This is a genomic window from Streptococcus sp. 'group B' (genome assembly GCF_002073795.1).
Classification (GTDB): Bacteria; Bacillota; Bacilli; order Lactobacillales; family Streptococcaceae; genus Streptococcus; species Streptococcus agalactiae.
In genome coordinates this window covers 1,219,214-1,276,884 of the sequence record NZ_CP020432.1, presented here as the reverse complement: position 1 = coordinate 1,276,884, position 57,671 = coordinate 1,219,214, and the positions used below count along the sequence as shown (strand labels likewise).

Below are 57,671 nucleotides of genomic sequence, written 5' to 3'. Positions count from 1 at the left end.
GATGTTGATTTTGATGCTATGGAAAAAGTGTTAAATCCTAATCGGAAAAAAATTGAATCTAAAGGGATAAAATCTGTCCGAAGTCGAGTAGGAGATATTCGTAGCCACTTGTCAGAAGATTATCGTCATATCACAACCGATCAATTTAAAGATTTAATGGTTTGTCAATTATTACATATTGATCATATTGATCAGGCAAAACGCTATCATCTAACCGAAAAAGATTGGGCTGCGATTGACGCTCTAGCTGATGAAAAATATAAGAATTGGGATTGGAATTATGGTAACTCACCACAGTATTCGTATCACAGAGATGCTCGTTTTCCGTCAGGAACTTACGATTTTCACTTAGAAATTGAGAAAGGTATTATTACGAATTGCCGTATTTATGGTGACTTTTTCAGTTCTAAAGATATTTCAGATATTGAAAACCTTCTCATTGGTTGCCCTATGAAAGAAGAATTAGTCTTGGAAAAATTAAGTACTTTATCATTAGAAGATTATTTTGGTCAGACTAGTCCAGAAGAAATAAAAGCAGTTTTATTTTCATAAGACGAACATTTTAAATTTTTTTTGCAAAAAAATATGTTTTTATAGGGAATATTGCTATACTATTTTTATTATTTAGAAGGAGAATATCATGAAAACAGATATTGAAATAGCGCAAAGCGTCGCCCTAAAGCCTATTGCTGAGATTGTTGAGCAAGTAGGAATTGGTTTTGATGATATAGAATTGTATGGTAAATACAAAGCAAAATTATCTTTTGATAAGATTGAAGCTGTAAGATCTCAAAAAGTAGGAAAGTTAATTTTAGTAACTGCTATTAATCCGACACCAGCAGGTGAGGGAAAATCCACTATGAGCATTGGATTAGCTGATGCTTTAAATAAAATTGGTAAAAAAACGATGATTGCGCTTCGCGAACCTTCTTTAGGTCCTGTAATGGGTATTAAAGGAGGAGCTGCTGGAGGTGGATACGCACAAGTACTACCAATGGAAGATATTAATTTGCATTTTACTGGTGATATGCACGCAATCACAACTGCTAATAATGCTTTATCAGCTCTACTTGATAATCATATTCATCAAGGCAATGAATTAGATATTGACCAACGTCGAGTGATTTGGAAGCGTGTAGTTGATCTTAATGATCGTGCTCTTCGTCAGGTGATCGTTGGCTTAGGAAGCCCTGTCAATGGGATACCACGTGAAGATGGCTTTGATATTACTGTTGCTTCTGAAATAATGGCTATTCTATGTTTAGCTACTGACCTATCAGATTTAAAGAAACGCCTGTCAAATATTGTTGTGGCTTACTCAAGGGACCGTAAACCAATCTATGTTAAAGATTTGAAGATTGAAGGAGCTCTCACACTTATCCTAAAAGATGCTATCAAACCTAATTTGGTTCAAACCATTTATGGGACACCGGCTCTTGTCCATGGGGGACCATTTGCTAATATTGCACATGGATGTAATTCTGTCTTAGCGACTTCAACAGCTCTACGCTTAGCAGATTACGTTGTTACTGAAGCTGGTTTTGGAGCAGACTTGGGCGCTGAAAAGTTTCTTGATATAAAAACGCCAAACCTTCCGACTTCTCCCGATGCGATTGTTATTGTTGCTACATTGCGTGCATTGAAAATGCATGGAGGTGTTTCAAAAGAAGATCTCTCACAAGAGAACGTCGAAGCAGTTAAAAGAGGTTTTACAAATCTCGAGCGTCACGTTAACAATATGCGTCAATATGGTGTTCCGGTAGTTGTAGCTATCAATCAGTTTACTGCAGATACAGAAAGTGAAATTGCAACTCTTAAAACCTTATGTAGTAATATTGATGTGGCAGTTGAATTAGCAAGTGTGTGGGAAGATGGAGCAGACGGTGGCCTTGAACTTGCACAGACTGTTGCTAATGTGATTGAAACACAATCATCCAATTACAAACGCTTATATAATGATGAAGACACTATTGAAGAAAAAATTAAAAAAATTGTTACTAAAATATATGGTGGTAATAAAGTTCATTTTGGACCTAAGGCACAAATACAATTAAAAGAGTTTAGTGACAATGGCTGGGACAAGATGCCTATTTGTATGGCAAAGACACAATATAGCTTTTCTGATAATCCAAATTTATTTGGTGCTCCAACTGACTTTGATATAACTGTTCGTGAATTTGTTCCAAAAACAGGAGCTGGTTTTATAGTTGCTCTTACTGGAGACGTATTGACAATGCCTGGTTTACCTAAAAAACCTGCAGCTCTCAATATGGATGTTTTAGAAGACGGTACAGCCGTTGGATTATTTTAAATAATAAAGAGGTAGGGCTTGTGATGCTAGCCTCTTTTTATTGGGGATTAGATTTTAACTAGAGATAATTTAGAATAATAGAATGCTATTCAAGTGACAGTATGCTATAATAAAATGATTGATTTGGAGGGGGGAAAAACTTATCAGTAATAAAGTCAAAATTGTTCGTTTACTTAATAAGAGTAAGAAAAGTTTACTAAGGGGTATATTTAGTCGAACAACCGTTATCGCTATTTTATTGATTTTACAATTATTGTTTTTACTAGCCTCTTACTCATGGCTAGAGCAGTATCGTGTTTGGTTAGCAACCGTTGAGCATATCTTAACAATTGGAGCGGTCTTATATTTAGTTAATAGTGAAATGGATGCTTTGTCCCGAGTAACTTGGTTAATATTGGTAATGATTGCCCCTTTACTAGGGGCGATGTTCCTAATGTACACCAAATTCGACTGGGGTTATCGTGGTTTGAAACAAAGATTGGAGACATTGATTGATGAGAGTCAGATTTATCTAGAGGATGATCCTGAAACTTTGAATCAGCTTAAGTCGAGTACATCCACAACATATCATTTGGTTCAATATTTTGAAAAAGCACATGGAAATTTCCCAGTTTATCGAAATACTGATGTGACATTTCTACCAACGGGAGAAGCATTCTTTGAAAAAATGAAAGAAGAACTACTAAAAGCTAAGAAGTATATCTTTTTAGAATTCTTTATCATTGACGAAGGAATAATGTGGGGAGAAATACTTAGTATTTTAGAACAAAAGGTGGAAGAAGGTGTTGAAGTCCGTATCTTATATGATGGTATGATAGAAATTACAAAATTATCCTTTGATTATACGAAACGACTTGAGAAAATAGGAATAAAAGCAAAAGCATTTTCTCCGATTTCTCCTTTTATTTCAACTTATTATAACTATCGTGACCATCGAAAAATTGTTGTTATTGATGGAGTAGTAGGCATGACTGGTGGTGTAAACTTAGCCGATGAGTATATTAATCACATTGAGTTATTTGGGCATTGGAAAGATTCAGGTATTATGTTAAAGGGGAAAGCAGTGGATAGTTTCCTCCTACTTTTCTTACAGATGTGGTCCATTACTGAGGAAAAAATGTTAGTAGCGCCTTACCTCGGTGTACACGATGATTTAGTTGAAAATGAAGGCTATGTTATTCCTTATGGAGATTCTCCTTTAGACACTGATAAAGTAGGGGAAAATGTTTATATAGATATTCTTAATCATGCTAGAGAATATGTTTACATCATGACACCTTATTTAATATTAGACAGTGAATTGGAACATGCCATTCAGTTTGCTGCGGAACGTGGTGTAGATGTACGTATTATTATGCCGGGTATCCCAGATAAGCCAATCCCTTATGCTCTTGCTAAAACTTACTATCAAGCATTAATAAAATCAGGTGTTAAAATATATGAATACACCCCTGGATTTGTTCATTCAAAAATATTCCTTAGTGATAATACAAAGGCTGTTGTAGGTACGATAAATCTTGATTACCGTAGCCTGTATCACCATTTTGAATGTGCTGTTTATCTTTATAAGGTAGATGCAATCCAAGACATTTATCGAGATTATATGGATACGTTAAATAAATCAAGGTTAGTTAGCTTGAAAGATATAAATAATATTCCAAAATTCCAAAAAGTAATTGGCATAGTGACAAAAACTATTGCTCCCCTGCTTTAGAAATAATTTATTTTTAATTTAATATTAAAAGTAAACTGAAGAATCTAGTTATATTTAAAAAGTAAAGGTTGCATTTTAACTAAATTATGTTAAACTACTGTTATGCGATGAGTCGATATGTGGTTTTACCACTATTGCGCAGGGAGATTATAAACGCAGGAGCGGATCTTGATAAGTTGTGTGAACCTTCTTATCACACTTGAAAAGGTGCCCTTAGCTTACTACTACTTGTAATTCATTACAAACTGTGGTAAGTAGCTGAAAAGCAAAAAAGAAAGAACCAGTTTGGTTCTTTCTTTTTTTTGCATAAATAAGTCACAATTTCTTTCTAAAAATTATGTTTTTACTTAACTTTAATTGAATATGCTACCATCACATTCTTTGTAAAATTTTTAAATAATCTAGTTTCTGATGGTTTAGATGAAGTATTAAAAATATACTATTATCTCATTGTAAATCCTAATGTTAGTATGACTATCTATCATGTTTTATAATATTAAAGGAAAATTTAAAAATATCATGTTTTAGATATCAACTATTTAATTTTAAGCATACAAATTAATAATAAATTGTAATTAAATAACAAATTAACTTGGCATAGATTATAAAATGTTTTAATATATATAATCTAAATAAAAATAATAATAAAATGACTTTTAAAATTTAAAAAAAGTAAGGAGAAAATTAATTGTTCAATAAAATAGGTTTTAGAACTTGGAAATCAGGAAAGCTTTGGCTTTATATGGGAGTGCTAGGATCAACTATTATTTTAGGATCAAGTCCTGTATCTGCTATGGATAGTGTTGGAAATCAAAGTCAAGGTAATGTTTTAGAGCGTCGCCAACGTGATGCGGAAAATAAAAGTCAGGGTAATGTTTTAGAGCGTCGCCAACGTGATGCGGAAAACAAGAGCCAAGGCAATGTTTTAGAGCGTCGTCAACGCGATGTTGAGAACAAGAGCCAAGGTAATGTTCTAGAGCGTCGCCAACGTGATGCGGAAAACAAGAGCCAAGGCAATGTTTTAGAGCGTCGTCAACGCGATGTTGAGAATAAGAGCCAAGGCAATGTTTTAGAGCGTCGTCAACGTGATGCGGAAAACAAAAGTCAGGGCAATGTTCTAGAGCGCCGCCAACGTGATGCGGATAACAAGAGCCAAGTAGGTCAACTTATAGGGAAAAATCCACTTTTTTCAAAGCCAACTGTATCTAGAGAAAATAATCACTCTAGTCAAGGTGACTCTAACAAACAGTCATTCTCTAAAAAAGTATCTCAGGTTACTAATGTAGCTAATAGACCGATGTTAACTAATAATTCTAGAACAATTTCAGTGATAAATAAATTACCTAAAACAGGTGGTGATCAAAATGTCATTTTTAAACTTGTAGGTTTTGGTTTAATTTTGTTAACAAGTCGCTGCGGTTTGAGACGCAATGAAAATTAAGTATAATCAATCATTTAGTAACTATTATAATGATATATACAATCAATAAAAAGGAATCGGATACGAGATTCCTTTTTATAATTAGGTTGGTTAGGGTGACTTTTTTCATTTGGCTATTCTTGAAAGTTTATAAAAATGTAGTATAATAGTCACATTAAAATGTTTTGAAAATATTGATGAATAACATCAACAAATAGAGGTCATTATATGGGATATACCGTTGCTATCGTGGGTGCTACAGGTGCCGTAGGAACACAAATGATTCGTCAATTAGAACAATCGAATTTACCAATAGAACAAGTGAAACTTTTATCATCAAGTCGCTCAGCAGGTAAAATTTTACATTTTAAAGATGAGGCTATACGTGTTGAAGAGACAACAAAAGAATCATTTTACGATGTTGATATTGCCTTGTTTTCAGCTGGTGGATCTATTTCAGCAAAGTTCGCTCCTTATGCAGTAAAGTCTGGAGCAGTTGTAGTAGATAACACGTCATATTTTCGTCAGAATCCTGATGTTCCACTAGTTGTTCCTGAAGTAAATGCTCATGCCATGATTGGTCATAATGGTATCATAGCTTGTCCCAATTGTTCTACTATTCAAATGATGATTGCTTTAGAGCCCATTCGTCAAAAATGGGGGATAGAGCGTGTTATAGTTTCCACCTATCAAGCTGTTTCGGGTTCAGGTGCACGTGCTGTTGAAGAAACTAAGGAACAGTTGAGACAAGTTTTAAATGATAACCTTTCACCTGATCAATTAATTGCAACGGTCTTGCCATGTTCTAGCGATCAAAAACATTATCCTATCGCATTCAATGCATTACCTCAAATTGATATTTTTACTGATAATGATTATACGTACGAAGAAATGAAAATGACTTTGGAGACAAAGAAAATTATGGAAGATGCTACTATTAAGGTTTCAGCTACCTGCGTCCGCATTCCCGTTTTATCGGGTCATTCTGAGTCTATTTATATTGAGACGAAAGAATTAGCCTCAATCTCTGAAATTAAAAAGGCTATTGCAAATTTTCCTGGTGCCGTCCTACAAGACCTTCCATCTCAGCAAATTTACCCTCAAGCGATTAATGCTGTAGGCCATAGGGAGACCTTTGTTGGTCGTATTCGAAAAGACCTTGATCAAGAAAATGGTGTTCATATGTGGGTAGTTTCAGATAATCTACTGAAGGGGGCAGCTTGGAATTCTGTTCAAATCGCAGAAACATTGCATAAGAATGGGCTGGTTAAACCAGCGAAAGAGTTAAAATTTGAATTAATATAGAAGAATATGACATTGCTTAATACTTATACTGACTTCTAGTGATATTAATTTTTCATCAATATCAGGTAAAACACTTGACAAATTATGAAAACATTTGCATAATGAAATTAACAAATGAAAATGATTGCAAATCGTTTTAACATTGTTTCCACATTAAGGAGGGGCTCTTATGCAAATCATCAAACGTGATGGACAGATTGTTGAATTTGATCCTGAAAAAATCTACCAAGCTATCTTGAAAGCTGCTCAAACAGTTTATGTGCTTGATGAGTCACTTCGTCAAGACCTTGCTCAAGTGACTAAAAAAGTAATCTTAGATTTAGAGGATGCTCAGGTTGAACGACCAACGATCAATATGATTCAGTCTTTGGTTGAAAATCGTTTATTGGATGCAGGATACATTCATATTGCTGAACACTATATTTCATACCGTTTGCAACGTGATTTAGAGCGAAATGGTTATGATGATCAAATCACTGTTCATTTACACTTTGAAAAAATTAAGTAAGGTTTGACTTTTAAGTTTAAACTCTCTATACTTGTATATGGAACTTACTATGTAATGTGCTAATTTAAAAACTTGTAGAGTGTCTCTATGAGTTTTTTAATAACCTCTATTATCAATCAAAGGATTTTAAATGAGTATTTTAGAAGTAAAAAACTTAAGTCACGGTTTTGGTGATCGTGCTATTTTTGAGAATGTTTCTTTTCGCCTTTTAAAAGGTGAACATATAGGACTTATTGGTGCTAATGGTGAAGGAAAATCAACATTCATGTCAATTGTTACAGGTCATCTTCAACCTGATGAAGGAAAAATTGAATGGTCAAAATATGTAACTGCTGGTTACCTTGATCAACATACTGTGTTAGAAGAAGGTCAAACAGTTCGTGATGTTTTGCGAACAGCATTTGATGAACTTTTTAAAACAGAGGCACGTATCAATGATATATATATATCCATGGCAGATGATGGCGCAGATGTAGATAGCCTTATGGAAGAAGTTGGAGAACTACAAGATCGTTTAGAATCACGTGATTTTTATACGCTTGATGCTAAAATTGATGAAGTCGCACGGGCATTAGGAGTTATGGATTTTGGTATGGATTCTGATGTTACTGAATTATCTGGTGGTCAAAGGACAAAGGTCCTTTTAGCAAAACTGTTATTAGAAAAGCCAGATATCCTCCTGCTTGATGAGCCTACAAACTACCTTGATGCTGAACACATTGATTGGTTAAAACGCTATTTACAAAATTATGAAAATGCTTTTGTTTTAATCTCACACGATATTCCATTTTTGAACGATGTTATCAATATTGTCTATCATGTTGAAAATCAAGATTTAGTAAGATATTCCGGTGATTATACTAATTTTGAATCAGTCTATGCAATGAAAAAGGCTCAATTAGAAGCAGCCTATGAACGTCAACAAAAGGAAATAGCTGATTTACAAGATTTTGTTAATCGTAATAAAGCACGCGTTGCAACACGTAATATGGCAATGTCTCGTCAAAAGAAACTAGACAAAATGGATATTATTGAGTTACAAGCAGAGAAACCAAAGCCAAGTTTTGAATTTAAAGAATCTCGCACACCAGGACGTTTTATTTTCCAAGCTAAAGATCTTCAAATTGGATATGATCGTGCTTTAACAAAACCTCTAAACCTAACATTTGAACGTAATCAAAAAATAGCTATTGTTGGAGCAAATGGGATAGGAAAAACAACATTACTTAAGAGTTTACTAGGTATTATCCCCCCTATTTCTGGTAATGTTGAACGAGGTGATTTTATTGATTTAGGTTATTTTGAACAAGAAGTACCCGGAGGGAATCGCCAAACTCCACTTGAAGCAGTATGGGATGCTTTTCCTGCTTTGAACCAAGCAGAGGTTAGGGCAGCTCTTGCTCGTTGTGGTTTAACTTCAAAGCATATTGAAAGTCAGATTCAGGTGTTATCTGGTGGGGAGCAATCAAAGGTCAGATTTTGCTTATTAATGAATCGCGAAAATAATGTCCTTGTACTTGATGAACCAACCAATCATTTAGATGTAGATGCTAAAGATGAGTTAAAACGTGCTTTAAAAGCTTATAAGGGATCAATCTTGATGGTATGTCATGAACCGGACTTTTATGAAGGATGGATGGATGATGTTTGGGACTTTAACCAACTTAGTTAAGTGGCTAGGGTAATAAAGTAGAAGGCAGAGCCAAATAAGATGCAAAATGATATGAGCGTTGTTCTTAGAGCTGGTAAATTACTGATTGAAAGCGGAGCAGAAGTCTATCGTGTCGAAGACACAATGAAGCATTTTGCTAAGGCTCTTCAGATAGAAAATTTTGAAGCTTATGTGGTTAGTAGCAGTATTATCGCTTCCGGGATTAACCGCTATGGTAAACAAGAAGCTAAAGTATGCAATACAGATGGTGTAACAGCAAATTTAGGTAGACTTGAAGCTGTTAATAACCTTTCTAGGCAAATTGCTAAACAAGACTTAGTATCTCCAGAAGAAATTGTAAAGCAGTTAGACTTAATTGAACATCAAAAAGATTATAGTTTGCTTGTTACTTTAATTTCTTATTTTTGTGGAGCGGGTAGTTTTTCTTTAGCCTTGGGTAGTTCCTTATTAGATTCATTTTCCGCTGCTGTAACAGGCTTAATTTTAGGATATTTTTTGAATTTGATGGAAAGTCGTATACATACAGGATTTCTTTTGACCATTCTAGGTAGTTCTGTAGTGGCTTTAAGTGCTAATTTATTATATTTTTCAGGATTAGGTGAGCATCGTAGCATTATCATATTAGGGGCATTAATGGTTATGGTGCCAGGGGCTGCCTTTGTTAATTCGGTGAGAGAATTTTCACAGAATAATTTTTCAACAGGTTTAGCTTTGATTATGTCTGCTTTACTCATTTGTATTTCTATATCAGCAGGCGTGGCTATTACAATTGAAATTATTCCGTTTGCAGAACAAATGACAGGTTCTTTTTCTGGTGTTCCTAATACCATTCTTGAGATTATCATCAGAACACTAATGGCCGGTTTAGGGACGATAGCCTTCTCTATTCTCTACCATGTTCCAAAACGTTATTTCCTTGACTTAGGGATACTAGGAGCAATATCTTGGATGCTCTACCTGATCTTATGGCAACAATTTCACATGGATGCTATAGCCGTATTTTTTCCAGGGCTTTTCATCACTTATTTTTCACGGCTATTAGCTGCTAAACGTAAGTGTCCTGCCACTGTCTTTTTAGCGACAAGTATGTTTCCTCTTATCCCAGGACTTAGCTTCTATAGAGCCGTTTACTTTTTATTGACGGGAGCAGATGCCTTAGCAATGGAATATTTTAGATCCTGTTTTGTAACAGCTTTTACAATTGCTATAGCAATCAGTATTGTACAGCAGATTCCTCTATCGTTCTTTATTAGACGTAAAATGATAAAATAATTTAGTATTTATTTGACAAAATGATTGTAAACTTGTAGAATACCTACAAATGTATCTTTAAGTGAGTCCAGAGAGGCGAACAAGGTCACCATCATAAGTCAAATAGCGAGTGCTTTTTCGCTAACTTTTTATGAAACCTTGCCCTCAGGCAAGGTTTTTTGTGTCATACTGGTACATTTCCAACAATTATTATTTCTATAGAGAGGAATTATATGTTAGAAAAATGCCCTATCATTGCCTTAGATTTTTCTGATTTGGCTTCTGTAACAACTTTTTTAGAACATTTTCCAAAAGAAGAATTGCTTTTTGTCAAAATAGGAATGGAGCTTTATTATTCCGAAGGTCCCTCAATTATTAGATATATTAAATCCTTAGGACATCGCATTTTTTTGGATTTAAAATTACATGATATCCCTAATACAGTTCGATTATCTATGTCTGTCTTAGCCAAATTAGGCATTGATATGACTAATGTCCATGCTGCAGGAGGAGTCGAAATGATGAAAGCAGCTAGAGAAGGTTTGGGGGAGGGTCCAATACTATTAGCAGTGACACAATTAACCTCGACTTCACAAGAACAAATGCAGGTGGATCAACATATTAACTTAAGTGTAGTTGATTCGGTTTGCCATTATGCTCAAAAAGCTCAAGAAGCAGGCTTAGATGGAGTAGTCGCATCGGCTCAAGAGGTAAAGCAAATCAAGAAACAGACTAACGAACATTTCATTTGCTTAACGCCTGGTATCAGACCTCCACAGACCAATCAGTTAGATGATCAAAAAAGAACGATGACTCCTGAGCAAGCACGTATAGTTGGGGCTGATTATATCGTTGTGGGAAGACCTATAACGAAAGCAGAAAATCCATATCAAGCATATCTAGACATAAAAGAAGAATGGAATCGTATTAAATAAAGGAGTACTGAGATGGATTTAGCAAGACAGATTGCCATGGAACTATTAGATATTCAAGCTGTTTACTTAAGACCCCAACAACCCTTTACTTGGGCTTCGGGGGTCAAATCGCCAATTTACACTGATAATCGTGTAACCTTATCGTATCCTGAGACAAGGACACTGATTGAAAATGGTTTTGTTAAACAAATACAGAAACATTTCCCAAACGTTGATATCATCGCAGGAACAGCGACTGCAGGCATACCACATGGCGCTATTATAGCTGATAAGATGAACTTGCCCTTTGCCTATATACGCTCGAAGGCAAAGGATCATGGTGTGGGGAATCAAATCGAGGGACGTGTTTACTCAGGCCAAAAAATGGTTATCATTGAAGATTTGATTTCAACAGGAGGATCTGTTTTAGAGGCTGTTACGGCTGCGCAGAGTCAAGGTATTGAGGTTTTAGGGGTGGTAGCGATATTTACATATCAATTAGCTAAGGCTGAACAAGCATTTCGTGAAGCTGATATTCCTTTGGTGACTTTGACGGATTACAATCAATTAATTAAAGTTGCTAAAGTTAATGGATATATTACAGCTGACCAACTGGTATTACTGAAAAAATTTAAAGAAGATCAAATGAATTGGCAAAGTTAGAGAGGACAGATATGTATATCATTAAAAACGGATTGATTATCGACCCTCAAAGTGGTTTTAATCAAGTATCAGACATGCTGATTGATCAAGGAAAAATTAAACAAATATCGAAAGAAATTGATATTAAAGGCATTCCAATCATTGATGCAAGCAATAAAATTGTAGCTCCAGGATTAGTCGATATTCATGTACATTTTCGTGAGCCTGGACAGACACATAAAGAAAATATCCATACAGGAGCCTTATCAGCTGCAGCAGGTGGTTTTACGACAGTTCTTATGATGGCCAATACTAACCCAACGATTTCTAGCTCAGAAATTGTAAAACAAGTTAAGGAGAGTGCAGCAAAAGAAGCAATTAAGATTGAAACAGTTGCTACAATTACTAAATCCCTGAATGGTAAAGATTTAGTTAATTTCGAAGAATTATTAGAAGCTGGAGTTGCTGGATTCTCAGACGATGGTATCCCTTTGACAGATACTAAGGTTTTGCAAGAAGCTATGAACTTAGCTAGAAAACATGATGTTGTCCTATCGTTACATGAAGAGGATCCATCGTTAAATGGTGTTCTTGGTATCAACGAACATATTGCTCAGAAAATTTATCATGTCTGTGGAGCTAGTGGTCTTGCTGAATATTCAATGATTGCGCGAGATGCTATGATTGCTTACCAAACACAGGCGAAAGTCCATATCCAGCATTTGTCAAGTTCAGAATCAGTAGAAGTAGTTGATTTTGCGCAGAAGCTTGGTGCTAACTTAACAGCAGAAGTAACCCCCCAACATTTTTCAAAGACAGAGGACTTACTTTTAACTAAGGGTGCTAATGCAAAATTAAATCCACCACTGCGACTTGAAAAGGATAGACAAGCCCTCATTGATGGTCTTAAAAGTGGTGTTATTTCAATTATTGCAAGTGATCACGCTCCCCATCATATTATGGAGAAAGCAGCAGATAATATTAGTCAAGCGCCCTCTGGTATGACTGGCTTAGAGACATCATTAGCCTTAGGGATTACTTATTTAGTATCTACTAAAGAACTCTCAATGATTGACTTTTTGGCAAAAATGACATGTAATCCTGCACAGTTATATGGATTTGATGCAGGTTATCTCAGAGAAGGTGGACCTGCAGATATCGTTATTTTTGATCAAGCTGAAGAGAGAATAATAAAGGCAGAATTTGCCTCCAAATCCAGCAACTCTCCTTTTATCGGTGATAAATTGAAGGGAGTTGTTCACTACACAATTTGCAATGGTGAAATAGTCTATCAAAAAGATAGCCACGCAGCGACATTGGTATAGGTAAAACATTTCTTATTAATATCCTTTAAGGTATTGTCCAGAGAGGCAAACAAGGAATTGCGTTAACAAATAGTAAGTTAGTTCCCTATCTAGCTTACTATTTTGCAGAGCCTCCTTGTTTTAGGAGGCTTTTTTCTAGCTAAAATTTATAGAAAGAAATTATCATGAATCATCAAACACAAACACTTTCATTAGAACATTTTGTCAGTTTAGAAGAATTATCAAATCAAGAAGTTATGTCTTTGATAAAGAGAAGTATCGAAGTTAAAGAAAATCCTAGCAACATTGGTTTTGATAAAGATTACTATGTGTCAAATCTCTTTTTTGAGAATTCAACAAGAACACATAAGTCATTTGAAATGGCAGAACTCAAATTAGGATTAAAAACAATTGAATTTAATGCTGATACAAGTTCTGTTAATAAAGGAGAAACCCTTTATGACACTATCTTAACAATGAGTGCTCTAGGATTGGACGTTTGTGTCATTAGGCACCCTGATATTGACTATTATAAAGAATTGATTGCTAGTCCGAACATTCATTCAGCTATTGTCAATGGGGGTGATGGCTCAGGCCAACATCCAAGCCAATCACTTTTGGATTTGGTAACTATTTACGAAGAATTTGGATACTTCAAAGGACTAAAAATTGCGATTGTAGGAGATCTAACTCACTCACGGGTAGCTAAATCTAACATGCAAGTGCTAAAACGATTAGGAGCTGAAATTTTCTTTTCTGGACCCAAAGAATGGTATAGTAGTCAGTTCGATGAATATGGGCAATGTTTACCAATAGATCAGTTAGTTGATCAAATTGATGTCCTTATGCTTTTACGTGTTCAACACGAACGTCATGATGGTAAAGGGGTGTTTTCAAAAGAAAGCTATCATCAACAATTTGGTCTTACAAAAGAACGCTATAAACATTTAAGGGATACAGCAATTATTATGCACCCAGCACCCGTCAATAGGGATGTAGAGATTGCTAGCGATTTAGTAGAAGCAGATAAGGCTCGAATAGTGAAACAGATGAGTAATGGCGTCTATGCAAGGATAGCTATCTTAGAAGCAGTGCTCAATAGCAGATAATAAAGGAGATAAAATGAAGCGTCTATTATTATTGGAAGATGGTAGTGTGTTTGAGGGTGAGGCTTTCGGAGCGGATGTAGGAACAAGTGGTGAAATTGTTTTTAGTACAGGAATGACAGGGTATCAAGAATCTATAACAGATCAATCTTACAACGGTCAAATCATTACTTTTACTTATCCTCTTATTGGAAATTATGGGATAAATCGAGACGATTACGAATCTATTAGACCAACATGTAAGGGAGTAATTGTTTATGAATGGGCAGAGTATCCAAGTAACTGGCGTCAACAGATGACATTTGATGAATTTTTAAAATTAAAAGGAATACCTGGAATTTCAGGTATAGATACTCGAGCATTAACAAAAATTATTCGAAAACATGGAACAATGAAAGCTTGTTTAATAAACGAGGGAAATTCTATTCATGAAGCACTAGAAAACCTTCAAAAAAGTGTTCTTTTAAATAATCAAATTGAACAAGTATCAACCAAATTAGCTTATGCTTCGCCTGGAGTTGGCAAAAATATTGTATTAGTTGACTTTGGTTTAAAACATTCTATTCTAAGAGAACTGTCACAACGTCAATGTCATATTACAGTCGTCCCTCATACTACGACAGCGCAAGAAATCTTAAATCTCAATCCAGATGGAGTACTCTTATCTAACGGCCCTGGGAACCCAGAACAATTACCGAATGCTTTACAAATGATCCAAGAAATTCAAGGTAAAATTCCAATTTTTGGTATTTGTATGGGACATCAACTATTTGCTAAAGCCAATGGTGCAAAGACTTATAAAATGACTTTTGGTCATCGAGGTTTTAACCATGCTGTTCGTCATTTGCAAACAGGACAGGTTGATTTTACAAGTCAAAATCATGGTTATGCTGTCTCGAGAGAAGATTTCCCTGAGGCTCTCTTCATTACACATGAAGAGATTAATGATAAAACCGTCGAAGGTGTTCGACATAAATACTATCCTGCCTTTTCAGTGCAGTTTCACCCAGATGCAGCACCAGGGCCGCATGATACATCTTATCTTTTTGATGAATTTATTAATATGATTGATGATTTCCAGCAAAAAAGCTAGCTTTAAAATATAGAATTAGAGGAGTTTGATATGCCAAAGCGCACAGACATACGTAAAATTATGGTTATCGGTTCTGGCCCGATTGTGATTGGACAAGCAGCAGAGTTTGACTATTCTGGTACACAAGCCTGTCTCTCTTTAAAAGAGGAGGGATACCAAGTTGTTTTGGTCAATTCGAATCCGGCTACTATCATGACAGATAAAGATATTGCTGATAAAGTTTATATTGAACCTATTACCTTGGAGTTTGTCACAAGAATTCTCAGGAAGGAAAGACCTGATGCTCTCCTTCCAACTCTTGGAGGTCAAACTGGATTGAATATGGCTATGGCTCTATCAAAAAATGGTATCCTAGAAGAATTGAATGTTGAACTATTAGGGACCAAATTATCAGCCATTGATAAAGCTGAAGATCGTGATTTATTTAAACAGTTGATGGAAGAACTCAATCAACCTATTCCAGAATCCGAGATTGTTAATTCGGTAGAAGAAGCTATTCAATTTGCAGAGCAAATCGGGTATCCATTAATTGTTCGTCCTGCCTTTACTTTAGGAGGTACAGGTGGAGGCATGTGCGATAATCAAGAACAATTGGTTGACATCACGACGAAGGGGTTAAAGTTATCGCCTGTGACACAGTGCCTTATTGAACGTTCAATTGCTGGCTTTAAAGAGATTGAATACGAAGTTATGCGTGATGCAGCAGATAACGCTCTTGTTGTTTGTAATATGGAGAATTTTGATCCTGTTGGTATCCATACAGGGGACTCTATAGTTTTTGCACCCGCACAAACGTTATCTGATGTGGAAAATCAGTTATTACGAGATGCGAGTTTAGATATTATAAGAGCTTTGAAAATTGAAGGAGGATGCAATGTTCAACTAGCCCTTGATCCGAATAGTTTTAAATACTATGTCATTGAAGTTAATCCAAGAGTATCAAGATCTTCTGCTTTAGCTTCAAAAGCTACTGGATATCCAATTGCTAAATTAGCAGCTAAGATAGCTGTTGGTTTGACACTAGATGAGGTAATTAATCCTATTACAAAAACGACTTACGCTATGTTTGAACCTGCTTTAGATTACGTAGTCGCAAAAATGCCGAGATTTCCTTTTGATAAATTTGAAAGTGGCGATAGAAAATTGGGAACACAGATGAAAGCTACAGGCGAAGTCATGGCAATAGGACGGAATATAGAAGAATCTTTGTTGAAAGCTTGTCGTTCACTAGAAATAGGTGTCGATCACATTAAAATAGCAGATTTAGATAATGTATCAGATGATGTTTTATTAGAAAAAATAAGAAAGGCAGAAGATGATCGCTTATTTTATCTAGCAGAAGCTTTACGTAGACATTATAGTATTGAAAAATTAGCAAGTTTGACTAGCATTGATTCTTTCTTCCTTGATAAGTTAAGAGTGATTGTAGAGTTAGAAGATCTATTATCTAAAAACAGACTGGATATCAATATTCTCAAAAAGGTTAAAAATAAAGGTTTTTCAGATAAAGCTATAGCGAGTTTATGGCAAATAAACGAAGATCAAGTTCGTAACATGCGAAAAGAAGCAGGAATTCTTCCAGTTTATAAGATGGTTGATACATGTGCGGCTGAGTTTGATTCAGCAACGCCCTACTTTTATTCGACTTATGCCGTAGAAAACGAGTCATTGATATCAGATAAAGCCTCTATTTTGGTTTTAGGATCGGGCCCAATCCGAATTGGACAGGGAGTTGAATTTGATTATTCAACGGTTCATTCTGTTAAAGCCATCAGAGAGTCTGGTTTTGAAGCGATTATCATGAACTCTAATCCAGAGACGGTCTCAACGGATTTCTCTATTTCAGATAAGCTTTACTTTGAACCTTTGACTTTTGAAGATGTTATGAATGTTATTGACTTAGAAAAACCTGAAGGGGTCATCTTACAATTCGGTGGTCAGACTGCTATTAATCTAGCAAAAGATTTAAACAAGGCAGGGGTTAAAATACTAGGCACACAATTAGAAGATTTGGATCGTGCTGAAAATAGAAAACAATTTGAAGCCACTTTACAAGCTCTAAATATCCCTCAACCACCAGGTTTTACCGCCACTACGGAGGAAGAGGCAGTTAATGCAGCGCAAAAGATTGGTTATCCCGTGTTGGTTAGACCATCATATGTTCTTGGTGGACGAGCTATGAAGATAGTTGAAAACGAAGAAGATTTACGTCATTATATGACAACCGCGGTAAAGGCAAGCCCAGATCATCCAGTGCTTATAGATGCATACCTTATAGGTAAAGAGTGTGAGGTTGATGCTATATCCGATGGTCAGAATATACTGATTCCTGGAATAATGGAACATATAGAGCGAGCTGGTGTTCATTCAGGAGATTCCATGGCTGTATACCCTCCTCAAACATTGTCTGAGACCATTATCGAAACTATTGTAGATTATACAAAACGCTTAGCAATTGGATTAAACTGTATCGGTATGATGAATATTCAGTTTGTAATCAAGGATCAGAAAGTATATGTTATTGAAGTTAATCCTCGTGCTGGTAGAACACTTCCATTCTTATCAAAAGTAACTCACATTCCTATGGCCCAAGTAGCAACAAAAGTTATCTTAGGAGATAAACTCTGCAATTTTACATATGGTTATGATCTCTATCCAGCTTCAGATATGGTCCACATTAAAGCCCCTGTCTTTAGTTTTACCAAACTTGCTAAAGTAGATAGTTTATTAGGTCCTGAAATGAAATCAACAGGCGAAGTGATGGGATCAGATATTAATCTTCAGAAAGCCTTGTATAAAGCCTTTGAAGCAGCATATCTCCATATGCCAGACTATGGTAACATTGTTTTTACAGTAGATGATACAGACAAAGAAGAAGCTTTAGAACTTGCAAAAGTCTATCAAAGTATTGGTTATCGTATTTATGCTACCCAAGGGACTGCAATTTATTTTGATGCTAATGGTTTAGAGACAGTTTTAGTAGGTAAGTTAGGAGAGAATGATCGAAATCATATTCCTGATTTAATTAAAAATGGTAAGATTCAAGCAGTTATCAACACAGTTGGGCAAAATAACATTGATAACCATGATGCTCTCATCATCAGACGTTCTGCAATTGAACAAGGAGTTCCTCTATTTACATCTTTAGATACTGCACATGCAATGTTCAAAGTTCTTGAAAGCAAAGCATTTACATTAAAAGTACTAGATTAATCAAACAATCAAGGTAAAATTAACTTCCAGCAAAACAGAATCGGACTAGATTAAATATAGTTTGTTCTGTTTTTATAAAAAAGCCTAATTGTGATAAAATAGGGAACAAACTTAAGGAGTTAATTATGTTAAAAACACGAACACATATTAATGAATTAGAAACAAAAATCGCCCTTGATTTAGTACACAGATATCTAGGTATTCAACAACTTGTTTTTTCAAAGTGGAGACATTCTTTAGAAACTGGTTCATGGTCTTCTATTATAACAATAAATGGCGCTAATATTATCAATTACATTGTTGATGATATTAGCGACAGTGATAGTATTTCAGGTATTATTTGTCATCCTAAAAGTTTTCATCTCAGACCTAGAGAAAAAAAGGAACCTATTCAGTCTATTGATGAGTTAGATATCATCTGGTCTTTGAATAGAGAGGAAAATGAATGATTCCAGATAGTAGTTTTAAAGTGCTATCAGATATGGCATATAATATTGAAAAATCCAAAGCAGAAAGTAATGGACACCTTAAAATTATAGAAGGTAGTCAAATTATTGATTTCCATCAAAAACGCTCTTTTATGGTATTAGAGGTTAATGATAATATCGATAATGGTATGCAGGCTATGGCATGTCAGTCTTTGGATGAGAGTAATCATATTGTTATAGCATATTCAGGAACGAACGCTTTTAATAAGAAAGATATCTTAACAGATATCGATTCAGTTGTATTGGGGAAGAACAATAAATTGCTAACTTGTCCTTCAAGTATTACCCTGAGAGAGGATGGCATTTCTCTGCCTTGTAAAAATCCAAGTCAAATTACAACATCTAAACTATTTGCACAAAAAATTAAGATGAACTATCCTGATGCAACCCTCTGGTTAACAGGCCATGGTAAATGTTCAGTCAGGTAATATCTCAAATTACCAAAAAAATCTTTTAGATTCTGCAACTAATTTCCAAAATATCTTTCCAGCCCTCGTTAACCAGTATAGTAGTTCCATTACTGCTAACGAATCACTGAAAAAATCTTTAGAAGCTTCTGATAACATGTTTAATGATTTGATGACAACCCAGACAAATACTGGAAAAGATTTATCAAGCTTAATAGAACAGCGCCATCAAGATAGCATTTCGTATGAAGCGTTTTCGGCCTCATTACTAGAAATGAATAACGAGTTATTAGAGAAGCAATTATCTGATATTATCACACAAGCACAAAAAGACCAAGAAACATTATCATCACAACTCAATAGTATTATGGGTGATGATAACGATAATGATCATAATCATAAAGAAAACTCATCAGCTTATCTAAATGTTGCAAGGCAAAAAATCCAAGAACTATCTGAAGCACTCAAGTCACAAGATAACATCGCTAAAGATCAAAGTGAACAACTAGATAAAATTGTTAGAGAGGGACTAGCAAGTTACTTTGCTAAGAATAATAAAGATAATATTACTTTATTAGAATTATTGAAGAGTCATTCTACTAATGAGAAGACTTTGAAAGATTTTAAAGTTAAGGTAGCAGATTTCACAAATTCTCTCATTTCAAGCATTCCCTCACTAAACCTTTCGGAGTTGCACTTAACCCAAGAAGAAAAAGCCATTCAGTTTACATCTTCTGATTCGGAAATCATTAAAAAAGTAAGCAATGAAAGAACTCTGTATTTAAATACTAATTTATTGAATCGTCTTTTTGAAGCTAGGAAAAATAGAGATGAAGCCAAAAATAAAGTTAATCAATTAAAATTGCCATCTAGTTCTACTCGAACTGGTGAGCAGATAGTTTCTGTTGAATCAAATAATCCAGATTACAGGGTAGATACCTGGACGGTTAATGGTAAGCAAACAAGAACCTTGGACCCCAGCCAAAACAATAATATTATTATCAATAGCAGTTATCAAGGGGAATTATCTAACTCTAGTATTACAAAACCAAGCTATACAATCACTATCGGGAATCAGAAACAAATTGTACAAAATGATGACGGTGAAATTCAACGGTCTTACTTGGAGGCAGAAGCAACGTATCAACGAACTCTACAAGAAGTAATTGATGCATATAACACCACTCACGACTTAGTAGCTAAATACTACATTATTTCTGATGGCGAAGAACCGCAAAATTTATTTGATCAATTTTTAAATCAAAGTGTTAACGATACGATGGTTGATCTGGTCAAAAATGGTATAACTAAGTATTTGATGGATGAAAACACTGCTGATGCGCAACAGAAAGTTAAAGATGTCATGGAGGAAGTTGAAAATAGCCAAGATGAATTGGCGGATCAAATGGCAAAAGTAACTGAGACAAATGTACGACTAACAGATACAATCAAAAAACAGCTTGAGACTCTTCAAACAATTAACATGAAGGTCCAAAACATCACACAGGATCAATCTAAAGTAAACGACTCACAGAAAACAACTGATCAACAATTATCTGATTTGAAGAACCAGCTAGATGGGCTAATGACCTCTGCAACTGGCGTAAAAGATATGTCCAAATCTAATAGTCAAGAGGCGGACCAAGTTAATCAAATATTCACATCATTCAATAAAGATGTTCAAGATGCTAAAAATTCGGGCAACAAACTTTCGACGGATGCAACAGATTTAATGGCTAACTTCCAAAAAGAATTGGCCAATAACGGTGATTTCGTAGCTTCTTTCTCTAAAGTTTTTAATACTGCTTATAAAAATGGAGTGCCAAATGATATTCTCCTTAATTTCTTATCACGACCTGTCGCTGAATCAGCGTCTGCAGTTAGGGCAACTGAAAATACTTATCGCCCATTCACTTGGATACTATTATTAGAAGTTGTTAGCCTATTTATAGCATATATCTTTGCGACTCAAAACCTTATTAAGAAATTGACAGATAGGTATAATGTCAATCGCTGGCTTCAAACAGACTTTTTAAATATCATTGTCATTTCAGGCCTCTCTCTTGTGATTGGTTTAGCACTGGGAGTTATCTCAAGCAGAAGTCTTCATGTCATGCCTGAATATGTACCATCTTGGTTCCTAGTTATGACTCTGTTTAGTTTTTTATTAATTCATAGTCAGTATTTCTTTATTAAAAATTTTAAAGCAGTTGGTATGGGTTTAGCTTTGTTTATGATTATTAGTTTTGTGTATCTATCAAATGCCGTAGGCACAGTAGCGACTGTTAGTGGATTTCCAAAATTACTAAAAGCTATTAATCCACTATCTATCCTTGAAAATCAATTATCATCTTATTTTGATAATGTAACAACTGGATTTATTTTCCTTATCTTAGTACTTCTTGTGGATGTTGCTTTTATTATCATGAATATTTTTATCACCTTAAATTTTGAAGCTAAAGTAAAAGAGTGAGGTTGTTGATGAAGTTGAAACGATTTTTAGCCTGTCTACTAATATTATCCTGTATGAGTCAAACATCAGTATTTTCTGATGGGTTAAAGAATAATGATATTCATTTTGATACAAAACGTTTAGAATCAGATTCACAAAAAAATTCTGGTTTTCAAACTGAATTAACTAAAGATTTATTTAAAAAAGAAGACCTTAAAAAATTGGATAAAAACCGTCAATCTAAAGTCTCACTCCAGAAAAAGCAGTCTAAGCAACTGTTTCAATATTCAAATAAAGGACAATCTGATAGGAAAAAACGTATCAAACAATTATTTTCTGAAGAAAGTAATCAATTTAAATTTGTTACAAGAACAGAAGAAGCGACTGTTTCGGCTGATATTGGTCATATGATTATGTACCTGGTTCTCATTAGTTTGGTACTAATATTAGCTTCTATAATGACTTTTAAAATAAAGGACAAAAAGGATGAATACACATATTAACATTACTCTAGATATGGGGGAAACCTCAAAAGATTTACGTATCCCTTTGAAAATTAGCGTTAAGCAATTAGTAATGGAATTAGATAGTATTTTTAGCCGTACTGAAAGGCGTACTAAATATCAACTAAGAGTTATAAATAAAGGTATTTTATTGGGAGAGAACGATATATTAGCGCACCATCCAGTAACAACTGGTGATCGTATAAGGATAGAGGAGTTTTATTAATGGAAACAGATTCGTTTGTATTTGAAGAACAAGACTTTCAATTTGAAAAAGGACCAGATTTTTGGCAGTTATCTCTTAAGCGTTCAAAAGTAGGAACTCAAAATCTGCAACAACTGCAATTGTTAGAAATTCACCATTCTTTGTTGATGCCTATGACAACTGCAATTAATGCAGATACCATTCAATTTCAATTCCAGACAGAAGCGCACGCTCTATCTTTTGAAAGCTTTAAAAAAGAAACTTTATCTGAAAAATTACGATTAGCCTTGAATGTCTTGGATTTAGATAAGGCTTTGTCTTTGCCAGTAAATTTCATTTTGCATCCCTCTAATCTATTTTTAACAAAAAATGCAACTGCTAAAATAGCTTATCGTAGTCTTCCTGGGATTATGACACCTGAGAAGTTTGGTCCAGAGGAGTTTTTATATCAATTCAAATGTTTTGTCTTTGCATTACTGACGCAACATGACTATATAGAATTGTATAATGGTGCTATTTCTGTTATTGAAGTATCAGATTTCCTAAAAAGCATTTATTATGCAGAAACTATTCAGGCTGTTAGAGACATCATTACTACTGATTATGAGCAGCAAGTAGAAGTAGAAACTCATACGTTAGCAAAAGTATCAAAGGCAAAATATAAGCTTTATAAATACATAAGTGTCTGGCTAGGAGCTTTATCTACAATACTCTTGATTCCGCTAGTATATCTGGTTTTTATTCACAATCCATTCAAAGAAAAAATGTTGGCAGCGGATACTTCATTTATTAAAGTTGATTATAATCAAGTGATTAATCGACTAGAACATGTAAAAGTAAGTAAGTTACCTTATACACAGAAGTACGAGTTGGCCTATTCCTATATTAATGGAATGTCATTTTCTGAAGAACAGCGTGAAGTTATTTTAAACAATGTTACGCTCAAGACTGATGAGCTCTATCTTGATTATTGGATTAATATTGGCCGTGGTTTAGATGATGATGCTATTGATGCTGCCAAACGTTTAGACGATTCTGACCTTGTTATTTATGCTATTGTTCAGAAAATGGATCAGGTTAGAAAAGACAATAGTTTATCTGGTAAAGATCGTGAACAAAAACTTTCTGAGCTACAAACAGACTATGATAAATATTGGAAAGACCGTAAGACAGCCTTAACAGATGAGGAATCCAAATCGAAAAATAGCAATAATCATTCGACAAATTCCAACAAAGAGTCATCTGAATCATCAAGTACTACAGCAAGTACATCTTCTAAAACTAAAAGTAGGTAGGTGGATATGTTAGTTATTTGTTATTATCAATCACTCCGCTACGAATTTAATCTTGAAGAGGAGAAATCCTTTCTAATATCATCAAACGGCAAGTCGCCAATACCAGTATCAGATTTAGAAAATGACATCACGCTAAAAAATATGCAAGGTCAATTGGTATATATTATTGACCAAAAAGAAAAAGAGTTAACTAATGGTGTAGAGATTTCAGGAATTGTCTTCTATTTAGCGAATAATCAAAAAGAAATCTATACTCCCTTAGATTACGAAGATATATTAATCGGTGATAAAGAAGGGTATCATGTCCGTTTTAAAGAAGGAGCCCCTAATTTATTACTGAAAAAAATAGAAAGCAATTGGCAGCTTAATTTATTTGAAGGTGATATTTATCTGAATAATCATCTTCAAAAAGTAGTGCAGCAGTTACCTTTAAGTTTAGGTGATGAGATTAGCTTCCAAGGAACAATTGTTAAGCTTTTCCCAGATGAAATTCAAATCTGGGGGGGGACTGATTATGAAACATCATTAACTAAGAAAGTTATGTCAGCTTATCAATTTTACGAAGGCTATCCTGATTTTCACCGCTCACCTCGTATTATTTATCGTTCCAGTGAAGATAAAATTACAGTTAATGCGCCTGGTAATAAACCTAATAAGTCTAAAGATGAACTGTTAAAATTAATTGTTCCTCCTCTAGTGATGATTGGAGTCAGTATTCTTATTTCTATTTTTCGTCCTCGTGGTATCTATATCATTGCAACAATGTCAATGGCTCTAGTGACGATGATTTTCTCTATCACTGGTTACTTTAAAAATCGTAAACAGTATAAGCAGGACTTACAAGAACGCATTGATTCCTATCATGACTATTTATCTGATAAGTCAATTGAACTTCAGAAGTTAGCTAAAGAGCAAAAGCGTGGGCAACACTATCATTACCCAACGATTGAAGGTTTACAGGAAATGGCTGATACTTATCACCATCGTATTTATGAAAAGACACCACTTCATTTTGACTTCTTGTATTATCGCCTAGGTTTGGGAGAAGTACCAACGAGCTATAATATTCATTATTCTCAACCAGAACGTTCTGGGAAAAAAGATCCTTTAGAGAACGAAGGCTATAACCTCTACTTTAACAATCGTTATATTAAAAATATGCCGATTGTTGCGAATTTATCACATGGACCAGTTGGCTATATAGGACCACGAGGTTTAGTATTGGAGCAACTCCAATTGATGGTTAATCAATTAGCTTTTTTCCATTCTTACCATGATGTTCAATTTATTACTATTGTTCCAGAGGAAGAGATGGATAAGTGGTCTTGGATGCGTTGGTTGCCACATGCAACCTTACAAGATGTCAATGTTCGTGGCTTTGTTTATAATCAAAGAAGCCGTGATCAAGTGCTCAACAGTCTTAACCAAATTTTAAAATTACGTCGCACACAACGCGAAGATAAATCTGCCAAAGAAGGGACTTTATTTTCTCCGCATTATGTCGTTATTGTAACTGATGAAAAGTTAATTTTAGATCACGTCATCATGGAATTTTTTACGGAAGATCCTACAGAATTGGGATGTTCTCTCATCTTTGTTCAAGATGTTATGAGTTCACTTTCAGAAAATATCAAAACCATTATTAATATTAAAGACCGTAATACTGGTCAGTTAGTTATAGAAGAAGGAGAGCTTAAAGAAACAGATTTTGAATTAGATCATTTCTTAGAGGATTATGACAAGGAAAATATTTCACGTCGCCTAGCTCCGTTAAATCACCTACAAAATCTTAAATCTTCAATACCAGAAGCAGTTACTTTTATGGAAATGTATCAAGCAGAAGAATTTGAAGATTTGCATGTTCAAGAGCGTTGGATAAGCCATGCTCCGTATAAAAGCTTAGCTGTTCCACTTGGCTTACGTGGTCAGGATGATATTGTTTATCTAAACCTACATGAAAAAGCTCATGGTCCTCATGGATTAGTTGCAGGAACAACGGGATCAGGGAAGTCAGAAATTATCCAGTCCTATATCCTTTCTTTAGCTGTTAATTTCCATCCACACGATGTAGCTTTCCTTCTCATAGACTACAAAGGTGGGGGAATGGCAAATCTCTTTAAGGACCTGCCACACTTACTTGGCACCATCACCAACTTAGATGGTGCCCAATCGATGCGTGCTTTGGTTTCTATTAATGCTGAATTGAAACGTCGTCAACGTTTATTTGCTAAAGCTGATGTTAATCATATTAACCAGTATCAGAAGAAATACAAACTTGGAGAAGTTTCAGAACCAATGCCTCATCTCTTCTTAATCTCCGATGAGTTTGCCGAATTGAAATCCAACCAACCTGAGTTTATGAAAGAGCTTGTCTCAACAGCGCGAATTGGTCGTTCCCTAGGGATTCACTTAATCCTAGCGACCCAAAAACCATCTGGCGTGGTAGATGACCAAATCTGGTCAAACTCACGCTTCAAACTAGCTCTTAAAGTAGCAGACCGCGGCGACTCCATGGAAATGCTCCATACCCCAGATGCCGCCGAGATTACACAAGCAGGACGTGCCTACCTCCAAGTTGGTAATAATGAAGTCTATGAACTCTTCCAATCAGCATGGTCAGGAGCAGATTACCAACCTGAAAAAGACGACCAAGGGATTGAAGACCATACCATTTATTCCATCAACGACCTTGGCCAATATGAAATCCTAAATGATGATCTTTCAGGCTTAGACCAAGCCGAAAATATTAAAGAAGTACCTACGGAATTAGATGCCATCGTTGAAAACATTCAAACTTTAACCAAAGAAATGGGCATCTCAGACTTACCTCAACCGTGGCTACCGCCTCTAAGCAATCAGATTGCAGTAACCGATCTCCGTAAGGAAGAATCAGTAGATCTCTGGAGTAAAGCCCCATCTTACAAAGTTGTTCTGGGCTTTATGGATATACCAAGCCAACAAGCACAAGAAGTAGCTTACCACGATTTTGAAGATGATGGGCATTTGTCAATTTTTGCAGGTCCAAGTATGGGGAAATCCACAGCCCTTCAAACTGTAACATTGGACTTAGCACGTCACAATAGTCCAGAATTTTTAAACCTTTATCTCTTTGATTTTGGTACCAATGGCCTCTTACCATTAAGACGTTTGCCACATGTAGCAGATTTCTTTACCATTGATGATGACGAAAAAATAGCCAAGTTTATCAGCAGAATCAAAACGGAAATGTCTGACCGTAAAAAAGCCCTCAGTCGCTACAATGTTGCAACAGCAAAACTTTACCGCCAGGTATCTGGGGAAACCATGCCTCAAATCCTGATTGTTATTGACAGTTATGAAGGGCTACGGGAAGCTCAAACACTGACTAACTTAGAAGCTTGTTTCCAAAATATTTCGCGTGATGGGTCGTCACTTGGCATTTCCTTAGTTATCTCAGCTGGTCGTATGGCAGCTTTGAGGTCGTCCTTAATGGCAAACCTTAAAGAACGTATCGCTCTTAAATTAACAGATGACTCTGAATCACGGACACTTGTCGGTCGTCACCAACACATCATGGAAGATATTCCAGGACGCGGATTAATCAAACGTGATGACATTGAAGTGTTACAAGTGGCTCTCCCAACAGAAGGCACTGAAACCTTTGACATCATCAATAACATCCAAAACGAATCTGACGCCATGAACAGCAAATGGACTGGACCAAGACCAAAAGCAATACCAATTGTTCCAGAAACACTTACCTTTGAGGAGTTTAAGGCATATGAGGATGTTAAAAAAGCAAGTGAGACTAATCAGATTTCACTTGGTATTAGCTTAAAAGAAGTTGATAATTGTAGCATTCCACTTTCGAAATTCAAACAGTTACTTTTTACTTCTGACAATCCAGATAATTTGTCTAACTTGACGCGCTTCTTAGTTAAATCTGTTTCATTGATTAAAGATAGTAAGGTTTATCTTTTAGACACTGCTTCTGATTATGATGATTTGACAGAACAACAAATTGAATATATCAATAATCGAAGTGAAATAGCAGGACATTTGGAAGCTATTGTTTCAGAAATCTATTTAAGAGAAGAATCTGGTAAAATAGAACCATGGTTTGTTATTATTCCTGATATGAATAGTTTTGTGGCAGAAACAAATATGGATAAAGAACAGATTTTATTCTTACTTGACTCGGCTCACAAATATCATATTTATTTCTTATTTGGTGGCTTAGCATCATACCTTATGACTAATATCTCAGATGTTCCAAAAGCTATTAGAACACAGGCACAGTATGTTCTCTTGGGAATGAGAGTTATGGATCAGTCGGTATTACCGAAAACATATAATTCAAAAGAACCTTATTTGAAACCAGATATGATTTATATTCATGATAGAAGACAAGAGACAATGCTTAAAATCACTCAAGAAATAGAAATGGAGCATTGAGTATATGAAAAAACAAAGACTATTACTGCTTTTTGGAGGCTTATTAATAATGATAATGATGACAGCATGTAAGGATTCAAAAATCCCAGAAAACCGCACGAAAAAGGAATACCAGGCAGAACAGAATTTTAAGTCATACTTTAAATATATATCAGATAAAAATAACTATTTAGATAATATAAAAGTTTATTACTTTTCTATAAGTATTTCTAAAGATGTACAAGATAAAGTCAGTGAAACAACAACTTGTTCATATAGACTAGAAAAGCAAAAGAATCAAGAGTTCATTGGTAATTTTGAACATGAAGTTAGTGAATCTAGTCAATATTCAACCGAAGTTAAAAATCAAATACAGTATCCAATCCAGTATAAAGATAATTCAATTCGTTTTACTGAAAAAACACCGTCAGAACGTTATGATGAGTTTGTTTTTAGTTCATTTGATTCTTCATTATTAAAAAAATATAAAATATATGATTACTTACTAAAACATCCCGAAACTGAATTAAAAGGTGTTTCCTATAAGATTCCTATAAATTCTGAAATTGTAGCCCCTTTTATAAAGCAATTAAATATAAAAAATCCTAAAAAATCATCTATTTCGGTTACAAAAACGGAAAGTAAAGAATATTATTATACAATCAGTATTGATACTGATTCTGAGATATATTCTATATTCGAAGGTATTACATTAGAGGATGTAAAGGAGTTTTCTAAATGAGTCCAAGTGAGAAATTAGATAGAAGAATTGATTCTTCATCAGACCTCTCCCAGTATGTATATGATTTTGAAAAGCAATATACAGAATATATGAAGAAGGGGTATTCTGAAAAAAATGCGAGTATACAAGCACGACGAACCCTGAATGAAATACTACAAGAAAATAATCCAGGATTGAGATCTAGCGACGCCATGTATGATAAAGAAACAGGTATTGCAGCTATTGCTGTAAAAGATAAAAATACTGGTGAGACTTATATAGCTTATGCGGGTACTAATAAGGATGCTGATGGGGCAACCGACTTTATTTCAGATGCAAATATCGGTGCTAATAACTCTGCTTATTTAAAACGATTAGGAGACAAAGCTACTAGCTTTTATGATCGTGTTCAAAGTAATGGCGATAATATTACTGTCACAACAGGTCATTCTTATGGTGACTTTCTCGCTTCTAGAGTGGCAATTGAGCTAATTCCATTCTTTATTAACTTTAGAAAAGTTAATGATTCATTTCACTTTTGTTATTAGCTTGTGATCACTTATAAAGTGACAGCTAGTTCATGAAATTTCTTAGGAGTTTTCTGGCTTTAAAGGTAACCTATGATTTAAAAAACATCTCATGGAATTCAATGCGGAATCCTCAACAGTCTTTTGTGGACTAACAGAAGTTCAGGATGTCGTTTCGGCAGGCCTTAACTATTCTCAGAAGGTTTTGGAAATTTCAATGGTACATTTGATACCTCAGGTAAGGGATTAGAATGGACAAAAACAATTCAAACAGGTATGAAAAAACGAGAAGAGAAAATCAAATACCCTCATTTTACAATTGTTGACATAAAGTAATTAAACAAAATCCGGAAAATTTATATTAAGTAATTTTTCTAAAAAGTCATATAGGCATACTTTTAAAGTTCCTCTAAACTTAATAAGGAAGAAACGTTTTGAAAAAAGATAAATATATTGCATTGAATTGGTTGTGTGCGATAGCCACGCTATACTATTAAGTTATTACAAACTATGAATTACACCTCAAATGTTGGAGATAAAACCTATCGTTTGGGGTGTTTTTTGGTAAAATAGAATGAAAAGAGTTACTCTGTGTCATTACTAAGTTAAAAAATTATACTAACTTAATTATTAACGTTTTATTGACTGAGTTACTCTTTTTTAAAAAATGTATATCATTCCAGCTGGTTACTCACCTGAACGTTTAGACTCAGAAGTCCTTACAGCAAAGATTGAAGATGATGAAGCCTTATTGCGGAAAATTCAAGACCTTAAAGATCATTTAGATAAAAATACCAAAATCTTGGCTTACGCTTTTGATGGCTTGGAAGTCAGAGTGAAAGCTAGACTAAGAAAAAATCGTAAGAAACTCAAAAACCTTATAGAATTCAATGCCAAATCTACCTCAGTCTTTAATGAATTGAAGGATTATTCAAATGCTGTATCGTCTGGTTTAACCTTTGTATCTAAAGGCTTTAGTAGTTTCAATGGCCAGTTCTCTTCAGCCTCAAATCTTGATTGGCAAAAGACTATTAAGACAGGAATGAGAAAACGAGAAGAAGATGCTAAACAGTTGAGAAAAAAAGCTTTAGAAGATTCAAATAAGCTCAGAAAAATTGCATCAAAAAGGGGTTACTTTGAATAATGCAGTTGAATTTGCTAAAGAACAGAACAAACCCCTAAAAATAAAAAGATAACCATAGATAAATATGGTCGTGTAAAAATGGATAAAACTTTTCTTTATCGAAAAGCTAAAGATGGAAAATCTGCATATATTTATTCTGAAGGGAGTGATCAATATAAAGAACTAACTGGGAAAGAATTTGATCCTAAAACTACAAATATTATGAAAGGTAGAAAATTAGGGACAGATGGTAAGATATCAATTGATTTTGGTGAGATTAGTAACTCAGGAAAAAATGCAGCTATTAAGTCCCTTAAAAATGAAAGTCCTTGAATTAAATCCCAAAAATGCTTTTAAAGGATGGAATGAGTTAAGCAAAATAGCTAAAACTGGGAAAGTACTAGGATGGACAGGTAAAATTGCTAATATTTACATGAATGGAAAAAAAGATCTTTTTGATGATAAAACATCTTCAATAGATCAAAAAATCAAAAACTTTGCTATAGGTTCAGGTGTAGATGCATTGTCCGGTGCAGCAATAGGGACTTTGGTAGGAGGACCTGTGGGAACCGTTGTTGGAGCAGGTGCAGGGCTGGCATTTGATTTTGCTTTGAATTTTAAAGTTAAGGAGTTGGGTAATGAATCAATTACAGGTTTTGCTAAAAAAGGTTTAAAAAATCTTGCAGGAGGATTAGGATTTTGAAAAAAAGTATAAATGTAAGTAGGTATCATGGACCTTTAATTGAATTTGAGGTTGATGCAAGTTATTTAAGAATTTTTTCATATATCGGTTTACCTTTATCATTGTTTTGGTATTTTGTTACTCATAACAGTGATGACTTTGGAATATTAAAATCGATATTTTTAATTTGTATTATAGTCAATTTAATCGGGCTCATATTAGGATTAATACAAAAGTTTACTAAAAAACTTATCAAATCTCTATCATTTTTTGTACTTTCTTAGCGTTTCTTTCGATTTTCTTAGGGTTAGATACAATATGTTTAATGGTATTTGTTTCGGATGGGTCCCCTGTTGATGCGAATACGTTGTATTTTGGTAAGGGTACTCCAATTTTTATGATAATGAACGTTACGATATTTATCATTTCTACTTTGATCTATTCCTACTATTATTTACCAAAAAATCAAGGGAAAGTTTGGAAATTTAATCAATGGAATAACGAAAAGAGTCGAGAACAACAATACATAAGTAATTTTATTGTTACATTTGGTCTGATATTGTTAGTTACTCCATTTTTAAAGTATGGTATCTATAACAGTTTTGGAGTTTTAATCAGTTTACTATTTACAGCAACCTTACCATCATTAATTGTTGATTCACTTTATGCGGCATTTTATGTCCATAAGCATCCTGAGTATGAATAATCAACTTATAAAGAACATCGAAAACACATGATACCTTTTATAAGACAGAAACTATAAATTCAGATAAAACATCTTCGCTTGATAAGTCAGAGACTTTAAAGATAGAGGATAACAAGCTATTTTAGACAAAAAATTAGAAATTTCACAATAGATTCTAGAGTAGATACTTTATTAGGTGCTGGAAGGTTATTGGGCACTTGATTGTGATTGGACTGGACAAAACAAACCAGATCAATCAGTAACTGGTTTTGCAAAAAAGAATTAAAAGATTTATTTGGAGGGGAAAATTTTTGAAACAGAGCAATCATAGATACCATGGACCGTTAATTGAGTTTGAAATAGAATATTCATATATTAAAATTTTTCCATGGATTGGACTATTTATATCTTGCATAGGGTTATATGCAAGTAATTTTGGTGATCCTTTAGGTTTTATAAAATTCATATTTTCTGTATGCATTTTTGTTAATTTGGTCTCAATAATTATTTCGCTTTTTTTGAAAAAATATCTAATTTTTTAAAAAAATTTCTTATATTTTATTATCATTAGTATTCCTAACACTTATTGTAGGTTTTGATTTTATAGGCTTGGCAATGTTTTTAAATACTAGAAATTTTGGACATGTTCAATCAATTTATTATACTGAGATGGCAAAAATGTATATTATGATAATGTTAATTATTTTTATTGTATTTTCTGGAATATATTATTTCTATTATTTACCAAAAAATCAAGGGAAAAAATGGAAATTTAATCAGTGGAAATTACAAAAAGGAAAAAAGGAACAATTAAAAATTAATTATGGAATTATTTTTGGTTTAGTGATGCTTTCTCCAGTCTTTCTTGTAGGTAGTATTGAAAATATTTTTGGTTTGATTGGAGGTGTATTATTTACGGCAACTTTTACAGCTCTGATTGTCGATTCCCTTTATGCAGCATATTATATTCATAAATATCCCGAATATGAGTGATAAATTAATTAATTTAAGGTAGGAGCAATAAATATCTAGAGAAAATGAAGTGGGTAGAATAGTCTCTACGCTTGCTGAGAGTGTTTTTGTAGTAATCATAACAACTCCAATTTGTACCAGTAGTAGCAGTTGTTATAGGTACTTTGGCCATTGTGGAGTAAAAGCACTCTATGAAAATGTTAAAGATGTAAGAAATTTTGTGGAGCCGTTTCATGAGCAAATATTATTGATCAAGATTATATTTTGATTATCTGGCAGGATTTTTCCAGAGAGGTCAATTTAGAACAAGTATATTATTTCAATGAGAAGATATTGATGAAGTAATTTTGGGAGGTACCATGACGAGGAGTAAGAAAGAGTAGCTCGTATCATTGAAAAATGGAAAAATATTTCTAAGGGTAAGACTATTGTAGAATAGAAATAATACACAAAAAGGGAAATTAAATCTCATGAAATTAAGGGAAATAGTAAAAATATTTTTTGATTTTTTATCGTTATGTTTTATAAATACTCTGGTGATATTGATTTTTTTAATAGATAATAGAATTCATATTCAGTTTCTAGTGCCAAAACCTATGCCATTAATTGATGGAATGACCCTCTGTAGGATTTAAAGTACTTTGTTTAACTAATGATGCGTGCGCATCATTAGGAATAGGAGTATCGGCGATATCAATAGTTGGTATAACAAGCGAAATTGCACAAGTAAAATTAAAACCAGGACCAGTTGAAATAAAATTATCCGTTGGTTTGTAGGAAGGATTAGTTTTGGGATTATTACTAAAATTGACTGGAAACTCTGAGAGTTTAGTTCTTCAAATATATGATATTGATACGAAGAAGTGGGAAGAAAGAATCAGTCTAAAAAAGTAGAAGAAGGTTTTTTTGTGAAATCAAAAATAGCTAATCTTGAATATCATACAAATAATAATATTACTTCAAATGAAAGAGTATTAGCTTGGTCTGATAAAGAACCTACAAATAATATGAATTTAAAAATCTTGAGTCTTACATTGATATGTATACCGTAACTATATTGCATTGAGTTGGTTGTTTGCGATAGCAACGTCAAGACAGCAATAAAATTGAAAAAATCAATAAGATAAAAAGGATTTAAAAAATTGATTATTATTGTGGAAGGGATAAGCTTAATGATGATTTTAACAGCATGTGACTTAGTAAAAAAAGATCACCAATGGGTTCAAGAACATTGAAAATACTTAGAAGCTGGATCAAAAGTTATCAAAGAAGTCAGCCAAAACATTCAACCAGTTATTTCTGATCTGAATAGCTATCTCAATGGAGCGACAAGTGCTTTTGAGCAATCGGATTCGAGTGCAGCTACTCATATTAAAAATAACACCATCGCCCAACTTAAAAAAAGCAGTACCAAATCGTGTGAGAAATTACCAGGCTAATTGTGAGTGAGAATCTATTGTTCTCACTTTTTTATTATCAAAACGCTTAAATTCTTTACTTAGACCTCGCCTACACACTTCAGATAATGGGTGTTACCATATTAATTAATAAATATGTAAAAAATAATATTTGATATGCTATAATAATAATATATTTGATTAATCAAAATTTTTTAGTGAAAGTATCTATCATCCTTAAGTAGTTGTTTTCATAATAGTTGTTGATGGATATCCCCTTAATTGTCTTGAGAATACTTGATAGAGAGACATTTTAAATGAGTAATGAAATGAATCATTTTATACCTATGTTATAACGGACTAATTAATACTTTGGAGAGATTTAATGACACTCTTTTTAATTATGATGGAGCGAGCGGGGTTAATCATATTATTAGCCTATGCCTTTGTGCATATTCCCTTTATAAAACAAACTTTGAAGCAACCCGAATTAAAAAAACACCAGTATATTCTGCTTATCTTATTTAGCTTATTTGCTATTATTTCTAATTTTACAGGGGTAGAAATTCAGTCAGATTTATCTATCATTCCACAAACTCTTAATCATATAGCAGATCAATCATCAGTTGCCAACACACGTGTTTTAACCATTGGTGTATCAGGTCTAATCGGTGGCCCCATAGTCGGTATTATAGTTGGTCTCTTATCTGTATTCGTTAGGTACTTGCAAGGAGGATTAGCCCCTCATATTTATGTCATTTCTTCCTTACTAATTGGTTTATGCTCTGGGTTATCAGGCAATTATCTTCGTAAAAATTATAATAAAATTCGTGTTTTAGATGCAATGGTTGTTGGTTTCGGGATGGAAATTCTACAAATGATCTGTATCCTCATTTTTAGTGTTGACTTTAATCAGGCGCTTCGATTAGTATCTTTTATCAGCATGCCAATGATTTTAAGTAATACTTTAGGTTTAGGTATATTTATATCCATTATTTCATCTACTCAAAAATTAGAAGAACATGCCAAAGCATTTCAAACCCATCAAGTACTTGAATTAGCAAATTTAACCCTTCCTTACCTTAGAAAGGGACTGACAACAGAATCTTGTCAACCAGTAGCTGAAATTATTCATAAACATATGGATGTGAGTGCTGTTAGCCTGACTAGTCAATCAGCCATTTTAGCCTATGTAGGAGATGGAGCTGACCACCATCTTCCTAATACTCAAATATTAACAAAGCTTGCTAAAAGAGCAATAGATACTGGTAAAGTTAGTGTCGCAACTGATAAAAGTGAAATCGAATGCGACCATAGGAATTGCCCACTTAGTTCAGCAATTGTTATTCCATTACACATCCACGATGTTATAGTGGGTACTTTGAAATTATATTTTTCAGACGCACAACATATGACTTACGTTGACCGTCAATTAGCTGAAGGATTAGGCAATATCTTTTCCACTCAGTTAGCTTTGGGACAAGCTGAGGAAGCAACAAGGTTACTACAGGATGCGGAAATGAAGTCTCTCCAAGCGCAGGTTAATCCGCATTTTCTTTTTAATGCACTCAATACTATTTATGGTTTAATTCGCATGGATAGCGAAAAAGCAAGAAAGCTCGTCCAAGATTTTAGCAAGGTTATTCGTGCTAATCTTCAACGGGCAAAGCAAAATTTAATTCCTCTCCATGATGAATTGGAACAGGTTAACGCCTATTTAGCCCTTGAAGAAGCAAGATTTCCTAACATGGTGGCCTTTAATTTAGACAACCAAACAAATTCAGATGACAACTTAATGATTCCTCCCTTTACATTGCAGGTCTTGATTGAAAACTCTTATAAACACGCTTTTAAGCATATCAATAAAAATAACCAGCTAAAGGTTACTATTGCAAGAAATAATGATAGGCTTCATATCATTGTCCAGGACAATGGTATTGGGATTCCAAAAGAAAAATTAATAACGCTTGGAAAAAAAACTCAAATTTCAAAAAAAGGTTCTGGTACAGCTATTGAGAATCTCGTTCGTCGCTTGAATATTATTTATGATGGACAAGCAAGTTTAAAATTTGAATCAAATGATTCAGGAACTTGTGCTATTGTTAACATCCCCATTAAAAATTAGAAAGGTATTGTATGAAAGTTTTAGTAGTTGATGATGAACCAGTTGCACGTAACGAATTAATTTACCTTCTTAATAAGTATGATTCTAACCTCGTTATAGCAGAGGCGCATGATATGGCTACTGCATTAGCTATTTTACTTAGAGAAACTTTTGATGTAGCACTGTTAGATATCCATCTCAGAGATGATTCTGGGTTGCAATTAGCAGAGTATATCAATAAAATGCCCAAACCACCATTATTGATATTCGCGACTGCTTATGATCAATATGCTATTCAGGCTTTTGAGCAGGATGCGCGTGATTATTTGTTAAAACCCTATGAGTTTGATAGGTTAAAGCAAGCTATGGATAGAGTAAAAGGAGCGCTAAGTACATCTACAATTATAGAGAGCGTAGCTTCCGGTCCTCTCTTCAAGCAACAGTATCCATTGACAGTAGAAGATCGAATCTATCTGGTGTCGGCGGATGATATCCTTTTGATTGAAGCTATGCAAGGAAAACTGATTATACAAACACCTGATAAAAATTATGAAATTGATGGCTCTCTACAACAATGGCAAGATAAACTACCATCATCTCAATTTGTACGGGTACATCGCTCTTACATTGTGAATATTAATGCTATTAAAACGATTGAACCTTGGTTTAACCAAACACTTCAGTTACACCTTTGTAATAAAATAACAGTTCCTGTTAGCAGAGCAAATGTAAAACCCCTAAAACAAATGTTAGGCATATCTACCTAACTAATGAAAAGTTATTCATCATAAAACTTAGACTATTCATTTCTAAAAAACAACCATTCATCTTGAAAATAGGAAATTTCAATTTTTCAATGCTATACTAAAGTCATGAAAACGCTTAATAAAATTAAGCAAAAAAATTTTTAGGAGGCAGTGATATGGTAACATTTTTAGGAGGGGTAGCCCTTTTAATTGTTGGTTATTTCACGTACGGTAGATACATTGAAAAGAATTTTCAAATTGATGAAAATCGCCAAACACCTGCAGAAGCATTAAGGGATGGATATGATTTTGTTCCTATGCCAAAATGGAAGAATGGGATGATCGAGTTATTGAACATCGCAGGAACTGGACCTATCTTTGGACCTATTTTAGGAGCACTCTATGGTCCAGTTGCTTATATCTGGATAGTCTTAGGATGTATTTTTGCAGGGGCTGTTCATGATTATATGATTGGAATGATTTCTCTTAGAAATAATGGTGCATATCTTCCTGAATTAGCTAGTCGCTATCTTGGAAAATCAATGAAGCATGTGATCAACATTTTTTCAATGCTATTACTTATTTTAGTTGCAACCGTATTTGTGGTAACTCCAGCTAATCTTATCCTGAGTATTTTACCAGCTGGGACACTATCTTTACCTTGGATAATCGGTCTTATTTTCGTTTATTACCTTATTTCTACAGTATTACCTATTGATAAAGCACTTGGTAAAGTTTATCCTGTATTCTGCGTCATCCTAATGGTTAGTACAGCAGCAGTTGGCTTCCGTTTATTAACTGGTGGCTTTGATATGCCAAACTTAACTTTTGAAACCTTTAAAAATATGCATCCAGCTGGACTTGGGATATTCCCTGCTTTATTCTTTACCATTTCATGTGGAGCCATCTCTGGTTTCCATGCTACCCAAGCACCTATGGTCTCAAGAACAACTGTTAATGAGAGAGAAGGGCGTTTCACTTTCTATGGTATGATGATTGCAGAAGGAGTAATTGCGATGATTTGGGCAGGTGCTTCAATGAGCTTGTTCAAAGGTCAAAATCTCTATGAAATGATTGCTGCTGGAACACCTTCTGCAGTTGTCAATCAAGTAATGTTAATGTTACTCGGTAGTGTAATTGGAACTATCGCTATCATTGGTGTTATTGTTCTCCCTGTTTCATCTGGTTTATCAGCTTTCCGTAGCTTACGTACTATCGTTGCTGATTATATCCATGTCAAACAAGATACTCTTCCAAAAATCTTTGCTGTAACTATCCCATTATATGTTATTTCATTTGTCCTTACACACGTTGATTTTAATCTCCTATGGCGTTACTTTAACTGGGCAAATCAAGTAACTGCTGTTATTGGTTTATTAGTTGCTACAAGATATCTCATCCTAAAAAGACGAAATTATTGGGTAACATTTGTACCAGCTATGTTCATGTTGTATGCAGTAGTTGTTTATATTTTATCTCAACCAATTGGATTTAATATGGGCTTAGGCATCTTAACTTATTCACTTGCTTTAGTGTTAACAGGTATTCTTGTTGGACTTTTCTGGAAATCTGGTCAAAAACAATTAAAAACTGTTCATCCTGAAGCATTCCTGTTTAACGATCATAGACCAATTAATTATTACAGTAGTTTAGATTCTTAATATTATTTTGAAGCCATGTTATTAAGACTTACAGTTATCACAATAACCTCGAATGAAGTATCATTCGAGGTTATTTTTCTACTAAAAATCTCAGTAAATATTTCTATTTGATTACAAATGTTACAAAAATATTTGACAACCTTCTTTCTGAAACTTATAATAGATTTGTCCATAACAGAGCAAAAGAGAGAGGGATAGTACATGAGAAAACGTTCAATTTTGCCAATATTAGCTGTCTTATTTGTTTTCATGAGTATCTTTAGCGTATACTCTATTTTTCATGGTGATAAAGCTAAAGAAAAAGCAAGTGTCATAAAACAAGCATCTCAAACAAGTCAAACTTCAAAAAAAGAGGTCTTACAAAAGAAGACTTATCCAAATCTAAATAAATATTCAAATCTAGAAATTCATGTTTCATCTACGAGGCAAACAATGACAATAACCTCGAGTGACAAGGTCATCTTTAAAACGATTGTTTCAACAGGAGCAAAAGAGAGCCCTACCCCAAAAGGAACTTTTGTCATAGAACCGGAACGAGGAGATTTTTTCTATAACGCCTCATCAAAAGAAGGAGCCTATTATTGGGTCTCCTTTAAAGAGCATGGTATTTATCTCTTTCATAGCGTTCCGACTGATCAACAAGGAAATGAGATCCCAGAAGAAGCAAAGCAATTAGGAAAAGCCGCCTCACATGGCTGTGTGCGTATGTCAAGGGCGGATGCAAAATGGTTCTATGAAAATATTCCTCAAGGAACGACTGTTACCATCAAATAGTCTTAATGTGGTAAAAATCATGTTATTAAAAGCTTGGAGTAAACTTCCAGAGCTTTTTCGTATATCCCTTAAACTCAATTAGTAAACGAAACCTATCAGCGGAATAAATGTATAAAGTATTTCGATATCATTAAAAAAATGATAGAATAATAGTGTTAATCGAATATTTTATCGACCTTTATATGCGGTTGAAGAAGAATAAAACTAAAAGATTAGACCTCTAACAAATAGATGTAGACTTTTAAGGTAGTCTATACATAAGGAGAATTTATTTCATGGCTACTATTCAATGGTTCCCAGGACACATGTCCAAAGCTCGCCGTCAAGTTCAAGAAAATATTAAGCATGTTGATTTTGTTACAATTTTAGTGGATGCAAGGTTACCTCTTTCTAGTCAAAATCCAATGCTAACCAAAATCGTCGGAGACAAACCCAAACTAATGATCCTCAATAAAGCTGATCTAGCAGATCCCATTCGAACTAAAGAATGGAGAGATTTTTATGAATCTCAAGGTTTAAAGACATTAGCTATTAATTCTAAAGAACAATCAACAGTTAAAAAAGTAACCGACATCGCTAAAATATTAATGTCCGATAAAATCGCTAAACTACGGGAACGTGGTATTCAAAAAGAGACACTTCGTACGATGATTATTGGAATTCCGAATGCAGGCAAATCGACTCTAATGAATCGCCTAGCAGGTAAAAAAATTGCAGTGGTTGGTAATAAACCAGGTGTCACAAAAGGTCAGCAATGGCTCAAATCTAATAAGGAACTGGAAATTTTGGACACTCCTGGTATCTTGTGGCCCAAATTTGAAGATGAATTAGTTGGATTAAAGCTAGCATTAACAGGGGCAATCAAAGATCAATTATTGCCTATGGATGAGGTAACAATATTTGGATTGAATTACTTTAAAACCTACTATCCTGATCGTCTCAAAGAGCGTTTTAAAAGTATTAATTTAGAGGATGAATCTCCTGAAATCATCATGACCTTAACACAAAAATTAGGTTATCGTGACGATTACGATCGCTTTTATAATTTATTTGTCAAAGAAGTTCGCGATGGTAAATTAGGACGCTATACGTTAGATATCGTCGGAGAACATGATGGCAACAATTAAAGAAATCAAAGCAATTTTAGAGACTATTGTTGATTTAAAAGACAAACGTTGGCAAGAATATCAAACAGATTCACGCGCAGGTGTTCAAAAAGCAATCCTTCAACGAAAAAAAAATATTCAGTCACATTTAGACGAAGAAGCGCGCTTAGAACAAATGTTGGTCTACGAAAAAAAACTTTACATTGAACATATAAACCTTATTGCAGGAATCGATGAAGTAGGTAGAGGTCCTTTAGCAGGACCAGTAGTAGCTGCTGCTGTTATTCTTCCACCAAACTGTAAAATAAAACATCTCAATGACTCCAAAAAAATTCCAAAGAAAAAGCATCAAGAAATCTATCAAAATATTTTAGATCAAGCGTTAGCAGTTGGTATTGGTATTCAAGACAGCCAATGTATTGATGATATCAACATTTATGAAGCTACAAAACATGCTATGATTGATGCAGTTTCTCATTTATCTGTAGTTCCTGAACATCTTTTAATTGATGCTATGGTTTTGGATCTACCAATTCCACAAACTAAAATTATCAAAGGTGATGCTAATTCACTCTCTATTGCAGCAGCTTCAATTGTAGCTAAAGTGACCAGAGATAAAATAATGTCTGATTATGATAGCAAATATCCTGGATTTGCATTTTCTAAAAATGCTGGCTATGGTACTAAAGAGCATTTAGAGGGTTTGCAAAAATACGGTATTACTCCGATACATCGTAAAAGTTTTGAACCTATAAAGTCAATGTTGTAAATAATACGGAAGAGGAAAAGATGACCGAAAAAGAAAAAATGTTAGCAGGACAATATTATCGTCCATCAGCACCTGAACTACGCAAGGATAGAGAAGTTGCACTAAAAAATATGCAAGCCTTTAACAATGAAGATGATAGTAGCAAACGTAACGTCATTTTACAAAAATGGTTTGGTGCTACTGGGAAGAGTATCCATATGGAACAACGTTTTGTCTGCGATTATGGTTGTAATATTTATGTTGGTGAAAACTTCTACGCCAATTTTAACCAAACTTTCTTAGATGTTTGTGAAATTCGTATTGGCGATAACTGTATGTTTGGCCCAAACTGTCAACTCCTCACCCCACTCCATCCTCTAGATCCAATAGAAAGAAATTCAGGATTAGAATACGGTGCCCCAATCCAAATCGGGAATAATGTCTGGCTAGGTGGAGGAGTGACTATTTTACCAGGTGTTGTATTAGGAGATAATGTCGTCGTTGGCGCTGGAAGTGTCGTTACGAAATCATTTGAAAATAATGTTGTTATAGCAGGAAACCCTGCTAAGATAATCAAAAAATTAGCTTAATGTAAGAAAAAACCTTTAATTATAACAAAGGTTTTTTCTAATTTAAAAAATAGACAAAGAGAATATTCTGTTAATCTAATCTATCTTATTTATAATGATTTTAAATAGAAAAACCTTGATATAATAATGTTTTCTTAAGTATAAAATTCTTTGAAAAAGTAGATATTTTTCCAAAAAATTATGTTATTATAGATTTGTGCTCATTTTTGAACACTTTATCTTTCATTTTAAGGAGTTTTATGAAAAAGCTATTAACCACTCCTGTAATGGGTTGTACTTTGGTTATACTTTCTCTAACGTCCCTATTTGTTGGTGTTAAATCTATCCCACTGGAGCAAATAACACACCTTAATCAATCACAGGTAGATATTTTTTTAGCGAGTCGCTTACCAAGAACCATTAGTATCCTAATATCTGGTGCAAGTTTGTCAGTCTGTGGCCTGCTAATGCAACAACTCACCCAAAACAAGTTCGTTTCACCGACAACTTCAGGGACTATGGATTGGGCGAAATTAGGAGTAGTTGTTACGCTGATTTTCTTTAAAAATACCTCTATTTTTATTCAACTATGTATTGCTTCAGGTTTTGCCATTTTAGGATCGCTGCTTTTTGTAACTATTTTAAAAATGATTACTTTTAAGGATAATATTTTTATACCTCTTATCGGACTGATGCTTGGACAAATTGTAGCAGCAGCAACAGTATTTTTAGGAACACATTTTCAAGTACTACAATCTGTCAACAGTTGGCTTCAAGGTAATTTTTCCATCATGACTAGCCATCGCTACGAAATTCTTTACTTAGCATTGCCATGTTTGTTTTTAGTGTATTTTTTTGCTCATCAGTTTACCATTGTTGGGCTTGGAGAAAGCTTCGCTAAAAATTTAGGGATTGCTTATGAAAAGATGATTTACTTTGGTTTAGTTTTGGTTTCAATTATGACATCCCTAGTCATTATTATCGTAGGAGCTTTACCTTTCTTAGGTTTAATCGTACCTAATCTAATTAGCTTAACTAAAGGGGATCATATGTCCTCAACTATCTTAGAGACATCGCTTTTAGGGGCTTGTATCGTCATGATATGTGATCTTTTTGGTCGCTTAGTTATTTTTCCTTATGAAGTCTCAATAGGAGTTACGCTAGGAGTATTGGGTAGTGCCTTTTTCTTGATTTCAATTATAAGAAATGAGGGAAAATCATGATTAAGGATTTAGAGATACCAAAATTACTTATTTTACTGATACTACTAATTGCTACCATTATTTTGTTTTTAATTTATGGTATTCCAACTGACGCAAATGAATTTTTGATTATCTATATCCTAAAAACACGTTATCAAAAATTGATTGCATTAATTTTGGTTGGTATCTGCATTGGTAGTTCTAGTCTTATTTTTCAAACTCTAACCAATAACCGACTTTTAACTCCGTCCATTATTGGTTTAGATAGCTTATATGTTCTTATCCAAACAGGATTAATGTATTTAATCGGAGCTCAGCGTGTCATAAAATTTTCATCTTTTAGCAGCTTCCTCCTTTCATTATTATTAATGGTTGGATTCGCTTACTTATTATTTACGATACTTTTTCGAAATAAAAAACAGTCTTTGTATTTTGTTCTATTAGCTGGACTCATATTTAATACATTATTTTCTTCTATCTCATCCTTTATTCAAGCCATTATGGACCCCAACGATTTTATGATTTTACAAAATCAGCTCTTTGCTAGTTTCAATGCTATTAATACCAAGATCCTTTGGATTTCTTTCATTATCATTGTCGTTAGCTTTGTCATTAATTGGCCTTTTATAAAGGAATTGGATGTCTTACTATTGGGTAAAGAAAATGCGATATCACTCGGCATCTCATATCAAAAGCTTACTACTAGAATTTTTTTATGGTTAGCATTGATGGTAGCTATAGCAACAGCATTAGTTGGGCCGATTACTTTTTTAGGCTTACTTGTAGCACATATTACCTATCACAGTTTTCATACCTTTAGACATCAAATATTAGTTCCTATAGCCATTGTTATCTGTATCTTTACACTTGTCTTAGGGCAGCATCTCGTTCAAAATCTATTACACCTCACTGTTCAACTAAGTGTTCTCCTCAACCTTATCGGGGGAAGTTATTTTATATTCACCTTAATCAAAGGAAGGAAAAACTTATGATTCAAATAAACAATTTACATAAGTTCTATGGCCAAAAGGAAATATTAAAAGACATTAATATTTCGATTCCTAAAGGAAAAGTAACAGCTATTTTAGGTCCAAATGGATCTGGAAAGAGTACATTGCTGAGTTGTATCAGTCGACTTGAACCTTATGATAATGGTGAAATTTTCCTTGATAAAGTACCATTAGCCCACTACAGTTCAAATGACTTAGCCAAAACATTAGCCATATTAAGACAATCTAATCACTTAACACTCAAGATAAAGGTGAGTGACTTGATAGGATTCGGTAGATTTCCTTATAGTAAAGGACGGTTAAGTCAAAAAGATAAAGCTGTCATAGAATCAGTTATATCTTATATGGATTTAAACGATATAGCTGACGAGTTCATTAATAACCTCAGCGGAGGTCAAATTCAAAGAGCTTTTATCGCAATGACAATGGCACAAGATACTCAATATATTTGCTTAGATGAGCCACTCAACAATTTAGATATGAAATATGCTGTTCAAATGATGGATCTTATCAAACGATATGCGTATGAGTTTAATAAAACTATAGTGATTATTATTCACGACATCAATTTTGCAACTCACTACGCTGACAATGTTGTCGCTTTAAAAGAAGGACAAGTGGTGTCTTGTGGGACTGTCGAAGATGTTATGCAAGAAAAAATCCTTTCTCATTTATTTGATATGCCTATCCGTATCGAAACTGTTGATGGTAAACCAATTATCCTTTTTTGTACAACGTAAATAAAGAGATTTATGTAGGATAACATTTTTAGTTTTTATCTATTTTAGGAGATTTTATTTAATGACAAAAAAACTTATTATTGCTATATTAGCACTATGCACTATCTTAACCACTTCTCAAGCTGTTTTAGCTAAAGAAAAATCACAAACTGTTACCATAAAAAACAACTATTCGGTCTATATTAAAAAAGAAAAAAGAGACAAGCCGGATAATAAAAAGCAAATCAGCGAGACACTTAAAGTTCCTTTAAAACCCAAAAAAGTAGTTGTTTTTGATATGGGAGCTTTGGATACTATCACAGCTTTAGGAGCTGAAAAATCTGTTATTGGTATCCCGAAGGCTAAAAATGCTCTAAGTTTATTGCCCAATAACGTCAAATCTGTTTATAAAGCTAAGAGATACCAAGACGTAGGAAGTCTCTTCGAACCAAACTTTGAAGCTATTGCTCGTATGCAACCTGATGTGGTTTTCCTAGGAGCACGTATGGCTTCTGTTGATAATATTGAAAAATTAAAGGAGGCTGCACCTAAAGCAGCATTAGTATATGCTGGAGTCGACTCAAAAAAAGTATTTGACAAAGGAGTTGCTGAGCGTGTCACAATGTTAGGGAAAATCTTCGACCAAAATAAAAAGGCAAAAACCTTTAATAAAGATATCGCACAAGCTGTTCTTAAATTGCAGAAAACTATTGAGAAAAAAGGTAAACCTACAGCTCTATTTGTAATGGCAAACAGCGGTGAACTTTTAACTCAATCACCTTCTGGTCGTTTTGGTTGGATTTTCTCTGTAGGTGGATTTAAAGCAGTCAATGAAAATGAAAAACTAAGTTCACATGGTACTCCCGTATCTTATGAATACATCGCTGAAAAAAATCCTAACTATCTCTTTGTTTTAGATCGTGGAGCGACTATTGGACAAGGAGCTTCATCAAAAGAACTTTTTAATAACGATGTTATTAAAGCAACTGATGCTGTCAAAAACAAACGTGTTCATGAGGTAGATGGAAAAGATTGGTATATCAATTCAGGCGGAAGCCGAGTAACACTCCGTATGATTAAAGATGTACAGAACTTTGTTGATAATCGTTAATTTTTTGTCAAAGGCTAGGAAAAATCCTAGTCTTATTTTTTTGAAAAAATAGCTATTATCAATGCTTCAGAGTATAGATTGATCTTATCACTTTATTTTGTCTATTATTTTCGAATATAGTCAATGGAGGTAACCTTATGAATCATTTTGAACTATTTAAGCTTAAAAAAGCTGGACTAACAAATCTTAATATCAACAATATTATCAACTATCTCAAAAAGAATAGTTTAACTTCTCTATCTGTTCGCAATATGGCCGTAGTATCAAAATGTAAAAATCCTACTTTCTTTATAGAAAATTATAAACAGCTAGACCTTAAAAAACTTCGACAAGAATTCAAAAAATTTCCAGTTCTATCGATTTTGGATTCTAACTATCCTTTAGAGTTAAAAGAAATATATAATCCACCAGTTCTACTTTTTTATCAGGGTAATATTGAACTTCTATCTAAACCTAAATTAGCTGTAGTGGGGGCAAGACAGGCATCTCAGATAGGTTGTCAGTCTGTTAAAAAGATTATCAAGGAGACTAACAATCAATTTGTTATCGTAAGTGGTTTAGCGCGTGGCATTGATACAGCAGCACATGTTAGTGCTTTAAAAAATGGCGGCAGTAGTATAGCTGTTATCGGGAGTGGTTTAGATGTTTATTATCCAACGGAGAATAAGAAACTTCAAGAATATATGTCATATAATCATCTCGTATTATCAGAATATTTTACCGGAGAACAACCCTTGAAATTTCATTTCCCCGAACGTAACCGTATTATTGCAGGGCTGTGTCAAGGTATTGTGGTTGCCGAAGCTAAGATGAGATCTGGAAGTTTAATTACCTGTGAAAGAGCATTAGAAGAGGGACGAGAAGTTTTTGCCATTCCCGGAAATATTATCGATGGCAAATCAGATGGATGCCACCATCTTATCCAAGAAGGAGCTAAATGCATTATTTCAGGAAAAGATATCCTTTCTGAATATCAGTAGTGTTTTGCTTTCTACTATAGGAGAAGTTTTCTATTGACAGTTTAAGAAAAGTGAGTTATTATGCTATAAGTTTACGATATAGAAAGTGATACCTATGGCAACTACGACAAAAACGTCGACCAAAAAAACAAGTAAAAAAAAATCAGCTACTGCTAAAAAAAATCTAGTTATTGTGGAGTCTCCTGCAAAAGCAAAGACTATCGAAAAATACTTAGGACGTAACTATAAAGTTGTAGCCTCAGTAGGTCATATCCGTGATTTAAAAAAGTCAAGTATGTCCATTGATTTTGAGAATAATTACGAACCACAATATATTAATATTCGTGGTAAAGGACCTCTCATTAATGATTTAAAAAAAGAAGCTAAAAAGGCTAAAAAAGTTTACCTCGCGAGTGACCCGGACCGTGAAGGAGAAGCTATTTCCTGGCATTTAGCGCATATTTTAGATTTAGACAAAGAAGACAGAAACCGTGTTGTTTTCAATGAAATCACAAAAGATGCTGTTAAAAATGCTTTTGTGGAACCTCGTCAGATTAACATGGATCTCGTTGATGCTCAGCAAGCACGACGTGTTTTAGATCGCATTGTTGGTTATTCTATCTCACCTATTTTATGGAAAAAAGTAAAAAAAGGGCTATCAGCTGGACGTGTACAATCAGTTGCTCTTAAACTAATCATTGATCGTGAAAATGAGATTAAGGCTTTCCAACCGGAGGAGTATTGGACTATTGACGGTTCCTTTAAAAAAGGAACACGTAAATTCAATGCCACTTTCTACGGTTTAGACGGAAAGAAATTCAAATTATCGAATAATGAAGACGTCAAAACAGTTCTAAAACGTATTAAAACTGATGAATTCTTAGTTGAAAAAGTTGAAAAAAAAGAGCGTCGTCGTAATGCACCATTACCGTATACAACTTCTTCATTGCAACAAGATGCAGCTAATAAAATCAATTTTCGAACTCGTAAAACCATGATGATTGCGCAACAGCTGTACGAAGGACTTAGCTTAGGCACAGCAGGTCATCAAGGTCTGATTACCTATATGCGTACTGATTCTACACGTATTAGTCCGTTAGCACAAAATGAAGCAACAGAATTTATTACTAACCGTTTTGGTGCAAATTATTCTAAACATGGGAATAAAGTTAAAAATGCTTCTGGAGCACAAGACGCTCACGAAGCTATTCGCCCATCTAGTGTTAATCATACACCCGAAAGTATTGCTAAGTATTTAGACAAAGATCAACTAAAACTTTACACTCTTATCTGGAACCGTTTTATTGCAAGCCAAATGACAGCAGCAGTCTTTGACACAATGAAAGTTAATTTAACGCAAAATGGTGTTACTTTTATTGCTAATGGTAGCCAAGTCAAGTTTGATGGTTACATGGCTGTTTATAACGATACTGACAAAAATAAAATGTTACCAGATATGGAGGAAGGAGAAAGTGTTAAAAAGGTTAATACGAATCCTGAACAACACTTCACTCAACCTCCTGCAAGGTTTTCAGAAGCAAGTCTCATTAAAACACTTGAAGAAAACGGTGTAGGTCGTCCTTCAACTTATGCCCCAACGCTTGAGACTATTCAAAAACGTTATTATGTTAAGCTTGCAGCTAAACGCTTCGAACCAACTGAACTTGGTGAAATTGTTAATAGCCTTATTGTAGAATTTTTCCCAGATATTGTTGATGTTACCTTCACTGCCGAAATGGAAGGGAAACTAGACGAAGTTGAGATTGGTAAAGAGCAGTGGCAAAAGATTATCGATGAATTTTATAAACCATTTGAAAAAGAACTTGCAAAAGCAGAAACTGAAATGGAGAAAATTCAAATAAAGGATGAACCTGCTGGATTTGATTGCGAGCTATGTGGATCACCAATGGTAATAAAACTAGGACGTTATGGAAAGTTTTATGCGTGTAGCAATTTCCCTGAATGTCATAACACAAAAGCTATCACTAAGGAAATAGGTGTTATTTGTCCTATCTGTCAAAAAGGACAAGTTATTGAGCGAAAAACAAAACGCAATCGTATCTTTTATGGCTGTGACCGCTACCCAGAATGTGAGTTTACATCTTGGGACAAACCTATTGGACGAACTTGCCCCAAATCAAATGATTTCTTAGTGGAGAAAAAAGTACGCGGTGGTGGTAAACAAGTTGTTTGCTCAAATGAAAAATGCGACTACCAAGAAGAGAAAATTAAATAAAGTGGAATCTGAGTGTTTAGCTCAGATTTTTAAAAAAATTATTATTTTACATAACTTAATTTATGTATTTATTTTTATGGGAGAATTAATAAAAAAGTGCTATAATATAGGTGTATTCATAGTGTGAGGTGCCGTTATGTCCTATATTGAAATGAAGCATTCCTATAAGCGTTATCAAACAGGTGAAACCGAAATTGTTGCTAACAATGATATTAGTTTCAGTATTGAAAGAGGTGAGTTGGTGGTTATTCTTGGTGCATCCGGCGCTGGCAAATCTACTGTTCTCAATATACTAGGAGGGATGGATAGTAATAGTGAAGGTGAAGTTTTAATTGATGGTAAGAATATTGCTAATTATACCATCAGGGAATTGACTCGTTACCGTAGATATGATGTCGGGTTTGTTTTTCAATTCTATAACTTAGTCCCTAATCTAACAGCACTAGAGAATGTAGAATTGGCTTCAGAAATTGTTCCAAAGGCATTAGATGCCCAACAGGCATTAGAAAACGTAGGTTTGGGACACCGTATCAATCATTTTCCAGCACAGCTTTCCGGTGGCGAACAGCAACGCGTTGCAATAGCACGAGCTATTGCCAAAAAACCTAAACTGTTACTTTGTGATGAACCTACTGGTGCTTTAGATTACCAAACTGGAAAACAAGTACTAGCCATCCTGCAAAAGATGGCGCAATCAAAAGAAACAACTGTGATCATTGTTACTCATAATACTGCCTTAGCGCCAATTGCAAATCGCGTGATCCATATGCATGATTCAAAAATCAGTGATATTGTAATAAACGAGAATCCAAGTGATATTCAGAACATAGAATATTAGAGGTTATACAGATGGGAAAGACATTTTGGAAAGATATCTATCGATCAATTACGACTTCAAAAGGTAGATTTTCATCAATCCTCTTACTTATGATGTTAGGCTCATTTGCTTTTATAGGACTGAAGGTCTCAGCACCTAATATGCAAAGAACAGCACAAAATTACCTTGCTCATCATCATGTTATGGATATTACCGTTTTCAATTCTTGGGGACTTGACAAACATGATCAAACTGTTTTAGAAAGCTTAAAAGGATCACAAGTTGAATTTTCTTACTTTGTAGATACAACCCCTCAACAGAATAGTAAATCTTATCGATTGTATTCCAATACTAAAACGATATCAACCTTTGATCTTGTTAAGGGACGTCTCCCTTTAAATAAATCAGAAATTGCTCTCTCATTTCAGGAACGAAAAAAATATGCAATAGGTGATAAAATTAATTTTAAACAAGATAAAAACAAACTGTTTTCAAATACAGGTCCTCTAACTATTGTAGGTTTTGTTAATTCTACCGAGATTTGGTCTAAGACAAACCTTGGTAGTTCTCAAACAGGGGACGGCGACTTAGATAGTTATGGCGTATTAGATAAGACAGCATTTCACTCTCCAGTATATACAATGGCAAGGGTAACTTTTAAAGATCTTAGGTTGATTAACCCTTTCTCAATAAGTTACAAAGAAAAAGTAGCGAAATACCAAGAAAAGGTATCGCGAAAATTAAATATTCACAATAAAATAAGATATACCAAAACAAAAAAAGAGAGCCTACGTAAAATCGATGAGGAGGAAAAAAGCCTACTAAAAGCTCAAAAACAAATCAATCGGTTAGATAATGATAGCCTAGCGATGCCACTATCTCAAAGACAAGCTATTCAAATGAAAATTAAACAAGACCGACTATCTCTTTTGAAACGAACAAAAGAGCTTCTAAAATTGAGACATAACACCCAAATAATGGAATCGCCTCAAATTATTGTCTACAACCGTACTACCTTTCCTGGAGGACAAGGATATAACACTTTTGACTCCAGTACAAATAGCACTTCTAAAATCAGTAATCTTTTCCCCATTATTTTATATTTAGTCGCAGCATTAGTAACCTTAACAACAATGACTAGGTTCGTCGAGGAAGAAAGAACCAACGCAGGCATATTAAAAGCACTAGGCTATAGTGACCGCCAAGTTATCTTTAAATTTATTATTTATGGTTTTATAGCAGGAACATTAGGGACTACTTTGGGTATCATTGGAGGGCATTATCTTTTACCTCGTATTATTTCTGATATCATTTCCAAAGACCTGACTATTCCAAACACACAGTATCATCTTTTCTTAAATTACAGTTTACTAGCCTTTGTTTTTTCATTATTAAGCATTGTTCTTCCAGTTTTTGTTATCACTCGACGTGAGTTGAAAGAAAAAGCAGCATTTTTATTATTACCAAAACCACCAGCTAAAGGATCTAAAATAGCTTTAGAGTATATCAATTGGATTTGGAAAAAACTGTCCTTCACACAAAAAGTAACTGCTAGAAATATTTTTCGTTACAAACAAAGGATGATTATGACCATATTTGGAGTTGCTGGATCAGTAGCGCTCTTATTTTCAGGTCTAGGAATACAATCCTCCTTAAAGCAAACCGTCAATGAACATTTCGGTCGTATTATGCCCTATGATATATTGCTAACATATAACACAAATGCTTCTCCCCCAAAAATACTTGAACTACTTTCAAAAGATTCAAAAATAGACAAATACCAACCAATACACCTTGAAAATCTTGACGAATCCATTCCTGGACAAATTAATAAACAGTCAATTTCCCTATTCATAACAGACAAAAAACAATTACTACCTTTTATTTATTTACAAGAAGCAACAACTAATAAGTCATTGCACTTGAATAATAAAGGGATTATTATTTCTAAAAAATTAGCTCAATTTTATCATGTTAATACCGGTGATTTTATCCATTTATCTCATTCACAAACACTTCCTTCTAGAAAATTAAAAATAACAGGAGTTGTCAATGCGAATGTTGGTCACTATATTTTTATGACAAAACAATACTATCGAACTATTTTTAAGAAAGAAGCTAAAGATAACGCTTTTTTGGTTAAGTTAACCAAACATAAAATCGCAAATAACTTAGCAGAAAAACTTTTAGAAATTAATGGAGTTGAGTCTCTTACGCAAAATGCTCTTCAGCTGGCTAGTGTAGAAGCCGTTGTGCGTTCTTTAGATGGCTCTATGACTATTTTAGTTGTCGTATCTTTATTGTTAGCCATTGTAATTCTCTATAATCTCACTAATATTAATTTAGCAGAACGTAAGCGGGAGCTATCAACTATAAAGGTATTAGGTTTTTATAATGAAGAAGTAACTTTATACATTTACCGCGAAACCATTATTTTATCAACCATCGGTGTGATTCTAGGCACCATTAGCGGTACTTATTTACACCGTCAAATGATGTTGCTAATTGGTTCAGATCAAATACTTTTTGGTGAAAAAGTATCACCAACTACATTTATAATACCAATAAGCGTAGTAGTCATCATTCTAATAAGTCTAGGTTTTATAGTTAACCATCAATTAAAAAAACTCAATATGTTAGATGCCTTGAAATCAGTAGATTAGTTTATAAAAAAGATTATCTTTTCTAATCTTTTCGATAACGATTGACAGCAAGTAATCTTAATTGTATAATATAACAGTATAAAGTTAGATAAAAGTGAGATATTTATGAGAAAGTCTATTTTTGAGGAAACTGCAAAAGGTAAAGTATCAAGGCATGTCCTTTTAACTATATTATTGGCTTTGATATTACTATTTACAGCAGATTTCCTTACCTATATTATTATTGAATTGATTATCTCGCTTGATTTTTGGAAACTAGAGTGGGATAGCGATATCGTCCAGTTAATCATTTTACTAGCAACTTCAATTAGTACGGTAATGTTATTTATGTGGGTGAAATTTAAAGAGAAGCGTCCAATTAGTTCTCTAGGGCTATTTAAAGAAGGAGCCCTAACAGAATTATCTAGAGGATGGTTAGTCGGGAGCGTTCTCTTTGGAGCCTGCTTAATATTAACAATAATTTCAGGCTCTGGAGTTATCGAAACTGTTCGTTTTACAGCTGATAAATTGATTTGGTTTCTTATTTTTGCTGTTGGATGGCAGGTACAAAGCGCATCTGTTGAAATATTGTGTCGTGGATGGTTACTTCCGGTGAGTGCCACAAAGTATAGTAAGATAGTTTCTGTCAGTATCAGTTCAATCTTTTTCGGTCTTCTGCATAGCGCTAATAATCATGTAAGCCTTATCTCGATTTTCAATCTGTGTCTCTTTGGACTATTTCTATCGCTCTATGTTATTTTAAAAGGTAACATCTGGGGGGCGTGTGGTATTCATGGCGCCTGGAACTGTGTACAAGGGAGTGTCTTTGGAATCGAAGTTAGTGGAGAGCCAATGTTGTCTAACTCCCTAGTCCATGTTAAAACCTATGGTGCTGACTGGATTAGCGGTGGAAAATTTGGTGTGGAAGGAAGCATGATTACCAGTATTGTTCTTATCGTAGCATGTTATTGGCTTTATCAAAAATCGAATTTTCCTTACGACTAATAGATTTAATCTAAATAAGCTTCTCTTACTGAAAGCTTATTTTTTATTTTAGTATTAAAAAACTATGTTTTGTGATATAATATTTTAAAGACGAAAGGAGTCTATTGTGCCACAAAATCCAACAAGTAACCCAGAGAAAAAAACTTATTTATTATCTGAATTGGTAGACTGCTTTAAAGGTAAAGCTGTGCCTTCAAAAGCAGAAGCAGGTGATATCCGTATTATTAATTTGAGTGATATGTCTCCTTTAGGAATTGACTACCATAACTTAAGAACATTCCAAGATGAACAACGATCGCTTTTAAAATATCTACTTCAGGAAGGCGATGTTTTAATCGCTTCAAAAGGAACTGTCAAGAAAGTTGCTATTTTTGAAGAGCAAGATTACCCTGTCGTTGCCTCTGCTAATATTACAATACTAAGGCCTACACAACACATTAGAGGGTACTACTTAAAGCTTTTTTTTGATTCAGAAGAAGGTCAACAGGCACTTGAGAATGCTAACAAAGGAAAAGCTGTGATGAATATTAGCACAAAGGAACTGTTAAATATTGCAATACCAAGTATCCCGCTTTTTAGACAGGATTATCTTATCCAACGTTATAAACAGGGGCTCAACGATTACAAACGTAAGATAGCACGTGCAGAGCAGGAGTGGGAACGTATCCAAAATGACATCAGACAACAACTTAGCTAGAACCAAATACAAAACATCATAGGAAGAGTTATCATGAACGAAATCAAATGCCCTCATTGTGGAACAGCTTTTGCCATCAACGAGTCTGAATACCATCAATTACTAGAACAAATTCGTGGAGATGCTTTTGACAAAGAAGTAAGTGAACGGTTGGAAAAAGAACGTCTAATATTAGGGGAGCAAGCAAAAAATCAATTACAGGAAGTTGTTGTAGAAAAAGACAAGGAGATAGCTAAACTTCAGTACAAAGTCAAACAATTTCTTATAGAAAAAGACAATCTTCTCAAAGACAATGAGTACCAACTCGCTGAGCAATTAAATCAAAAAGACATGATGCTTCGCGACCTTGAAAACCAAATCGATAGACTACGTTTAGAGCATGAAAATAGCTTGCAAGAGGCGCTAACAAAAGTCGAACGAGAAAGAGATGCAATACAAAATCAGTTGCACATTCAAGAAAAAGAAAAAGATTTAGCTTTAGCTTCAGTAAAAAGTGATTATGAAGTACAACTAAAGGCAGCCAATGAACAAGTAGAATTCTATAAAAACTTCAAAGCTCAACAGTCTACTAAAGCAGTAGGAGAAAGTTTAGAACATTATGCTGAAACAGAATTTAATAAAGTGCGACATTTGGCCTTTCCTAATGCTTATTTTGAGAAGGACAATACATTATCAAGTCGTGGCTCAAAGGGGGACTTTATCTATCGAGAAAAGGATGAAAATGACCTTGAGTTTTTAAGTATCATGTTTGAAATGAAAAATGAGTCTGATGATACTATCAAGAAGCATAAAAATGAAGATTTTTTCAAAGAATTAGATAAAGATCGTCGTGAAAAATCTTGCGAATACGCAGTTTTAGTAACTATGCTTGAAGCAGACAATGACTATTATAATACTGGAATTGTTGATGTTAGTCACAAATACCCTAAAATGTACGTTATACGTCCACAATTTTTTATCCAATTAATTGGTATTCTAAGAAATGCAGCACTCAATACCTTAAAATATAAACAAGAGCTTGCTTTGATGAAAGAACAAAATATTGACATCACACATTTTGAAGAAGATTTAGATATTTTCAAAAATGCATTTGCTAAAAATTATAATTCTGCAAGCAAAAATTTCCAGAAAGCAATCGATGAAATAGATAAATCTATTAAACGTATGGAAGCTGTTAAGGCTGCTTTAACAACGTCTGAAAATCAACTACGTCTTGCAAATAATAAATTAGACGATGTTTCTGTCAAGAAATTAACAAGAAAAAATCCAACAATGAAAGCAAAATTCGATGCTCTAAAAGACTAAGAGGTTATGATTATGAAGATTAGAACTGCTACACTAGACGATAGTGAAAAATTAGTCCCTTTGTATCAAGAATTAGGATACGCAATATCATTATCAGAGATTCAATCTATTTTAAAGGTTATTCTTACTCATTCAGATTATGGCTTTTTGATAGCTGAGGATAATGGCAAACTACTCGCCTTCGTTGGATATCATAAACTTTACTTTTTTGAAAAAAGTGGGACTTACTATCGTATTTTAGCACTAGTAGTTAATGAAAAGCACCGTCGTAAAGGCATCGCTAGTCAACTTATTAATCACGTTAAACAGCTAGCTAAAACAGATGGAAGTGAAGTACTGGCTTTAAATAGCAGTTTAAAAGAATATCGTCAGGAAGCTTATCATTTTTATGAAAACCTAGGGTTCAAGAAGGTTAGTACAGGCTTTTCATACTATTTAGATTAGGTATAAATCCTTATAGCACTATACCAAAAGAGCGTAAGTTTTTACGCTCCTTTCTTTGTGTTACCGCTTATTTACTGATATAATATAAAACATGATTACAGGAATAATTAATTTAAAGAAAGAAGCTGGAATGACATCACACGATGCTGTATTCAAGCTTCGAAAGATATTACATACAAAAAAAATAGGACACGGCGGAACTCTTGATCCAGATGTTGTTGGGGTTTTACCAATTGCGGTTGGAAAAGCCACTCGTGTTATTGAATATATGACAGAAAGTGGCAAAATTTATGAAGGAGAAATCACTTTAGGATATGCCACAAGTACAGAAGATTCTAGTGGAGAGGTCATTTCAAGAACTCCACTAACTCAATCCGATCTTAGCGAGGATGTTGTGGATCATGCGATGAAAAGTTTTACCGGTCCAATTACACAAGTTCCTCCTATGTATTCAGCAGTTAAAGTAAATGGTAAAAAACTCTATGAATATGCTCGTTCAGGAGAAGAAGTAGAGCGACCTAAACGACAAATAACAATTTCTGAATTTAGACGCACAAGCCCATTGTACTTCGAAAAAGGCATCTGCCGTTTTAGTTTCTATGTCTCATGCAGTAAAGGTACCTATGTTAGGACGTTAGCTGTTGATCTAGGAATAAAACTAGGATATGCTAGCCATATGTCTTTCCTAAAAAGAACCTCATCTGCAGGATTATCTATTACACAATCATTAACGCTTGAAGAAATTAATGAAAAATATAAGCAAGAAGATTTTTCATTTTTACTTCCAATTGAATATGGTGTTTTAGATCTCCCAAAAGTTAACCTAACTGAGGAAGATAAAGTTGAAATCTCATACGGACGTCGTATCTTATTAGAAAATGAAGCAGATACCTTAGCAGCTTTTTATGAAAATAGAGTTATCGCTATACTAGAAAAACGTGGCAATGAATTTAAACCACACAAAGTATTGTTATAAAGAAAGTCAATCATGAAAATCCATTACATTAATGATTATAAAGATATTCAAGCTAAAGAAGATTGCGTCTTAGTTTTGGGCTATTTTGATGGCTTACATCTGGGACATAAAGCCCTCTTTGATAAAGCTAAAAAAATCGCGACCGAAAAAAATTTGAAAATTGTCGTCTTAACGTTTAATGAGACACCTCGTCTAACCTTCGCTCGCTTCCAACCTGAATTATTGCTACATCTTACCTCTCCAGAAAAACGTTCTGAAAAATTTCAAGAGTATGGCGTCGATGAGTTATATTTAATGAATTTTACCAGTCATTTTTCAAAAGTATCTTCTGACCTTTTTATTAAGAAATATATTTATGGTCTCAGAGCAAAAGCTGCTGTTGTCGGTTTTGATTATAAGTTCGGTCATAATCGTACCAGTGGTGATTATCTAGCGCGTAATTTCAAGGGACCAGTCTATATTATTGATGAAATTTCTGAAGGTGGTGAAAAAATCTCTTCTACACGTATTCGTCAAT

General features: G+C 34.2%; 46 protein-coding genes and 4 pseudogenes (2 of these 50 running past the window's edge). All 50 read left to right on the top strand.

The window, feature by feature from the left end:
- Nucleotides 1-552, top strand: the 3' portion of a protein-coding gene (locus tag A6J68_RS06765) for a lipoate--protein ligase (RefSeq protein ID WP_000280831.1). 468 nt of this gene lie to the left of the window's left edge; 552 of the gene's 1,020 nt are visible here — the last part of the coding sequence; its start codon lies off the left edge, out of view; its stop codon occupies nt 550-552.
- An 88-nt stretch (nt 553-640) separates the two neighbouring features.
- On the top strand, nt 641-2,311 hold the full coding sequence (locus A6J68_RS06760; RefSeq protein ID WP_000845311.1) for a formate--tetrahydrofolate ligase: 1,671 nt from the start codon (nt 641-643) through the stop codon (nt 2,309-2,311).
- A 118-nt stretch (nt 2,312-2,429) separates the two neighbouring features.
- Nucleotides 2,430-4,025 carry a cardiolipin synthase gene (gene cls / locus A6J68_RS06755; RefSeq protein ID WP_000638280.1) on the top strand — a complete coding sequence of 532 codons (1,596 nt, stop codon included), beginning with the start codon at nt 2,430-2,432 and terminating at the stop codon, nt 4,023-4,025.
- A gap of 688 nt (nt 4,026-4,713) precedes the next feature.
- Nucleotides 4,714-5,466 carry an LPXTG cell wall anchor domain-containing protein gene (locus tag A6J68_RS06745; RefSeq protein ID WP_000482185.1) on the top strand — a complete coding sequence of 251 codons (753 nt, stop codon included), beginning with the start codon at nt 4,714-4,716 and terminating at the stop codon, nt 5,464-5,466.
- Nucleotides 5,467-5,673: 207 nt separating this feature from the next.
- A complete protein-coding gene (locus A6J68_RS06740; protein WP_000542446.1) occupies nt 5,674-6,750 on the top strand; it encodes an aspartate-semialdehyde dehydrogenase in 1,077 nt (358 codons plus the stop codon).
- Nucleotides 6,751-6,919: 169 nt separating this feature from the next.
- Nucleotides 6,920-7,258 carry an ATP cone domain-containing protein gene (locus A6J68_RS06735; RefSeq protein WP_001165746.1) on the top strand — a complete coding sequence of 113 codons (339 nt, stop codon included), beginning with the start codon at nt 6,920-6,922 and terminating at the stop codon, nt 7,256-7,258.
- 130 nt (nt 7,259-7,388) lie between these two features.
- Nucleotides 7,389-8,930 (top strand): ABC-F family ATP-binding cassette domain-containing protein, encoded by a 1,542-nt coding sequence (locus tag A6J68_RS06730; RefSeq protein WP_000025410.1) that lies wholly within the window; start codon nt 7,389-7,391, stop codon nt 8,928-8,930.
- A gap of 39 nt (nt 8,931-8,969) precedes the next feature.
- Complete coding sequence (locus A6J68_RS06725) at nt 8,970-10,202, top strand: threonine/serine ThrE exporter family protein (RefSeq protein ID WP_001178655.1); 1,233 nt, start codon at nt 8,970-8,972, stop codon at nt 10,200-10,202.
- Between the two features lie 212 nt (nt 10,203-10,414).
- On the top strand, nt 10,415-11,116 hold the full coding sequence (pyrF, locus tag A6J68_RS06720; protein WP_000890170.1) for an orotidine-5'-phosphate decarboxylase: 702 nt from the start codon (nt 10,415-10,417) through the stop codon (nt 11,114-11,116).
- 12 nt (nt 11,117-11,128) lie between these two features.
- Nucleotides 11,129-11,758, top strand: a complete 630-nt coding sequence (gene pyrE, locus A6J68_RS06715) for an orotate phosphoribosyltransferase (protein ID WP_000362328.1) — start codon at nt 11,129-11,131, stop codon at nt 11,756-11,758.
- An 11-nt stretch (nt 11,759-11,769) separates the two neighbouring features.
- A complete protein-coding gene (locus A6J68_RS06710; protein WP_000275477.1) occupies nt 11,770-13,062 on the top strand; it encodes a dihydroorotase in 1,293 nt (430 codons plus the stop codon).
- A gap of 164 nt (nt 13,063-13,226) precedes the next feature.
- Nucleotides 13,227-14,150 carry an aspartate carbamoyltransferase catalytic subunit gene (locus tag A6J68_RS06705; RefSeq protein ID WP_001016469.1) on the top strand — a complete coding sequence of 308 codons (924 nt, stop codon included), beginning with the start codon at nt 13,227-13,229 and terminating at the stop codon, nt 14,148-14,150.
- A 13-nt stretch (nt 14,151-14,163) separates the two neighbouring features.
- The gene (locus A6J68_RS06700; protein WP_000826118.1) at nt 14,164-15,240 is read left to right on the top strand and encodes a carbamoyl phosphate synthase small subunit; all 1,077 of its coding nucleotides are present in this window, start codon (nt 14,164-14,166) and stop codon (nt 15,238-15,240) included.
- Between the two features lie 30 nt (nt 15,241-15,270).
- Nucleotides 15,271-18,453 carry a carbamoyl-phosphate synthase large subunit gene (gene carB, locus A6J68_RS06695; protein WP_001126461.1) on the top strand — a complete coding sequence of 1,061 codons (3,183 nt, stop codon included), beginning with the start codon at nt 15,271-15,273 and terminating at the stop codon, nt 18,451-18,453.
- Between the two features lie 125 nt (nt 18,454-18,578).
- The gene (locus A6J68_RS06690; RefSeq protein ID WP_000921237.1) at nt 18,579-18,902 is read left to right on the top strand and encodes a hypothetical protein; all 324 of its coding nucleotides are present in this window, start codon (nt 18,579-18,581) and stop codon (nt 18,900-18,902) included.
- Nucleotides 18,899-19,348, top strand: a pseudogene (locus A6J68_RS06685) (WxcM-like domain-containing protein); the annotation flags it as partial. The gene A6J68_RS06690 and the pseudogene A6J68_RS06685, both read left to right, overlap by 4 nt.
- Nucleotides 19,347-21,821: a phage infection protein gene (locus A6J68_RS06680; protein ID WP_000248581.1), complete on the top strand. Its 2,475-nt coding sequence runs from the start codon at nt 19,347-19,349 to the stop codon at nt 21,819-21,821. The pseudogene A6J68_RS06685 and the gene A6J68_RS06680, both read left to right, overlap by 2 nt.
- Nucleotides 21,822-21,829: 8 nt before the next feature.
- The gene (essA, locus tag A6J68_RS06675) at nt 21,830-22,303 is read left to right on the top strand and encodes a type VII secretion protein EssA (RefSeq protein WP_000769476.1); all 474 of its coding nucleotides are present in this window, start codon (nt 21,830-21,832) and stop codon (nt 22,301-22,303) included.
- Nucleotides 22,287-22,529 (top strand): EsaB/YukD family protein, encoded by a 243-nt coding sequence (locus tag A6J68_RS06670; RefSeq protein WP_001091721.1) that lies wholly within the window; start codon nt 22,287-22,289, stop codon nt 22,527-22,529. The genes essA and A6J68_RS06670 overlap by 17 nt, the downstream gene beginning before the upstream one ends.
- On the top strand, nt 22,529-23,803 hold the full coding sequence (essB, locus tag A6J68_RS06665) for a type VII secretion protein EssB (protein WP_000447068.1): 1,275 nt from the start codon (nt 22,529-22,531) through the stop codon (nt 23,801-23,803). The genes A6J68_RS06670 and essB overlap by 1 nt, the downstream gene beginning before the upstream one ends.
- Before the next feature lie 6 nt (nt 23,804-23,809).
- Nucleotides 23,810-28,237 carry a type VII secretion protein EssC gene (gene essC, locus A6J68_RS06660; protein WP_000960154.1) on the top strand — a complete coding sequence of 1,476 codons (4,428 nt, stop codon included), beginning with the start codon at nt 23,810-23,812 and terminating at the stop codon, nt 28,235-28,237.
- A gap of 4 nt (nt 28,238-28,241) precedes the next feature.
- Nucleotides 28,242-28,958, top strand: coding sequence for a hypothetical protein (locus A6J68_RS06655; RefSeq protein WP_000744744.1), 717 nt, complete (start codon nt 28,242-28,244; stop codon nt 28,956-28,958).
- Nucleotides 28,955-29,485 (top strand): hypothetical protein, encoded by a 531-nt coding sequence (locus A6J68_RS06650; protein ID WP_000075066.1) that lies wholly within the window; start codon nt 28,955-28,957, stop codon nt 29,483-29,485. Before A6J68_RS06655 ends, A6J68_RS06650 begins: the two co-directional genes overlap by 4 nt.
- Before the next feature lie 91 nt (nt 29,486-29,576).
- Nucleotides 29,577-29,758: pseudogene (locus tag A6J68_RS11720) on the top strand (hypothetical protein); the annotation flags it as partial.
- Between the two features lie 373 nt (nt 29,759-30,131).
- Nucleotides 30,132-30,608 carry a hypothetical protein gene (locus tag A6J68_RS06640; protein WP_001869194.1) on the top strand — a complete coding sequence of 159 codons (477 nt, stop codon included), beginning with the start codon at nt 30,132-30,134 and terminating at the stop codon, nt 30,606-30,608.
- A 255-nt stretch (nt 30,609-30,863) separates the two neighbouring features.
- Nucleotides 30,864-31,201, top strand: a pseudogene (locus tag A6J68_RS06635) (hypothetical protein).
- 393 nt (nt 31,202-31,594) lie between these two features.
- Nucleotides 31,595-31,975, top strand: a complete 381-nt coding sequence (locus tag A6J68_RS06625) for a hypothetical protein (protein ID WP_017644458.1) — start codon at nt 31,595-31,597, stop codon at nt 31,973-31,975.
- Nucleotides 31,976-32,569: 594 nt separating this feature from the next.
- A complete protein-coding gene (locus A6J68_RS06620; protein ID WP_001873879.1) occupies nt 32,570-32,947 on the top strand; it encodes a hypothetical protein in 378 nt (125 codons plus the stop codon).
- Nucleotides 32,948-33,715: 768 nt separating this feature from the next.
- A pseudogene (locus tag A6J68_RS11640) lies at nt 33,716-33,978 on the top strand (hypothetical protein).
- Between the two features lie 730 nt (nt 33,979-34,708).
- On the top strand, nt 34,709-36,448 hold the full coding sequence (locus A6J68_RS06600; protein ID WP_000171908.1) for a sensor histidine kinase: 1,740 nt from the start codon (nt 34,709-34,711) through the stop codon (nt 36,446-36,448).
- Between the two features lie 11 nt (nt 36,449-36,459).
- Nucleotides 36,460-37,194, top strand: a complete 735-nt coding sequence (gene ltdR / locus A6J68_RS06595; protein ID WP_000866963.1) for a response regulator transcription factor LtdR — start codon at nt 36,460-36,462, stop codon at nt 37,192-37,194.
- Between the two features lie 155 nt (nt 37,195-37,349).
- Nucleotides 37,350-38,834: a carbon starvation protein A gene (locus tag A6J68_RS06590; protein WP_000256021.1), complete on the top strand. Its 1,485-nt coding sequence runs from the start codon at nt 37,350-37,352 to the stop codon at nt 38,832-38,834.
- Between the two features lie 201 nt (nt 38,835-39,035).
- Nucleotides 39,036-39,608, top strand: a complete 573-nt coding sequence (locus A6J68_RS06585) for a L,D-transpeptidase (RefSeq protein ID WP_001231797.1) — start codon at nt 39,036-39,038, stop codon at nt 39,606-39,608.
- A 275-nt stretch (nt 39,609-39,883) separates the two neighbouring features.
- Complete coding sequence (gene ylqF / locus A6J68_RS06580; RefSeq protein ID WP_000201280.1) at nt 39,884-40,735, top strand: ribosome biogenesis GTPase YlqF; 852 nt, start codon at nt 39,884-39,886, stop codon at nt 40,733-40,735.
- Complete coding sequence (locus A6J68_RS06575) at nt 40,722-41,483, top strand: ribonuclease HII (protein WP_000201092.1); 762 nt, start codon at nt 40,722-40,724, stop codon at nt 41,481-41,483. The genes ylqF and A6J68_RS06575 overlap by 14 nt, the downstream gene beginning before the upstream one ends.
- 20 nt (nt 41,484-41,503) lie before the next feature.
- Complete coding sequence (locus tag A6J68_RS06570) at nt 41,504-42,052, top strand: sugar O-acetyltransferase (RefSeq protein WP_000136503.1); 549 nt, start codon at nt 41,504-41,506, stop codon at nt 42,050-42,052.
- Between the two features lie 239 nt (nt 42,053-42,291).
- Nucleotides 42,292-43,254 (top strand): ABC transporter permease, encoded by a 963-nt coding sequence (locus A6J68_RS06565; RefSeq protein WP_000735592.1) that lies wholly within the window; start codon nt 42,292-42,294, stop codon nt 43,252-43,254.
- Complete coding sequence (locus A6J68_RS06560; RefSeq protein WP_000588583.1) at nt 43,251-44,225, top strand: iron chelate uptake ABC transporter family permease subunit; 975 nt, start codon at nt 43,251-43,253, stop codon at nt 44,223-44,225. Before A6J68_RS06565 ends, A6J68_RS06560 begins: the two co-directional genes overlap by 4 nt.
- On the top strand, nt 44,222-44,983 hold the full coding sequence (locus A6J68_RS06555; protein WP_000614758.1) for an ABC transporter ATP-binding protein: 762 nt from the start codon (nt 44,222-44,224) through the stop codon (nt 44,981-44,983). Before A6J68_RS06560 ends, A6J68_RS06555 begins: the two co-directional genes overlap by 4 nt.
- A 61-nt stretch (nt 44,984-45,044) precedes the next feature.
- Nucleotides 45,045-46,073 carry a siderophore ABC transporter substrate-binding protein gene (locus tag A6J68_RS06550; RefSeq protein WP_000162771.1) on the top strand — a complete coding sequence of 343 codons (1,029 nt, stop codon included), beginning with the start codon at nt 45,045-45,047 and terminating at the stop codon, nt 46,071-46,073.
- A gap of 137 nt (nt 46,074-46,210) precedes the next feature.
- Nucleotides 46,211-47,053 carry a DNA-processing protein DprA gene (dprA, locus tag A6J68_RS06545; RefSeq protein ID WP_001015250.1) on the top strand — a complete coding sequence of 281 codons (843 nt, stop codon included), beginning with the start codon at nt 46,211-46,213 and terminating at the stop codon, nt 47,051-47,053.
- 94 nt (nt 47,054-47,147) lie between these two features.
- Nucleotides 47,148-49,268 carry a type I DNA topoisomerase gene (gene topA / locus A6J68_RS06540; protein ID WP_000246611.1) on the top strand — a complete coding sequence of 707 codons (2,121 nt, stop codon included), beginning with the start codon at nt 47,148-47,150 and terminating at the stop codon, nt 49,266-49,268.
- A 136-nt stretch (nt 49,269-49,404) separates the two neighbouring features.
- Nucleotides 49,405-50,106, top strand: coding sequence for an ABC transporter ATP-binding protein (locus A6J68_RS06535; RefSeq protein WP_000120355.1), 702 nt, complete (start codon nt 49,405-49,407; stop codon nt 50,104-50,106).
- An 11-nt stretch (nt 50,107-50,117) separates the two neighbouring features.
- Nucleotides 50,118-52,748 (top strand): ABC transporter permease, encoded by a 2,631-nt coding sequence (locus tag A6J68_RS06530; protein ID WP_000520616.1) that lies wholly within the window; start codon nt 50,118-50,120, stop codon nt 52,746-52,748.
- 105 nt (nt 52,749-52,853) lie between these two features.
- Nucleotides 52,854-53,732 carry a CPBP family intramembrane glutamic endopeptidase gene (locus tag A6J68_RS06525; protein WP_001232132.1) on the top strand — a complete coding sequence of 293 codons (879 nt, stop codon included), beginning with the start codon at nt 52,854-52,856 and terminating at the stop codon, nt 53,730-53,732.
- Nucleotides 53,733-53,838: 106 nt separating this feature from the next.
- Nucleotides 53,839-54,429: a restriction endonuclease subunit S gene (locus tag A6J68_RS06520; protein ID WP_001135934.1), complete on the top strand. Its 591-nt coding sequence runs from the start codon at nt 53,839-53,841 to the stop codon at nt 54,427-54,429.
- A gap of 33 nt (nt 54,430-54,462) precedes the next feature.
- Nucleotides 54,463-55,734, top strand: a complete 1,272-nt coding sequence (locus A6J68_RS06515; RefSeq protein ID WP_001002583.1) for a DUF2130 domain-containing protein — start codon at nt 54,463-54,465, stop codon at nt 55,732-55,734.
- A 12-nt stretch (nt 55,735-55,746) separates the two neighbouring features.
- Entirely contained in the window at nt 55,747-56,178 is a 432-nt protein-coding gene (locus tag A6J68_RS06510) for a GNAT family N-acetyltransferase (protein ID WP_000702703.1), read from the top strand.
- Nucleotides 56,179-56,269: 91 nt separating this feature from the next.
- Nucleotides 56,270-57,154 (top strand): tRNA pseudouridine(55) synthase TruB, encoded by an 885-nt coding sequence (truB, locus tag A6J68_RS06505; RefSeq protein WP_001873502.1) that lies wholly within the window; start codon nt 56,270-56,272, stop codon nt 57,152-57,154.
- Nucleotides 57,155-57,166: 12 nt separating this feature from the next.
- Nucleotides 57,167-57,671 carry the 5' portion of a bifunctional riboflavin kinase/FAD synthetase gene (locus tag A6J68_RS06500; RefSeq protein WP_000690921.1) on the top strand. It continues 428 nt past the right edge of the window, so the window shows 505 of its 933 coding nt (coding positions 1-505); it begins with the start codon at nt 57,167-57,169; its stop codon lies beyond the right edge, outside the window.

Bases quoted from the DNA above. Each gene is read 5' to 3' on its own strand.
- A6J68_RS06760 (WP_000845311.1), top strand. From the start codon at position 641: ATGAAAACAGATATTGAAATAGCGCAAAGCGTCGCCCTAAAGCCTATT.
- A6J68_RS06740 (WP_000542446.1), top strand. From the start codon at position 5,674: ATGGGATATACCGTTGCTATCGTGGGTGCTACAGGTGCCGTAGGAACA.
- A6J68_RS06735 (WP_001165746.1), top strand. From the start codon at position 6,920: ATGCAAATCATCAAACGTGATGGACAGATTGTTGAATTTGATCCTGAA.
- A6J68_RS06730 (WP_000025410.1), top strand. From the start codon at position 7,389: ATGAGTATTTTAGAAGTAAAAAACTTAAGTCACGGTTTTGGTGATCGT.
- A6J68_RS06725 (WP_001178655.1), top strand. From the start codon at position 8,970: ATGCAAAATGATATGAGCGTTGTTCTTAGAGCTGGTAAATTACTGATT.
- pyrF (WP_000890170.1), top strand. From the start codon at position 10,415: ATGTTAGAAAAATGCCCTATCATTGCCTTAGATTTTTCTGATTTGGCT.
- pyrE (WP_000362328.1), top strand. From the start codon at position 11,129: ATGGATTTAGCAAGACAGATTGCCATGGAACTATTAGATATTCAAGCT.
- A6J68_RS06710 (WP_000275477.1), top strand. From the start codon at position 11,770: ATGTATATCATTAAAAACGGATTGATTATCGACCCTCAAAGTGGTTTT.
- A6J68_RS06705 (WP_001016469.1), top strand. From the start codon at position 13,227: ATGAATCATCAAACACAAACACTTTCATTAGAACATTTTGTCAGTTTA.
- A6J68_RS06700 (WP_000826118.1), top strand. From the start codon at position 14,164: ATGAAGCGTCTATTATTATTGGAAGATGGTAGTGTGTTTGAGGGTGAG.
- carB (WP_001126461.1), top strand. From the start codon at position 15,271: ATGCCAAAGCGCACAGACATACGTAAAATTATGGTTATCGGTTCTGGC.
- A6J68_RS06690 (WP_000921237.1), top strand. From the start codon at position 18,579: ATGTTAAAAACACGAACACATATTAATGAATTAGAAACAAAAATCGCC.
- A6J68_RS06680 (WP_000248581.1), top strand. From the start codon at position 19,347: ATGGTAAATGTTCAGTCAGGTAATATCTCAAATTACCAAAAAAATCTT.
- essA (WP_000769476.1), top strand. From the start codon at position 21,830: ATGAAGTTGAAACGATTTTTAGCCTGTCTACTAATATTATCCTGTATG.
- A6J68_RS06670 (WP_001091721.1), top strand. From the start codon at position 22,287: ATGAATACACATATTAACATTACTCTAGATATGGGGGAAACCTCAAAA.
- essB (WP_000447068.1), top strand. From the start codon at position 22,529: ATGGAAACAGATTCGTTTGTATTTGAAGAACAAGACTTTCAATTTGAA.
- essC (WP_000960154.1), top strand. From the start codon at position 23,810: ATGTTAGTTATTTGTTATTATCAATCACTCCGCTACGAATTTAATCTT.
- A6J68_RS06655 (WP_000744744.1), top strand. From the start codon at position 28,242: ATGAAAAAACAAAGACTATTACTGCTTTTTGGAGGCTTATTAATAATG.
- A6J68_RS06650 (WP_000075066.1), top strand. From the start codon at position 28,955: ATGAGTCCAAGTGAGAAATTAGATAGAAGAATTGATTCTTCATCAGAC.
- A6J68_RS06640 (WP_001869194.1), top strand. From the start codon at position 30,132: ATGTATATCATTCCAGCTGGTTACTCACCTGAACGTTTAGACTCAGAA.
- A6J68_RS06625 (WP_017644458.1), top strand. From the start codon at position 31,595: ATGGTATTTGTTTCGGATGGGTCCCCTGTTGATGCGAATACGTTGTAT.
- A6J68_RS06620 (WP_001873879.1), top strand. From the start codon at position 32,570: ATGTTTTTAAATACTAGAAATTTTGGACATGTTCAATCAATTTATTAT.
- A6J68_RS06600 (WP_000171908.1), top strand. From the start codon at position 34,709: ATGACACTCTTTTTAATTATGATGGAGCGAGCGGGGTTAATCATATTA.
- ltdR (WP_000866963.1), top strand. From the start codon at position 36,460: ATGAAAGTTTTAGTAGTTGATGATGAACCAGTTGCACGTAACGAATTA.
- A6J68_RS06590 (WP_000256021.1), top strand. From the start codon at position 37,350: ATGGTAACATTTTTAGGAGGGGTAGCCCTTTTAATTGTTGGTTATTTC.
- A6J68_RS06585 (WP_001231797.1), top strand. From the start codon at position 39,036: ATGAGAAAACGTTCAATTTTGCCAATATTAGCTGTCTTATTTGTTTTC.
- ylqF (WP_000201280.1), top strand. From the start codon at position 39,884: ATGGCTACTATTCAATGGTTCCCAGGACACATGTCCAAAGCTCGCCGT.
- A6J68_RS06575 (WP_000201092.1), top strand. From the start codon at position 40,722: ATGGCAACAATTAAAGAAATCAAAGCAATTTTAGAGACTATTGTTGAT.
- A6J68_RS06570 (WP_000136503.1), top strand. From the start codon at position 41,504: ATGACCGAAAAAGAAAAAATGTTAGCAGGACAATATTATCGTCCATCA.
- A6J68_RS06565 (WP_000735592.1), top strand. From the start codon at position 42,292: ATGAAAAAGCTATTAACCACTCCTGTAATGGGTTGTACTTTGGTTATA.
- A6J68_RS06560 (WP_000588583.1), top strand. From the start codon at position 43,251: ATGATTAAGGATTTAGAGATACCAAAATTACTTATTTTACTGATACTA.
- A6J68_RS06555 (WP_000614758.1), top strand. From the start codon at position 44,222: ATGATTCAAATAAACAATTTACATAAGTTCTATGGCCAAAAGGAAATA.
- A6J68_RS06550 (WP_000162771.1), top strand. From the start codon at position 45,045: ATGACAAAAAAACTTATTATTGCTATATTAGCACTATGCACTATCTTA.
- dprA (WP_001015250.1), top strand. From the start codon at position 46,211: ATGAATCATTTTGAACTATTTAAGCTTAAAAAAGCTGGACTAACAAAT.
- topA (WP_000246611.1), top strand. From the start codon at position 47,148: ATGGCAACTACGACAAAAACGTCGACCAAAAAAACAAGTAAAAAAAAA.
- A6J68_RS06535 (WP_000120355.1), top strand. From the start codon at position 49,405: ATGTCCTATATTGAAATGAAGCATTCCTATAAGCGTTATCAAACAGGT.
- A6J68_RS06530 (WP_000520616.1), top strand. From the start codon at position 50,118: ATGGGAAAGACATTTTGGAAAGATATCTATCGATCAATTACGACTTCA.
- A6J68_RS06525 (WP_001232132.1), top strand. From the start codon at position 52,854: ATGAGAAAGTCTATTTTTGAGGAAACTGCAAAAGGTAAAGTATCAAGG.
- A6J68_RS06515 (WP_001002583.1), top strand. From the start codon at position 54,463: ATGAACGAAATCAAATGCCCTCATTGTGGAACAGCTTTTGCCATCAAC.
- A6J68_RS06510 (WP_000702703.1), top strand. From the start codon at position 55,747: ATGAAGATTAGAACTGCTACACTAGACGATAGTGAAAAATTAGTCCCT.
- truB (WP_001873502.1), top strand. From the start codon at position 56,270: ATGATTACAGGAATAATTAATTTAAAGAAAGAAGCTGGAATGACATCA.